This window comes from Streptacidiphilus anmyonensis, assembly GCF_000787855.1.
GTDB classification, from domain to species: Bacteria; Actinomycetota; Actinomycetes; order Streptomycetales; family Streptomycetaceae; genus Streptacidiphilus; species Streptacidiphilus anmyonensis.
Genome location: NZ_BBPQ01000003.1, coordinates 240,838 through 292,560 on the forward strand (window position 1 = coordinate 240,838; position 51,723 = coordinate 292,560).

Genomic DNA, 51,723 nt, shown 5'->3' on the forward strand with positions numbered 1-51,723 from the left:
TCGCCGTGGCGGTCCTTTGCGCCGGCACGCTGTACGGCGTCTACCCGCCGTTCCGCACCACGGTCAACGCCCAGACGCAGAAGCTGAAGGTCTGGGCCACCGGGACGATCGACGCAGGGCTGTCTCCGGTCCACGCGGACAGCGTGACGGCCGACCAGCAGGAGCCGGGCCATCCCGGCCTCGACGCCGCCGACGAACTGCTCACCACCTACTGGCTGGCGCCCTGGTCGACCTCGAAGGAGCCGACCCTCACCTTCCACTTCTCCCACCACGTCACCCTGAGGAAGATCATCTTGCATTCGGGTGCGAGCGACGCCTACATCCAGGACGGCAGGCCCAGCAACCTGCGACTGCTCTACTCCAACGGCGAGTCGTTCACCATCCTCCCGCAGGACACCTCGCAGGAGCAGACCTTCACGATCAGCCACGCGGAGCTGATCACCAGCCTGCGGATCCAGGTCGGCGGGGTGTACCCGGGCAGCGGCGGGTCCTCCGTCGCCATCGCCGAGATCGAACTGTTCGGGCTGTCGCTCTGACCGGGAGGAAGCGTGGCGGACTTCGTCCTGAGAACCACGGACCTGCTCGAAGTGACTCTTCCAGGGCCGATCATCCCCGAGTTGGAGATGCCGCTGCCGCTGGTGGGGTCGAGCACCGACGTGACCGTCGGCGGCGAATTCGTCTGCCTTCAGGGCGACGAAGTACCCGCCGTGCTGCGCGCACCGCTGGTGTACACCCAACTGCCCTACACCGAGCCCGGCACCGGCACGCTGACGCTGCTCCTGCCGCCGGAGAACCTGACCCAGCAGACCACCAACGGCGGCAAGCCGCTTCTCGTCGCGGGTGGGACGTTCGACGTCGTCTTCATGGTGGAGACGCCCGCCATGCAACTCACCCCGGCCGGCATTCTGGTGCCCGACCCGGTGGTGGAGAAGCCGGGCACCGCCTGCTTTGTCACCACCAACGCGCTGGTGACCGCGAGTTGACCTTCCCCGGCGGCACGCCGGGGAAGGTCGACCCTGCGGTCACCGCGCCTCGGGACGCACGGCCGGCTCGTTGATCGAGCGGCGCTCCCACCGGCGCACCGTCCGGCCGGCATCCGCCGGCCCGGCGCCCGCCGGGGCGGCGGCGGAAGCGGGGGCGGGCAGGCGGCCCGCGCCGAGGGCGATCTCGCGGGCCGGCGGCGCGAGGTCGGTCACCATCGGCGGCACGACGGGGACGGCCAGCTCCAGCACCAGATGGGCGCGCGGTGCGAGGCCGAAGCCCGGCCACAGGCCCTGCGCCGAGCGTCCGGGCTCGTCGCCCGCGCAGCGCACGAAGGACGGGAGCCCGGTCATGGCCAGAGCCCCCGTCAGATGGACCTCCGCGACGGTGTCCTTGTTCGAGCAGGTGTCGATGAGCAGTCCGAGCAGACGGTGTTCCTCCAGCGTCCGCTCGGACGGTTGCGACGGTCCGGACTCGGCCCCTTGCGGTCCCGCCCACGCGGTCACCAGGTAGGAGAGCCGGTAGTAGCGGGTCGCGGGCCGACGTCCCACCACGCGTCCGTCGTCGTCGCGCACCTGCGTCCACCCGGAGGCCGACAGGTCCTGGCCGTGTCCGCGGACGTCGTACAGGAACAGCCCGATGAAGGGCGTGTCGGGGTCCCGCGCCGACCAATCGGCCTGCGGCGCGTCGAACCTGACGCCGGTTCCGGGCGGCACCACGCTGCCGACCCACTTCGCGAGCGACAGTCCCGCGTCCCGCAGCATGTCCTGGCTCCCTTCGGCGCAGGAACGCCTCGGTGGTCGCCCGGCCGACGGGCCGGGCGACCACCGAGGGCGGCTCAGTTGTCGGGGGTCAGTTCGGTCGTGGGCAGCTCACCGGTGAACCCGCTGAAGATGTCGATCGCCGGGCCCAGCTTGGTCGCGTCGCCGTCCCAGATCCACGAGCCCTTGCCGGATGCGTCGACGTACAGGCGGTAGTGGCTCAGACGCGACGCCGTGGGGCGGTGCCACCTCCCGCCGGTCACCGCGGTGCCGTTCTCGGTCCAGCCGTCCCTGGTCAGGCTGCGCTGCCGCCAGTCCTTGACCTCCACGCGGTCGATGGTCTGCGGGAGCCACCGCGCGGTGCCGCCGGCGGACCCCTCCAGGAAGCCCCAGACCTTGGTGCCGCTGCACATGAACGCGACGTACGCCTGGTACACGCTGTCGGACTCCTCGTCCTTCGCGGCGTTCGAGTCGACGATCGTCCCGCTGTAGGTGCCGACGAGGTCAACGATCTCGTCGATGGTGTGCCGACGCACGTTCTCGTCCGTCTGGTAGACGATCGCCACACGGAACTTGAGGGGGATCTGCTGCACGAGCTGGGAGCCGACGGTGATGTTCGCCAGGTCCTCCCCGGTGATGATCTGCGCGGCCGAGACCGGGAGGACCTTGACGATCTGCTCGGCGATAGGCTTGAAGCAGAGGTTCACCAGCTCCAGGCCGTCCTCCCTGGTGAACTCCGGCGTGTCCGCCTTCTCGGCGAGAGTGGACCAGAAGTCGCCGGGTTCGAGCTTCTTGTTCAGCTCCTCCTTCAGCTGGTCCACCGCGCTGTCCCGCATCTCGCGCAGCACCCCTGTCACCTTGTCGGTGACCGACTCTTCGGAGTCCGCGTCGGGGTGCGGGTGGAGGGCTTCCTGGGCCAGCTTGATCCGCCGTTCCAGCCAGGCCTCGACGGCGGCGGTGATCGCCGTCTCGATGCTCGACCAGAACTTCACCTCTTCGCCGGCGATGGCGACGACCTTGAGCACCGTCTCGACGTTCTTCTTGACGGTGCTGTTCAACGCCTGAGCCATGAGCAGCGGGTTCTTGGTGAACTTGTCGAAGATCTCGCCGCGGAAGTGCTCCTCGGCGTGCTCCCCGGCCGCCTTCCCCTTCAGCCCGTCCGCCGCCAGACGCACCGCGACGTCCTCGACGACCTTCACCAGGCCGACGATCCAGCCGTGGCAGGGCGGCGCGGCCTTCCCGGCCAGGTCCAGGATCTGGCCCGCGCTCTTGTGGAAGTCTTCGAGCTGTTTCATGCCTTCGGAGGGATGCTTCTCCAGGTAGTTCTTGATCGCCGTCTGCTCGATCAGCTGGGGGACCGTCCGACCGATCTCGGCGATGTGCTTCGAGGTCGACACCAAGGCGTCCATGCACTCGTTGCCGGCGTCGATCGCCTGTCGGACGGAGGCCTGGCGTTCCTCCAGCGCTCCCGAGCCGCCTACGGTCAGCGCGTTGCGCAGGCGCTCCGTGAGCGCTGGTGCCTTGTCGTGCCATGCCTTCCAGGCCTGGGCGTCGTCGTCGACCTGTTTGGAGAGACCCGAGAGCCGGAACTTGACCGTGGGTGCCTGGGTGACGCCCAGGAATTCGAACTCGGTGAGGCGGCCGAGGAACTCGACTGCCTGGGCCAGGCCGTCCTTCTGGCGCTCGTAGCTGTCGCTCAGTTTCTGCATGTCCTGCAGACACGCCTCGATCTCCTCGGCCAGGGCCACCCCGACCGTGTGCTGGGCGACGACCTTGGCTTGCTCCAGGTTGAGCCCTTCCGCAACCTGGATTTTCTGAACGAACTCACGAACGGCATCCGACTGTGTTGGCGACTCGGGGCCGACCAGCCAATTACGCAGGGTCTCGAACGGGGGGCGGTCCCGCTCCAGGTTCCGCTTGACGTCTTCCTTCAGTTTGTTGCGCAGGTCGACCTTCTGCGCCGCCTCCGAGTCGGTGGCGGACGTGTTCTCTATCTCGGACATCGATCGCTGCTCCGTCCCCTTGTGTCTCTGTGGTGGTGCTGTGCCGTGGCGCGGCGTGCCGACCGCGATCGACGCCTATTCGGCGATCATCTCGGTGACGATCTCGTGGAGCACGGCCCGGATGTCGTCCTCGTCGAGGCCCGCCAGCTCCGGGGCCTGCTGGAGCGCGTCCTGGGCGGCGGCGAGCATGGCGTCCGCCACCTCGGCCTTCGCGTCCCGCAGGAGGACCGCGTCCTGGTTCACCCAGGTGTCGCTGCACCCGCTGGACTGGTCCTTGGGGGTCACCGCCTCGGCGTACTCGTAGGTCTGGTCGCGCAGGACCCGGTAGAACATCTGCCACTGCGCGTCCCAGATCGGCTCCTGGACCTCCTCGGCCGGCTCGGCCTGCCGGTCGGCCCATGTCTGGTCGTGCCACTCCCCGGACACCGCGTCCTGCCACTCGTAGCGGGTCAGCAGCCGGTCGTAGCGGCGGTTCAGGCGGTAGCCCTCGTCCCAGTCCGGCTCGGTGTACCGGCGCTCCTCGTAGGTCAGCCAATCGGGTCCGTCGGCCGCGTCCGCGTACAGGTAGGTGTCGGGGTCCTCGTCGTCGGTGCGGTAGAACGCGGTGCCGGGAGTGCCGTCGTGGTTCGGGTTCGGGTAACCCCGGACCACGTCGTCCTCCTCCGCCTCCTCCTCGGCCTCTTCTTCCTCGGCGGAGGCGGCTTCGGCCTCCCACTCATCGATCACGCGGACGAACCAGGCGATGAACACGGCCGGGTCCGCGTCGGGCAGAGTGGACGCGCAGAACTCGGACTCCCCGGCGCTGTCACCGTCGAACCGGTCCCGCAGGCCGTCCCGGTAGACGTCCACGCGGTCGGCGCGGTCCGGCCAGTCCCGCTCGCCGTCGAACACCAGCGCGGCGAGTTTCTCCACGAGGACGTCGGCTTCCAGATGCTGGGACCTGACCGGGCTCCCGTCGGCGAACCACTCCATCAGCTGCTCGACGTTGGCGGCTTCCAGGGCCATGCGGAGTCCCTTCTGCGGATGTTGACGTGCGGATCGGTCCGCCTGTCAGCGGCCGCCGCTCACGTCGGTGAGCCGGTCCGGCCGCGGTCTGTGTCTGTGACGACGCTAGGGGCGGTGCGGGCCTGCCTCCCTGCCTCTTATGGCAGACATTCGAGCGCCGTCGGCGGGGCCTGCGGTGCTCCCCGGCCCCGGTACCACTCGTAGGTCTCGTCCTCGCGGTAGCGCTGCCGGGGGTCGTCGTCGTCCGCCGCCGGACCGCGACCGTGTCCGTGCCCGTCCTCGTCCCTCATCCGGTCAACTCCCTGCGCGAGGCGGCCGCGTCGGTGCCGAGCAGGCTCGCCACGGCCTGCCGGCCGCCCCACAGCCGGCCCAGCGTCGCGGCGTGCATCGCCTCCACCGGAGCGATCGTCGCGGCGGCGAGCACGGCGGGCCCGTTGTCGTGGAGGCTTCCGGCCGCGGCCACATGGGTCTGCGCGGCCCGGTTCTCCAGGTCCTCCAGCGCGGAGACGACCGCGCCGACGCTCGTCGCCGCCGCGATCGTGTCCAGCACGTGACCGTGATCGGTGAGCGGTATCCCGCTGACGGCGGGCTTGCGGGCCTCGCGCAGGATCGCGTTCCAGGTGGCGGCGTGCTCGGTGTGGTGGGCCGTCGCGGACCGCACGAAGGCGTCCAAGGCCGGGTCCGTCCGGCCGAAGCGCCCGGCGCGCAGTGCGGCGGCGAACGCCTGATAGGCGCTCACCGCCTGGTTCTCGAGCGCGGCGCCGAGGGCCACGGTCTGCAGGCTGGCCGTGTCGTACGGCGACGGTGCCGGACTGCTGCACGCGTCGAGCGCGAGTCCGGCACCGAGCCCCGCGACGCCCAGGACGAAGGCCCGGCGGGTGGCGGTGCCGCTCACCGGACGCCCCCCTCGTTGATCGCCGAAGAGTCGGCGGTCGGGTAGGCGGCGTAGGGGATCCCCGCCGTGCCGACCGCCGCCGGGAGTGTGTGCGCGGCCACCTCGGTGGCGCCCGGTCCGGCCTGGCCGCCGTCGAGCAGCGCGCGTTGGACCCGCAGGTGCGAGGTGTGCTGCGCCTCGACCGAGGCGATGTTCACCAGCAGTGAGCGGAGCCGCCCGTCCTGGCAGAGGGTCGCGAAGCGGACGCAGGTCTGCGCGTTGATCTCCTCCAGCTCGGTGAGCAGGTCGGCCAGCGCCGCCGGGTCCGTGACGTGGGCGAGCCGCTGGCGCATGATCGCGGCGTAGCGGCCGTCCACGGCCGTCTGCCGGGCCGCGCCGGCGCCGAGCAGTGCGTGGTTGAAGGCGAGCGCGTGCGCGGCGTGGTGGGCCTGGTTGCGGACGACGAGGTCACGCAGCAGGTCGTCGCCCTGCGCGACGAGGGGCATGGCTGCCGCGGTGGTGTAGGACTCCACGGCGAGGTTCTCCAACGCCGCGGCCGTGCGGAGCACCTGGACGGGCAGCGGGGCCGGCGGTGGCGTCGGGGGCGGTGACCCGGTCAATTCGGAGCTCCAGGTGTCTGGCTCGCGGTGGCGGCGGGGGCGGTGTCGATGGTCGCCTGGTACTCGGCCGTGACCTTGTCCAGGCTGTTGTGGGGGTCGGTGGAGGTGACCGTCACGGTGAAGGTCACGGTGCCCTGGCCGAGACCGTCGACGTGGCCGGTGACGATGCCGGTGGCGGGGTCGATGGTGTCGCAGCCGTTGGCGCCGCACGGCAGTCCGGTGGCGGAGTACGTGACGGTCCCGCTGGGGTAGCCGCCGGTGGCGTCGGCCGCCATGTCGAACCTGAACGGGGCGCCGGCGGTCTGCGTGGGGGTGGGCGACGGCGTGTACGTCACCACCAGGGGCGGGACGGAGGCCGTCAGGGTGAGCTGGGCGACGGCGACCTCACCGAGGGCGTCCGTGACCGTCACCTGGCCGTCGAGGACGTCCGGCTGACAGGTGCCCAGGACCGTCTGCCGCGAGCCGGTGGCCGACCCGCTGGGCGCTCCCGTCGAGGATGGGACACACGGTCCGTCCGGGGTCCCGGAGAGCACCCCGGTGGTGGAGTCGAGGGTGACGTCGGTCAGCGAGCTGTCGGCCTTGGGGGTGAAGGTGAAGGTGAAGGGCCCCTCGCCTCCGGACGGTGTGACGGTGGCGTCGAACCGTGTGCCGACCGTGCCGGTCCAGGTGTACGGGGTGGGCACGGTCAGTGGTTTGATGACGACGAGGGAGATGCCGGTGCTCGCCAGCGCGGTGTGGCCGGCGCTGTCGCTGACCGTGACGGTGAAGGCGTAGGTCCCGGGCGCGGCGGTGACGGTGCCGGTGATGAATCCGGTGGTGGGGTCGAGGCTGAGGCCGGCCGGGAGGACGCCGCCGGTCATCGCCCACGTGTCCCCGAGCCCCGCGCCGTCGCTCGACGCGGTCGGCACCAGTGAGTAGAACTGCCCTTGGATCTCGGGTGAGGGCGTCTGGTAGGAGATGCTCAGCGGTTTGTCGACGGTCAGCGTGACGGGCCAGGTGGTGGACTGCACCGGTCCGCCGGAGTCCGAGACGGTGATGACGACGGGGTCGACGCCGGCCGTCGTCGGGGTGCCGCTGATCAGCCCGGTGACGGAGTTCAGGCTCAGACCGTCGGGCAGTTTGCCGTCGGGGGTGGCCGGGGCCCAGGACCAGGTGTACGGGGCGGTTCCGCCGATCGCCGTGACCTTGTGCGTGTAGGGCTTGCCGGTCACCGCGTCGGGGACGGGGTCCGGGGAGATCGTCAGGGAGCCGACCACGGTGATGGACAGGGATTCGGTGATGGTCAACGGTGGTGAGCTGGCGTCGGTGACCTGGACGCTGAAGGCGAAGGTGCCCGTCGCGGTCGGCTGGCCGGTGATCCGGTCGCCCTGGAGGCTCAGGCCGGGCGGCAGCGGCGAGTCGGTCCGCGAGAAGACGTAGTGCGGTCCGGTCCCCCCGGACGCGGTCAGTTGGAGGCCGGCAGGCTGCTGCGGCAAGGCGTCGTACGGCTTGCCGTAGATCCCTTGGGGTGCGTCCGCGGTGGTGTCGACGAGTGGGGGGACCACCGTCAGGGTGAAGGTCTGCGGGGCGGTGGTGAGCGCCGGCTGCCCGGAGTCGGTGACCTGCACGGTGAACGTCGACGCGTCCATCGCCTTCGCGTCCGGCGTGCCGGAGAGCACCCCTGACGTCGGGTCGAGCGAGATGCCCGAGGGGAGCGAGCCGACGGCCGACCAGGTGTAGGGCCCGGTCCCGCCGGTCGCCCGCAGCGCCTGGCTGTACGGCGTACCGGTGACGGCGCCCGGCAGGGTGAGGGTGCTGACCTGTAGGGGCCTCACGACGGTGAGGACCAGGTGCTGGATGCTCGTCTGGCTCGGTGTGCCGGCGTCGGTGGTCTCGACGGTGAGGGGGAAGGTGCCGGCCTCGGTGGGCGTGCCGTGGAAGGTGTTCTGGTCGAACTTCATGTCCGTCGGCAGCGCGCCGGTCTCGGTGAGCACGTACGGCCCGACGCCCCCGGTCGTCTGTACGGGCATCTGGTAGGGCTGCCCGTACACAGCCTGCGGCAGGCTGGAGGTGGTGGTGGCGAGGGGGGCGACGACCCGCACGGTGTAGGAGTGCGAGGCCGTCAGCGCCGGTTGGCCGGAGTCGGTGAGGCGCACGGTGATCGTCGAGGAGCCGGTGAGGCGCGGGCCGGGTGTCGTGGTGAGCACGCCCGAGGCCGGGTCGAGCGTCCATCCCTTGGGGAGCGGGGTGGCGGGTGTCCAGGTGTACGGCTGCGTTCCGCCGGTCGCCTTCAGCGTCTGCGCGTAGGACGTGCCGGCGACCGCGTCGGGCAGCGGAGCCTGGGCGTTCACCGCCAGGGGATCGACCACCGTCAGGCTCAGGTGCTGGGTGCCGGGCTGACTGGGCATGGCCGGATCGGTGGCCAGGAGGGTGAACGGGAAGGTGCCCGTCTGCGTCGCCTTGCCGCTGAGCACACCGGCCGCGGTGAGGCTCAGGCCGTCGGGCAGGGCGCCCTGGCCCGGGGCGAGCGACCAGGTGCACGACGCGGTGCAGCCGACCGCGGTCAGCGTGCGCGAGTAGGCCGTGCCCAAGGTCGCCTCAGGCAACCCCGAGTTGCCCACCAGCACCGCGTTGACAACGGTGAGTTGGAGCTTCTTGACGGCGAACTCGGTGGGCGGGCCGGCATCGGTCAGGCGCAGGCTGAACGAGGCCGTGCCGGCCGTGGTGGGCGTGCCGCTGATGACGCCGGAGTCGGGGGAGAGCGTGAGCCCGGCCGGGAGCGCGCCGGAGCTGACCTGCCAGGTGTACGCGCCGGTCCCGCCGCTGGCGGTGAGGGACTGGGAGTAGGGCTTGCCGAGGGACGCGTCGGGCACGGTGGCCGAGGAGACGGCGGCCGGGCCGACCACGTCGACGGTCACCGAGCCGGACAGGATCGGTGGACCGGCCGGCTTGGCACCGGGCGAGGCCGCGGCGCCGCCGGGTGCGGTACCGCTGCCGGGAGCGGGCTGTGCGGTCGCCGGATCCGTGGCCGCGGCCTGCGTGGGCGCGGGAGCGGTCTTCGCGGAGGTGGCACCGGTGGCCGTGATGGTCGCCGAGCCGGGGGTGAGGGCGGTCACCACGCCGGTCGGGGAGACCGAGGCGATCTTCGGGGCCGAGGAGGTCCACACGAGCGCGGGCAGCGTGCCGGCGCCGCCGGCGAACGTGCCCGTCGCCGTGGCCCGCTCGGTCCGACCGGCGACGACCGTCGCCGAGGCCAGTTTGACGTCGAGTGCGGTCGCGGTGCCGGGCTTGGCGTTCGCCTTGGCCTTGGCGGCCGCCGCCTGGGCCGACTGGGCCGAGTTCGCCGCGTTCTGGGCCTGCGACGCCGCGGAGGCGGCAGAGTGCACGACCGGCTGGAGCACGCTGAACCAGAGCGTGGCGAGCAGCCCCAAGGCCACCGCTGCGATCCCGAGCGTCGGCAGCAGCCATTCGGGCAGGGTCTGCTTCTCCAGCATCGCCCCTTCGGCCTTGGCCGGCTCGCCGCCTTCGGGCACCGCCTTGACCTCGAACGGCAGGGTGCGGTTCGGTCCCTTGAAGAACGTCTTGCGGGGCACGGTCCTCAGGCGCACGAACGTCGCTGTGCCCGGCCGGGCGACGAACACCGGGGGCCGGGTCCGGAAGCCCAGTTTGACCTCCGGGTCGTGCGCCTCGACCCGGACCTGCTCCGGCCTGTTGCCGCGGTTCTCGACGACCAGACGGAACCGCGCGGAGCGCCGTCCCGTCGCGCTCCTGGGCACCAGCCGGGCGCCCAGGTCGGCGAACTCCCCGACGCGAAGCGAGCCTTCCTCGATGCACGAGCCCTCGGGGTCCTCGGTCGACATCGCCCGTAGGCCGAACCGCACCTCACCGGGGGCGAGCGAGGAGGCCCGGGGTGGCTGGAACACGACCCGGACGCTTGCCCTGGCGTTCGGCAGCAGATTGATGCTCGCCGGTTCGACACGCGCCCACTCCGCCGCGTCCCCGAGCACGTCGAGCAGCACCCGGTCGACCACCATCCCGGTGTTCTCCACGCGCAGGACGCACTCGGCCTGCTCACCCGGTACGACTTCGACCGGGTCGCTCCCGTTCTCGAAGACGACGGAAACTCCCACCGACCCGGCTCCCTTCGCGGCACCCCGCTGTGTCGGATCAGCCTGGCAGCGGATCTGCGCCGGACGCCTGCGTGAAACAGCGAAGAAAAGCGCAGCCGTCAGGAACGTGCTGGTACGGACGACTTCCGCGACATCGCCTCGCTGCTGCCGATGACCGCAGGATCGGATGCGTGATCAGGCCATGCCTAGGGACATCCCTAGTCGACATCCCCACTTCAGCCATGGTCAATTTGAGCAACGGCCGCAACAACCTTCATTCCAGAGTGAGTTCGAGGCTCTGGGTGGCCGGAGCTCGGGCGTTGGGATTCGGCCGCTCGGGGCTCCGCCCTTCGGGGCTCGGGTGGGGGTGGCGGGGGAAGCCGGCACGGTGGCCGGTGAGACCCTGTCGGGGCCGCCGTCGGAACCTGGAGGCTCCCATGAAAAGCCGGATACCGGTGTCGATCTACGCCGACGACCCCATCACGCGGGTCGGGTTGGCGACCGAACTGCGCCAGCGCTGCGAGATCGAGCTCGTCGATCCGCCTTCGAGCGGTCCGGCCCGGGTCGTGGTCCTCGCCCCCGACGCCCTGACCACCTCGGCGCTCGACCTGATCCGCGCGGTACGTTCACGTGACGGCGCACAGGCCGTGCTCGTCCTGTCCGCCCTGTCCGACGCGGATCTGCTCGCGGTCGTCGAGTCCGGCGCCTGCTCGGTGCTGTGGCGGTGGGAGGCGACCGGTACCGCGCTCGTCCAAGCGGTCGTCAGGGCCGCCGGGGGTGAGTCGGCGCTGCCTTCCGACCTGCTCAACCGCCTTCTCAAGCAGGTGGGTCGCCTTCAGCAGCAGGTGTTACGTCCTGCGGGGCTGACCCTGGGCGGTCTGACCGACCGCGAACGCCAGGTGCTGCGACTGGCGGCCGAAGGGCTCGGCACGGACGAGATCGCCGGCGAACTCGCCTACTCCAAGCGCACGGTCACCAGCGTGGTGCACGACGTCACGGTCCGGCACCAGCTGCGCAACCGGACGCATGCAGTTGCCTTCGCCATCCGTGAAGGCCTGATCTGAGCCGAGCGTCCGCGTCCGATCCGGTCGCCCGGGACCTCGGGCATCAGCCGGACCCGTACCGGCGGCGCCGCAAGAAAGTTGGGAACCATGTCGACGGCCGCCGATCCCTGGTCCGTTCCCGCCTGCCCCAGCTGTCGGCCCGACGTCGACGAAAGCCGGCGCCGCGCCGACCCCCCGTCAGCGGAACGCCGCACCGCCGGCGCGGGTGAGGACGGGCGCGGGCAGGGCGGAGCGCCCGCACTCGACGCACTGCCCGCGCCGAGCCTGCGCCTGTTGGCCGCGATGGCCGTGCTGGAAGGCAGGACACCGCTTCCGATCCTCGCGGCCATCGCCGACGTGGCCGAGCCCCACGTCGCGCTGAACGACCTGATCACGGCCGGATTCGTCGCATGGCAACCACGCGGCCTGGTCGAACCGGTCGCCATCCACTCGCAGGCCGCACGGGACGCGGTCTACGACAGCCTGCCCGCGGCGCTGTGCCGGGCCACCCACCTCGCCGCCGCCGACCGGATCAGCGGCATCCAGGCGTTCCGTCATGCCGTGCTCGCCGTCCGCGGCCCCGACGCGCGGCTCGCAGCCCGCCTGGAGACCGAGGCGACGCGCTATCACAGGGCCGGAGACACCGAGCAGGCCGGGACCCTGCTGCTGTGGTCCGCCGACCTCTCGACCTGCCGGTCCGACCGGGAACGACGGTTGCTCACCGCGGCCGGATGGGGCACCACGACGCCGGCGCCGGGGTGGTCACCGGCACTCGCGGAGCAACTCACCACCCTCGAACCGAGCGTGGAGCGCAACTTGTTCCTGGGCCGGCTCGCCGCGCGGCAGGCGCACCACGATGCGGCGAAGGCGCTGCTCGACCAGGCCAGGCCCCTCGCCGGCGCGCTGCCCGCCCCGGCGCGCACGGACGTCGAGCTCGCGACGATGGCTCTGCTGGCCGACACCGCGGACCACGAAGCCCAGGAGAGCGTCGCCCTGTCCCTGCTGGCCCACAGCGGACTCGACGACGAGACCAGGCAGTGGTCGGTGTACTTCGCGGCGGACGCCGGCGGCAGGCTCCACGGAACACCCGACGCGGCGCTGTGCCGCCTGGCCGCACTCGCGCCCGGTCTTGGCCACTCGCAGACCGACCGACCGGGCCAGGGAATCCTGCGGTGGGCCCGCGGCATGTGGCTGGCGCAGAGCGGCAGGTCCGCCGAGGCTGTCGCGGACCTGCAACACGTACTCCTGCACGAGATCGACACCGATGTCGAGGCGGTTCGCACCCTGGCGCACGCCTACCTCGGCCATGCGCTGTTCCACCTCGGCGACTGGCAGTCGGCGCTGCTCGAAGCCGACGAGTCGAGGCGGCTGGCCGAAGCCCGCCGGGACTGCCGCGGCGGCATCCCGGCGGCAGCCCTCACCGCCTGCCTCAGTGCCCTGCGCGGCGAGTGGGGCGCGGCCGAGCAACAGGCGGCGTTCGTCGCCGCAAGCCAGCGCGTGCACGGTCCAGGGCACTACGCGGTGTTCCCCGCCTTGGCCGCGGCGTGCCTGGCGTACGCCCGTGGGGAGTCGGCCCACGTGCTCACCGCGCTCGTGCCGGTGAGCGTCCAGTCGGGCCCGGCCGGGATGCACCACGCGTGGTGGCGCCCGCTCCAACTCCAGGCCCTGATCGACACCGGTCGGCTGGCCGAGGCGCGCACCGCGTTGGCCGCGCTGCGCGAGGCCGCCGGACCGGGTACCAGCCTGACGGTCGTCCTCGCCAGGCTTGAGGCCCGGCTCACTGCGGCTGAGGGGAACGCGACAGCGGCAGCCGACCAGCTCGCTCAGGCACTCGGCCGGACATCGGGCGGGGACGCGCCGTTCGCTGTCGCCGAACTCGAACACGACTACGGCCTGCTGCTGCTCCGTGCCCGGCGCCGGCGGGAGGCCAGCCGCTGGCTGCTGTCGGCCCAGGCGCGCTACACCGATCTCGGCGCGCTGCCGTTCGCGGGCCGCTGCTCGAGGCAGCTGAGGGAGATCGGAGTCAGGGTGTCCGCAACCGGGACAGGCGATGAGGAGAGGAACGTCGGATCCAACCGTCCTACCCCCGCCACCCTGACCGACCAGCAGTACCGCATCGCGTTGCTCGCGGCCGAGGGCATGACGAACCAGCAGATCGCGGGGGCGGTGTTCGTGAGTGTCAAGACGGTCGAGTACCACCTCGGGAATGTCTTCGCCAAGCTCGGCATCCCCTCGCGCCGCCAGCTCCGTGCCGGACTCGAAGCTTTCCTCTGACAGGAGGGCCGCGTCTGGGACCAGGTCCAGGACAGCGGCACTCCGCCGTTTCGGACGTCCATCCGGGTGCCCGAACCCGAGGACCAGCCCACCAGACCATCACCTGGAAGCGGTGGCCGATGATCAGGCGCGTGCGGATTCGCAGCAGCTGGTTTCCGTGGGAGATGGCGAAGCCCGGCAACGTGCTCAGGTAGTGGTGCCGGTGAGGGTGGCGTACGAGCCATTGAGAGTGCTGCCGTTCAACGCCTCGGCACAGGAGGTGACCGGTACTCCCTCCACCGACACCCCGTCACGCAGCAGGCTCTCGCCGGGGGCGATGGCTGGCCAATCGAGCAGGCCCGGAAGAAGGCCGCCCGCGGGCAGGCCGCCCGTCTGACGCCGCGCACGAAGAAGCCGCCCCCGCCCTGCCCGTAGCAGGAGTGGGGGCGGCGAGCCGGCGGCCACGGACGCTCCGCCGCCAACGGGCGCTCAGCCGTTGAAGTCAGGAGACGTAGGGCATGGCTACGTTCTCGTTCGGGACGCTCGCACACTGGTACAGCTTCGCCGGGTTGCCGTTGGCCAACCCGCCCCAGATGTTCAAGCAGTTGTTGAGCGCCGACTTGGGCTGGATCGGATTGACGTTGCTGCGGGGGGCGACGTTGTTCCAGACGCCGTCGGCGTCGCCGTTGCAGTAGTAGAGCTTGACGTCGTTGCCGGACACGTCGCCGCCCTGCCAGTCGTTGGCGCACAGGTTCGTGTTCGTCACCGACTGGAGTTCGAAGTGGGTCTGGTCCACGGTGATGTAGTTCCACTGCTCCGCGGGGTCGGTGTTGCTGCACTGCCATGCCATGAGTGCCTGGCCCACGACGGCGTTGTTGCCGGGGATGTCCAGGCAGTAGGCGCCTCCCTCGAAGACCACGTTGACGGGTGTGTCGGCATGTGCCGGGCCGGTGCCGAGGGTGAGGGCAACGAGCGGAGCCGCAGCGGCGGCCAGGACGGTAAGGCGCTTGCGCATGGGTAACTCCCAGTCAAAGGTCGGGTAATGCCGAGGCCGCCCGGTGAACCCGGGCAGTCTCCGGACCGATGGAGATGCTGCCTGTCGTCCCCGCCCGCAAAAAGACACGATCGCGTCTCACGCGTCCCAAAGTCACCCCAGACCCCTGGCCTGCACTTTGGGACGGACTTCGAGACGTAGCGGGATCCGTGAGGCTCCTCTTCTTAGGTAGTTGGCAGCCAGCGCGCTCTGCTTTTCCCTAGACGCCGGAGGACACATGCAGAAAGCCGCCCCCGCCCTGCGGTAGCAGGAGCGGGGGCGGTGCTGTTCAGTGGCTGAGGTGCGGCCGGAGGGAGGCGATCAGCGCACCGGCCGAGAGAGGGAGCGGAGGCGCTTCTCGTGGTCGACGACCTGGCCCGGCGCGCCGTCCAACGTCCGGGTCAGCTCGCCTACCGCCTCGCGTGTGGCCCGGACCTCGGTCCGGTCAGTCGCCGTCACGCCGAGAACCTTGGCCGGGCCAGATGCCGGGGTGGTCGTTCCAATGGACCTCGGCCGGGTCCTCGGGATCGACGTCGGGGCGCTCCTGGGTCACGTGGCGGACGAACTCGGCGTGGGTGGCGCAGGGGTAGGGCTGGCCGACGGAGCCGTTTGCGCGCATGACGCGGACGTAGCGGTGACGCAGGTTCGGGATCAGGGCGGACACCTCGACGGGGCAGTCGGGGTTGGGCCAGGTGGTGTGCTCGGTGTGGGTCCTCGCGCGGACGCGAGGGGTCGGCGGCGGGAGGGGCAGGTCGCCGAATCCGGCCGGCAACAGGGCGGGCGCCTGTTCGGCGGGGGGATCGGGCCAGGTCACCTCGAGCACGGTGGCGCTGCCGACGACGCGTTCCCCGTCGCGCATGGTGATCACGTCGCCCGGCATCAGGTTGTGCCACTGTGCTTCGTCCAGGGGGAGCAGCCGCGCGAAGGCTCGGCCACCGCCGCGAAGGGGCTCGTCGCCCTCCAGCCACAGCGCCGCCACGCGCACCGCGCGGTAGCTGCTGACGGCCTGCTCGCCCAGGTCCCACAGGGGCTGCAACCCCCGTCCCGGCGGGATCGGCGCGATGCCGGCGTCCGCGGCGAGGGTGAGGTCGATGCGCAGCAGCCCGCGCAGCGCCTCGGTGGTGCGCCAGCGGTACCACTCGGCGTCGGGTTCGCCGGGGAGCTGTTCGGCGGCGTCGGTGAGGAACTCCCAGAAGCGCGGCGGTGCGGGGTCCTGGTCCGCGGCTTCGGCGAGGGCACTCAGGGCGGCGGCGTGGTCGCCCTTGGCGACGAGGGCGCGGGCGATCTCGGCTCGGCCGCTGGGCAGCAGTTCGGCGGCGGATTCGAGGACGTCTTCGATGTGCACGTCCGGCCTCTGTTCGGTTCGGCTGTGGTCAGGATCGGTCGTGGCCGGTGCAGGGACGTGGCCGGACGGTTCCTCCGGCAGCGGGCCCGGCTTCGCGGTCACGGCTCAACCGTAGCGACTCCGGGAGGAGACGTTCTCCCGAGGGGTGTACAGCGCGGGCGAACACCGCCGTGATCGGTCGGACGGTTCCGGCCCGGCGGCCGGTGGGCACGGTCGACCGGCGGGTTCAGGTCTGCCGCTCCGGGTCCGGCTGGGCGGCCTGCTTCTCGTCGTAGCGCCGTCGCGCGGCCGCGACCTGCGGTGAGAAGTCGATGATCGCGGACAGAAGCTCACTGAGTGAGTCGACGACCGCCTCGCCGGTCCGGGTGAGGCTGTACTCGACGTGCGAGGGAATGGAACGCACCAGCTTCCGGTCCACGACCCCGTCACGCTCGAGTGCCTTCAACGTCTGCGACAGCCTGCGCTCGCTGACTCCGCCCACGGCGCGCTTGAGCTCGTTGTAGCGCAGGGTGCCGTCCTGCAGCGCGAGCAGGATGAGCAGGGACCAGGTGTTGGCGATGGTGGCGAAGGCCTCGCGCACGTCCCCCGCCCGCGCGAGCACCTCGTCGGCCGGCATCCGGCGTCTCGGCCGTTGTTCGTCACCCATCGCTGTCGTACTCCTTCCTGTCCCATGCCCAAATGTACACACTTTGCATGTACTCCCGAATCGTGTGTACTCTCATTTTGAGAGTACAACTCGTTCAAGGAGGCTTTGGCATGACCGCCGAGTACAACGACTGGATCGCGGGCGACAGCAACACCGTGGTCTTCAGCGCCCCGGCCAGATTCGTCTTCGATCTCGTCACGCAGGCCCGCTTCTGGCCCGAGTGGCACGTGGCCAGCCGCGGTGTGGGCGGCGTCACCGAGCGCCCCTACCGCGTCGGCGATGTGGTGTACGAGTACGGCGTCCTTGAGGACGGCAGCGAACAGCACCTCTACTGGCGCGTGGTCGACCAGGAGTACGCCAAGTCCTCACTCCTCGTCGACGAGCGTCTCGGTGCGGGCCTTCAGTACCTGCTCGCCGAGGACGGTGACGGCCTCACCTCGTTCACCCGGCGCACCCTCTACGGCCCCGACTCCCCGTTCACCCCGGCCCAGCGCGCCATCGTCGCCGAGGCGAGCGCCGAGAGCGTGGAGGGCCTGCGCCGTCACATCAGCGCCCTGCTGGAGAGGGAGCAGAGCAGTCTCCCCGTCCGATGACCGTCCACATCGCCGACGTGACGGCTGGGCCGCGCCGATGATGTGAGGCGCGGTCAGGGGCGCAGGAAGGCCTCCGCCCGCGGACCCTCGTGGAACCGGCGACAACCCCCTGTCCGGGCGTGCGCAGCGCGACGGCTGCCCGACTGCCGCCCGACTGCTGGGGCGTCCCGAGTGCTGACCGAGTGTCAATACATCGGATGTTATTGGCTTTGGCAGACATCTCGTACTGCTTGTTTCCTGCTGCGAGCATCTTGACGGGGGCAGGACATCGGACGTTAGCATGTCGCGCGATCACCACTACACCGACCGCTACGGGAGCGACGCGTCTGCCCGGCTCCTCCTGGTCAGTCCGCGCCTGCTCCCGTATCGCGCAACGAGGCACCTCCTAGGAAAGGATCCGCTGATGCGGAGAAAAACGGTCACGGGGGCGCTCGCCGCCCTCGCACTGTGCGTGCCGCTGGGAGCCTGGTCGCCGGGGACGGCCTCTGCGGTGTCGTCCTCCACCGCCTGGACCGACGGGGCGTTCTCGGTCGACGCCGCGAACCTGGTCCGCGAAGCGGACATCGTGCTCGGCGGTCCGAACACGACGGCGCAGCAGTCGATGCCGCTGGGCAACGGCACCCTCGGTGCGGCCGTCTGGGCCGCGAACGGCTTCACCGCGCAGCTCAATCGTGCTGACACCCTCCCGGGCCGGAAGTCGCCCGGCTGGGTCCAGATCCCGGGCCTGTCGCACATCACGAACGCCTCCGACTTCTCCGGCGTGGTCGATCCCTACGACGGTGTGCTGCGCGAGTCCGGCGGCGGCATGACCGCCACCATTTACGTCCGTGCCGACAAGGACGAACTGGTCGTGGACGTGACCGGAGCCGACCCGAACACCGCCCAGACCGCGACCGTCAACCTCTGGTCGGGGCGCACCCCGACCGCCGCCGCCTCCGGGAGCGTCGCCACGCTCGCCGAGACCTGGTCGGACAACACCGCCACGACCGGGTCGGGGCAGACCTTCGGATCCCTCGCGGCGCTCACCGCGGGCGGACGCAACGTCAGCGCGTCCGTCGTCGACTCCCAGACGGTGAAGGTGAGCTTCACCCCGAACACCGACGGCAGCTTCCGGGTGATCGTCGGCAGCCCCCACTGGGCCGGAGGAGACGCGGCCGGCACGGCGTCCGCGCTGCTCGGCGCCGACGCCTCGGCCACCTCCGCCTCGCTGGAGGCCAACCACCTCTCCTGGTGGCACGACTACTGGGCCAACCTCGGCCTGGTGAAGCTCTCCTCCGCCGACGGCACCGCGAACTACATGGAGAAGCTCCGCACCCTCTACTACTTCACCACCGCGGAGGAGTCCCGCGGACCCCTCCCGGGTTCGCAGGCGGGCGTCGGCGACCTGTTCAACTTCTCGCAGGACACCCAGAACTGGTATCCGGCCGCCTACTGGTTCTGGAACCTGCGCGGCCAGGTGGCCGCGAACATCGGCGCGGGCGCGTCCGCACTCAACACCGGTCTGTTCAACCTCTACACCTCGAACCTGGCCAACATCCAGGCCTGGACCAAGACCTACATGGGCAGCAGCCTCCCCGGCATCTGCGTGCCGGAGACGATGCGCTTCAACGGCAACGGCTTCCAGAACGACTCGACCCCGTTCGGTGACGCCTCCTGCGACCAGGCGCTGAAGACCTGGAACGGCCGGACCGTCTCCTCCGGCGCCGAGATCGGCCTGTGGGTCTGGCAGCAGTACCTCACCACCGGCGACCGGAACTTCCTGGCCGCGAACTACCCGCTGATGCAGCAGGCGAGCGAGTTCCTGCTCGCCTACACCACCGTCGGAGCCGACGGCAAGCGCCACGCGGTCGCCAACGCCCACGAGAACCAGTGGAACGTGCAGGACCCGGTCAACATGATCGACGCGATGAAGGCACTGTTCCCCGCCACCGTCGCCGCCGCCCAGACCCTCAACACCGACGCCTCGCTCGTCTCCCAGCTGCAGACGGCGATCGGGCAGATCCCCGACTACCCGCGCACCGACGCCGCCACCCACCAGCAGAACCTGACCGCCTCCGCCGACGCCTCCGGAACCGACGTGCTCGGGCAGTCCTCCCAGCCCACCGCCGCCGTCAACAACTCGGAGAACGACGACCTCGAGGCGGTCTGGCCCTACGGCCTGGTCGGCGACAACTCGTCGCTGACCGGCCTGGCCCAGCGCACCTACAACAGCCGGGTCAACGTCCACGCCAACGACTGGAGCTTCGACGCGGTCGACGCCGCCCGCCTGGGCCTCGGCTCGTCGGTCGCCGCCGACCTGACCGCGCTGACCCAGAAGTACCAGACCTACCCGACCGGCATGGCCAACCTGTGGGGCCAGTCCGGCGGTACCGAGCCCTACATCGAGCAGGCCGCCAACGTCGCGCTCGCCGTCAACGAGTCGCTGGTCCAGGACTACGACGGCCTGCTGCGGATCGCTCCCGCCCTGCCCGCGGGCTGGGACGCGGACGGCACCCAGTACATCCACGGTGGCAGCACCGTCTCGGTCCAGGTCCACGGCGGCGTGATCGGCACCGTCGGCATCCACGCGGGCTCCACCGGCACCGTCACGATGCGCAACCCCTGGCCGGGGCAGAGCGTCGAGGTCGTCGACGGAACCGACGAGTCCACTGCCGTGGTCGCCCCGACCACGGCCTCCCAGTTCTCGATCCCGACCACGGCCGGCAAGTCCTACCTCGTCCAGCCCGTCGCCGCGCCGGTGTCCGGCATGACCTTCACCCAGCTCTCCGGAACCCCGGCGACGACCGTCAGCCACCTCGGCGCGGTCCAGATCGGCATCGACAGGACCGGGCCCACCGGACCGATCACCGGCATCGACGGCCTGTGCGTCGACGACTCCGGCGCGAGCACCGCCAACGGCAACCCGGTCGTCGTCTGGGGCTGCTCCGGCGCCGCGAACCAGCAGTGGACGGTCGGCGCCGACGGGACCCTGCGCACCCTGGGCAAGTGCATGGACATCACCGGCGGCGCGACGGCCGACGGCACCAAGATCGAGCTGTGGGACTGCAACGGCGGCGGCAACCAGGTCTGGCAGGCCCAGGCCGACGGGACGCTGAAGAACCCGCAGTCCGGCAGGTGCCTGGACGACTCCGGGGCCGGCCCGGCCGGCACCCAGCTGATCATCTGGGACTGCACGGCCTCCGCCAACCAGATCTGGCACCTGCCCTGACAGCCAGATCGGAGCGCCTGACAGGACAAGCCTGATCGGACAGCCTGATAGGACCGGCGCGGCCGGTGCGCCTCTCCTGGTGCACCGGCCGCGCCGACGCACGGACAGGCGCGCAGGGTCGCACGCTCGTCTCCCCCTGAACGCGCGGGGCATACTTGCTGCCCGAACAGTGGAGCATGGAGAGGCGTTGACGTGGCTGTCACGGACGAAGCCATCGAGAAGATCAAGACGATGATCCTCTCCGGTCAGCTCAAGCCCGGGGACCGGCTGCCCAAGGAGCCCGACCTGGCGGCCGAGCTCGGACTGTCACGCAACTCCCTGCGGGAGGCGGTCAAGGCGCTGTCGCTGCTGAACGTGCTGGACGTGCGTCAGGGCGACGGGACCTATGTGAGCAGTCTGGAGCCGCCGCTGCTGCTGGAGGCGCTCACGTTCATCCTCGACCTGCACCAGGACGGGTCCGTGCTGGAACTGTTCCAGGTGCGTGCCGTGCTGGAGTCCGCCGCGGCGGGGCTCGCGGCCCAGCACGTGACGGACGCCGAGGTGGCGGGAATGCGAGAGCTCCTCGGCAGCCTGGGCGAGAACCCGAGCGTGGAGGAGCTGATCGCCAACGACCTGGAGTTCCACCGCCGGATCGCGCAGGCGTCCGGTAACGCCGTGCTGGGATCACTGATCGAGTCGCTCGCGAGCAGGACCGCGCGGGCGCGCGTATGGCGAGGTCTGACGCAGCAGACGGCCCTGGAGCGCACGCTGGCGGAGCACCGGGCGATCCTCGACGCGCTGGCCGCGCACGAGGTGGAGACCGCCAAGGCACGGGTCACCGCGCACATCGCCGGTGTCGCGGAGTGGCTGCGGCAGGCGCTCTGAGGGCTGGGATCCTCGACGGCCGCGGCCTGCGGCCCGTGGGTCCCGGTGCCGGACTGCCGGTCCGCGCGGCGCCGGGCCGCTCAGTCGGCGAGGCTGTCGGAGAGCCACCGTTCGACGGCGGCGACGTGCACCGCGGTCGCGGAGGCGGCCAGTTGGGCGTCGCGCGCGGCCAGGGCCGCGAGGATGGCCTCGTGTTCGCGGTGGACGTCCTCGATCGCGCGGCCCACGCGCGTGCCGCGCAGCAGCCGCACGCGCTGGGTCTGCGTGGAGAGCACCTCCAGCAGCATGGACAGGACCGGGTTTCCGACCAGGGCGGCGATGGTCAGGTGGAACTCCACGTCGCAGCGGATGAACTCCTCGACGTCGGAGGCCGCGCGGCTCCTGGCGAGGATGCCCGCCAGCAGCTCCACGTCCGCGTCGGCGATGCGCGAGGCGGCGAGCGCCGCAGCCTGGGGTTCGAGCAGCCGGCGGACCTGGAGCAGTTGGAGTGTCCCCCGGCCCTGGGAGACGTCCGAGAGGAACGACAGGTTCTCCAGGAGCAGGTGGGGCTCCAGGCTGGAGACGTAGGTGCCGTCGCCCTGCTTGGTGACCAGGATCTGCATCGCGGTGAGCGCGCGCACCGCCTCGCGCAGTGAGCTGCGTGACAGGCCGAGCTGCTGGGCGAGGTCGTCCTCCCGGGGCAGGCGGGAGCCCGGCGGGAACTCGCCCGCGATGATCATCTCCTTGATCTTCTCGATCGCGGCGTCGGTCAGGGCCATGGGCTGTCGCTCCTGGGGGCGGGGGAGGGGAGCCGCAGTTCCCCGGACGCGTCGCGTCTCGGGGAACTGCGGCTCGCTTCGGACGTGGGGCCCGGCCGGACGCGGGCCGGCTACTCCTGCTTCTCGCCGGAGGCGTAGCGGGAGATGATCAGCGCGACGATGATGATCAGGCCGTTGAGGAACTGGTTCCACAGCGGCGGCACGCCGGCCAGCGTCATCACGTTCACGACCAGCTGCAGCGTCAGCACCCCGGTGAGCGCGCCGAAGAGGGTGCCCTTGCCGCCGTTGAGGCTGACGCCGCCGATGACGGTGGCGGCGAAGACCTGGAAGATCCAGCCGCTGCCCTGGTCGGCGGAGACCGAGCCGTAGTGGCCGGTGTAGAGGACGCCGGCGAAGGCGGCCAGCACACTGCCGATGATCAGCACGGTCCAGGTGATCCGGTCGACCCGGATGCCGGCCGTGCGCGCCGCCTCGGCGTTGCCGCCGATCGCGTACAGCGCGCGGCCGTGCCGCAGCCAGGCCAGGGCCGCCCCGCCGACGGCGAAGAGGAGGAGGCAGATCCAGACCGCCGCCGGGGCGCCGAGCCAGGAGGTCTCGCCGAGGTAGAGGAAGGAGTTCGGCACCTCGACGATGGACTGGCCCTGGGAGATGGCGACCTGGAGGCCGCGGAGCATGGTGAGCGCCCCGAGGGTGACGATGAAGCCGTTCAGCCGCAGCTTGAGGATCAGGAAGCCGTTGACCGCGCCGATCAGTGCGCCGACGAGCAGGCAGACCGGGATCGCCGTCCAGGTCGGCAGTGCGCCCAGGCCCTGGAAGCGGCCGCCGTGGGAGGGCAGCACGAGCCACATCGCGATCACCGGCGCGACGCCGATGGTGGACTCCAGGGAGAGGTCCATCTTTCCGACGACAAGGATCAGCGCCTCGCCCAGCACCAGCAGGCTCAGCTCGGTGGACTGCTGGGCGACGCCGAGCAGGTTCGCCGAGGTGAGGAAGGCGGGGGAGACGATGAAGCCGATGAGCGCGAGCACCAGCAGCACCGGGACCAGGGACAGGTCACGGTAGCGGGCCAGGTTCAGGCCGCGGCGCGGCACGGAGGCGGCGGCGGGGGCTGCCTCGCTCGCCAGGCCGGGTTCAGTGATGGCCGCCATGGCGGGGTCCCTTCGGGTCGTGCTCGTGCTCGGTCTCGGTCGCGTCGGTCGGGTCGGTCGGGTCGGTCGGGCGGGGCTGTGTCGGGTGCTCGGTCCCGGCGATGCCCTCCATGGCGGCGACCAGTTGCTCGTCGGTCCACCCGGCTGGGTATTCGGCGGCGATGCGGCCGTGGAACATGGTGACGACCCGGTCGCACGTGCGCAGGTCGTCCAGCTCGTCGGAGACGATCAGCGCCGCGCGACCCTGTTCGGCATGGCGCCGGAAGCGGCCGAGGAGGAACTCCTTGGACTTGATGTCCACGCCGTTGGTGGGCCGGATCGCGACGACCAGTTCGGGTTCGGTGGCCAGCGCGCGGGCGACGACCACCTTCTGCTGGTTTCCGCCGGACAGGGCGGAGACCGGAGTCGCGGCGTCCGGAGTCTTGATGTCCAGGTCCTCGATCATCCGGCGCGCGAAGTCGCGGGTCCTGGACGGCAGAACGGTGCCGAAGGGGCCGAGCTGGTCCGTCACCGTGAGGGTGGCGTTCTCGGCGACGCTGCGTTCGGGCACCAGACCCTGGAGGTGCCGGTCCTCGGGGACGAACCCGATGCCGGCGGCCAGCGCCGCGGGGATGTCGCCGAGGCGCACCGTGCGGCCGCGCACGGCCAGCCTGCCCGCCCGCGGGCGGTGCAGTCCGGCGACGGTCTCGCCGAGTTGGACGTTCCCGCTGGCCGTGGCCCCGGCCAGGCCCACGACCTCGCCGGCCTGCACGGTCAGGGACAGGTCCGTGTAGACGCCGGGCAGCGTCAGCCCCCGTACCTCCAGCACGGGCTGGGAGCCGACCGTGCGCCGTCGGCTCGCAGCTGCGGCGACGACCGGATCCGCCGCGCTGCTCTCACCGGTCATCGCCTCGACGAGTGCGTCGTGGCCCAGGCCCTCGACCGGTGCGGTGAGGATGTGCCGCGCGTCGCGGTAGACCGTGACTCGCGTGCACAGCTCGTAGACCTCCTGGAGGTGGTGCGAGATGAAGAGGAAGGCGACGCCCTGCTCCTGCAGTCCGCGGAGCTTCGTGAAGAGGCGTTCGATGCCGCGCGCGTCGAGCTTGGCGGTCGGCTCGTCCAGGATGATGAACCGCGCGCCGAAGGAGAGGGCGCGGGCGATCTCCACGAACTGCCGCTGCTCCACTGTCAGGTCCGCGATGCGGGCGGTCGGGGAGACGTCGACGCCGTACTCGGCGAGCAGGGCTTCGGCGCGCGCCCTCAGCGCCTTCCACCGGATCGGACGGAAGCCGCCCTCGCTCTGCCGGTTCAGGAAGAGGTTCTCGGCGACCGTCAGCCCGCCGATCACGGTGGAGCGCTGGTACACGCAGGCCACCCGGGAGCGCCAGGCGTCGGTGTCGCCGAACGCGGGGGCGGGCTTTCCCGAGAAGGAGAGAGTGCCGGTGTCGGGCTGCTGGATGCCGGTGAGGACGGAGACCAGCGTCGACTTGCCCGCGCCGTTGCGCCCGACCAGGGCGTGCGACTCCCCGGGGTCGATCGCGATCTTCGCATCGCGCAGCGCCACCGTGGCGCCGAAGCGTTTGGTGATGCCGGCCGCCTCGACCACCGGGACCGTGGCGACGGCCTGAGCGGCAGGGGCCTGCGCCGTGTCCGCCATGGGGATGCCGTCCTTTCTGTGCGGTGAATGCGGCGAGTGGGAGGATCGCAGGCGGCGTCAGTTGCTGACGCTGTTGCCCCACAGGCTCTTGTCGTCGACGTTCGCCTTGGTCACCAGCGGCGCGGGCAGCTGGTCCTCCAGGCCGTTGGGCAGTTGGATGATGGTGGAGCCGTGGTCCGTCGGGCCGGGCTGGAAGGTCTTGCCCTCGGCGGCGGCCTCGGCGTAGAAGAGCGCGTACTTGGCGTACAGGTCGGCGGGCTGCGAGACGGTCGCGTCGATCTCGCCCTTGCGGATCGCGTCGAACTCCTGCGGGATGCCGTCGTTGGAGATGATGGTGATGTGCCCGGGGGTACCGGCCGGCTTGAGCAGGCCCTTCTGCTGGAGCAGGGCGAGGGTGGGCTGCAGGAAGACGCCGCCGGCCTGCATGTAGACGCCGTTCAGGTCGGGGTTCTGCGCGAGCAGGGTCTGCAGCTTGCTGGAGGCGACCGCGCCGTCCCAGTTGGTGGTGAGCGGGAAGACCTGGATGTTCGGGAAGTTCTGCTTCATGCAGTCCGCGAACGCCTCCGAGCGGTCGCGGCCGTTGACGGAGGTGAGGTCGCCCTCGAACTCGGCCACCTTGCCCTTGCCGTGCAGCTGCTGGCCCAGGAACTGGCAGGCCTTGGTGCCGTAGGCGCGGTTGTCGGCGCGCACGACCATGTAGACCTTGCCCTTGTCCGGGCGGGTGTCGACGCTCACCACGGGGATGTGCTTGGCGGCCAGCTGGTCCAGCGTGGAGGCGATCGCACCGGTGTCCTGAGGGGCCATCACGATGGCCTTCGCGCCCGTGTTCTCGAAGACCTGCACGTTGGCGACGAGCTTGGTGATGTCGTTCTGGGAGGAGCTGATCGGCAGCGTGTTCAGGCCCTGGCTGCTGATGTCGCCGCGCAGGTACTGCGCGTAGGAGTTCCAGAAGTCGGAGTCGGCTCGGGGAAGGTCGATGCCGATCGCGGGCTTGCCTGCGACGGCGGACGATCCGGACGCGGTCGTGCTGCCGCGGTTGCACGCGGTGGCCAGGCCGCCGACCAGCAGCGTCACGGCGACGGCTGCGGCGGTACGGGAGGTACGCAGGTTCACAGGGGATCACTCCACGGGGGATGGGTGCGCGACGGTGCCCTTGACCGAATTCATCGGGTGGCTGTCCGATGGCGAGGACGTTACGGCTGCGTTGCCTGGCCTGACAAGACCTTCATCCGATGTCTTCGTCGATCGTCGGCGGATCGGCCGTGGAAAAGATCTGTACCGTCAGCACCCTTGCCCAGTTGACCTGTGGTTTCTCTGAATGGGCCACGGGGCGGCCACCGAGAGACCTCTGATGTCTACTTGCCTGAGCCGGCGGGCGCGCCTAGGGTCACGTTCACCGACGTCAGACATCCGATGTATCTGGATCTTCGAAGGGACCGCTGATGAGACTCCTGCGCCTGGGGCCCCGTGGAGCCGAACGGCCGGCCGTGCTCGACACGACCGGCGACGGCAGGGAGCGGTACCTCGGCCTGAGCGACATCACCCGTGACATCGACGGCCCGTTCCTCGCCTCTGACGGAATCGACCGGGTGCGGGAGGCGGTCGCGGCGGGGTCGCTCCCCGAGCTGGGGCCGCCGCCAGGTGGTTGGCGGATCGGCGCTCCGGTGGCCCGGCCCGGCAAGGTGGTCTGCATCGGCCTGAACTACCGTGACCACGCCGAGGAGACGGGGGCGGCGATCCCCGAGCGGCCGGTGGTGTTCATGAAGGACCCCGGCACCGTGGTCGGCCCCCACGACGAGGTGCTGATCCCGCGCGGCTCGCGCAAGACGGACTGGGAGGTGGAGCTCGCGGTCGTGATCGGGCGTCGTGCCCGCTATCTGGAGTCGCACGAGGAGGCCCTCGCCTGCGTCGCCGGATACGCGATCAGCAACGACGTCTCCGAGCGCGAGTTCCAGCTGGAGTTCTCCGGCCAGTGGGACCTCGGCAAGTCCTGCGAGACCTTCAACCCGCTCGGCCCGTGGCTGGTCACGCCGGACGAGGTCGGCGACCCCCAGGGCCTGGGCCTGCGGCTGTCGGTGGACGGGGTGCCCCGGCAGAACGGCCACACCAAGAACATGATCTTCGAGGTCGCGGAGATCGTCCGCTATCTCAGCCGGTACCTCGTGCTGGAGCCCGGCGACGTGGTCAACACCGGAACCCCGGCCGGCGTCGCCCTCGGCCTGCCCGACCAGCCCTACCTGCGCCCCGGCCAGAGCGTCGAGCTGGAGATCGACCGCCTCGGCCGCCAGCGCCAGATCCTCCGACAAGCCTGAGAGAGCACCGCATGCCGACTGCAACCGCGCGGATCACCGCGTTGGACACCTACGACGTCCGCTTCCCGACCTCGCGGTCGCTGGACGGCTCGGACGCGATGAACCCCGACCCCGACTACTCCGCCGCCTACGTGGTCCTGCGCACTGACGCGGGCGACGAACTGGAGGGCCACGGCTTCACGTTCACCATCGGGCGAGGCAACGACGTCCAGGTCGCGGCGATGGACGCGCTGCGGCACCACGTCGTCGGACGTCCCGTCGCGGAGCTCTGCGCGGACCCGGCATCGCTGAGCCGCGACCTGATCGGCGACAGCCAGCTGCGCTGGCTCGGCCCCGAGAAGGGCGTGATGCACATGGCGATCGGTGCCGTGCTCAACGCCGTGTGGGACCTGGCCGCCAAGCGGGCCGGACTGCCGCTGTGGCGGTTCCTGTCCGAGGCGGAGCCGGCCTGGCTGGTCTCCCAGGTCGACTTCCGCTACCTCACCGACGCGCTGACCCCCGAGGAGGCCCTCGCACTGCTGGAGGCGGCCCGCTCCGGCCGCGCCGACCGGACCACCCGTCTGTGGGAGAACGGCTACCCGGCCTACACCACGTCGCCCGGCTGGCTCGGCTACAGCGACGAGAAGCTGACCCGGCTCGCCAAGCAGGCCGTCGCCGACGGCTTCACCCAGATCAAACTCAAGGTCGGCGCGGACCTCGCCGACGACGTCCGCCGCTGCCGCGTCGCCCGCGTCGCGATCGGCCCCGACGTGCGGCTGGCGATCGACGCCAACCAGCGCTGGGACGTGGCCGACGCCATCGCCTGGACGACGGCGCTCGCGGAGTTCGACCCCTACTGGATCGAGGAGCCCACCAGCCCGGACGACGTGCTCGGCCACGCCGCCATCCGCGCGGCCGTCACGCCGATCAGGGTCGCCACGGGCGAGCACGTACAGAACCGCATCGTCTTCAAGCAGTTGCTGCAGGCCGACGCCATCGACGTGGTGCAGCTCGACTCCGCCCGGGTCGGCGGGGTGAACGAGAACCTGGCCATCCTGCTGCTCGCCGCCAAGTTCGGCGTCCCGGTCTGCCCCCACGCCGGCGGGGTCGGACTGTGCGAGCTGGTGCAGCACCTGTCCATGTTCGACTTCGTGGCCCTCTCCGGAACCACCGAGAACCGTGTGATCGAGTACGTGGACCATCTGCACGAGCACTTCGCCACCCCCACGGTGATCCGCGACGGCCGCTACCGGGCCCCGGCCGCCCCGGGCTTCTCCGCGCAGATGCTTCCGGTGTCGATCGCCGCCTTCACCTACCCGGACGGCGCCTTCTGGACCGCCGACCGCGCCGCCACTGAAGCCGCCACCGCCACCGTAGCCACGGCCGACGCCGCGCAGGAGGAGCAGGAATGAACGAGCTGCACGGCCTGCGGGCCGTCGTCACCGGGGGCGCCTCCGGCATCGGCCTGGCCACCGCGAACCTGCTCTCCGCCCGCGGCGCCAAGGTCGCCGTGCTGGACCTCGACCCCGGCCGTGCCAAGGAGCCCCTGCACGCCGTCCGCGCCGACGTGGGCGACGACGACAGCGTCCGCGCCGCCGTCGAGGCGGCCGTCACGGCGCTCGGCGGGCTGGACATCCTGGTCAACAACGCAGGCATCGGCGCCGCCGGGACGGTCGAGGACAATCCCGACAGCCAGTGGCGGCAGGTGCTGGACATCAACGTCCTCGGGATCGTCCGCGTGACCCGGGCCGCCCTCCCGCACCTGCGACGCTCCGCGCCGTCCCGACCGGCGGCCACGGCGGCGATCGTCAACACCTGCTCCATCGCCGCGACGGCAGGCCTTCCGCAGCGCGCGCTCTACTCGGCGAGCAAGGGCGCGGTGCTCTCGCTGACCCTGGCGATGGCCGCCGACCACGTCCGCGAGGGCATCCGGGTCAACTGCGTCAACCCCGGTACGGTGGACACCCCCTGGGTCGGCCGCCTGCTCGACGCCGCCGACGACCCCGCCGCCGAGCGCGCCGCGCTCAGCGCGCGGCAGCCGCACGGTCGGCTGGTCAGCGCCGACGAGGTCGCCGCCGCCATCGCCTACCTGGCGAGTCCCCTCGCGGGCTCGACCACCGGCACCGCCCTTGCGGTCGACGGCGGCATGGCCGGCCTGCGCCTGCGTCCGGCCGGATCGTAGGAGCGGCCGCGCATCGTCCGCGCATCGTCCGCGCGTCGTGCGCGCGTCGTGCGAAAGACTCCGGCCGGGCCGGGAACCGACTGAGGGTGTCGTGCCCTCGGCCCGGCCGGGCCCCACACGCCGGGCCCCCTCACATCGTGCTCAAGACCGGCCGTGCCTCGCACAGGCTGGGCTCATGACAGGAAGGCCACCCCACCCATGCACACCACCAGGCTCGGACGCGGCGACGTGGAGGTCACCCGGCTCTCCCTCGGGGCGGCGCCGCTCGGCAACCTCTTCGCCGAGGTCGACGACGAGCAGGCCCAGGCCACCGTGGACGCGGCCTGGGAGTCGGGTGTCCGCTACTTCGACACCGCCCCGCACTACGGCCTCGGCTTGTCGGAACGACGTCTGGGGGAGGCACTGCGTCGTCGGCCACGCGCCGAGTACGTGGTGTCCACCAAGGTCGGACGCCTGCTGCGCCCCCGGCCGGAGCCCCACGGCGACGATCTCGCCCAGGGTTTCGCGGTGCCGGCCACGCACGAGCGGGTCTGGGACTTCAGCGCCTACGGGGTGCGCAGCAGCCTGGAGGACAGCCTGACCCGGCTCGGCCTGGACCACGTCGACGTCGTCTACCTCCACGATCCGGACGAGCACGAGGGCCAGGCCTTCTCCTCCGCCTACCCGGAGTTGGAACGGATGCGTGCCGAGGGGATCGTCGGCGCCATCGGCGCCGGCATGAACCAGGCCCGGATGCTGGACCGCTTCGTTCGCGAGACCGACGTCGACGTGGTGCTGCTGGCCGGGCGCTACTCCCTGCTCGACCAGACCGGGCTGACCCATCTGCTCCCCGATGCCGCCCGCCGTGGCGTCTCGGTCGTGGTGGGCGGCGTGTTCAACTCCGGTCTGCTCGCCGACCCGCGCCCCGGCGCCACCTTCGACTACGCCCCGGCCGGCCAAGCCCTGCTGGACCGGGCGCTGCGGATCAAGGCGGAGTGCGAGGAGTTCGGGGTGCCGCTGCGCGCGGCCGCGCTCCAGTTCCCCTTCGGGCACCCCGCCGTCGCGTCCGTGCTCGTTGGCGCGCGCAGCGCGGCCGAGGCGACGGACGCCGCCGTCGTGGCGCGCTACGACATCCCGGCGGAGCTGTGGCACCGGCTGCGATCGACCGGGCTGCTGCCCTGGGACGCGCCCCTGCCCGATGCGGGACGGAAGGGACTGGGCTGATGCGGATCGCGCTGTTCATCACCTGCTTCAACGACACCATGTTCCCCGAGACGGGAAAGGCGGTCGTGACCGTGCTGGAGCGGCTCGGCCACACGGTCGAGTTCCCGCTCGCGCAGACCTGCTGCGGGCAGATGCACTTCAACACCGGCTACCGGCCGGAGGCGCTGCCGCTGGTGCGCGGCTTCGCCGAGGCTTTCGCCGACTACGACGCGATCGTCACGCCGTCGGCGTCCTGCGCCGGGATGGTCAGGGAGAACCATCCGCTGCTGGCCCAGCAGTACGGCGACGCCGAGCTGCGCGCCGCGGTCGCCGAGGGTGCGCCGCGGGTGCACGAGTTCACCGAGTTGCTGGTCGACGTCCTCGGCGTGACCGACGTCGGCGCGTACTTCCCACACCGGGTGACCTATCACCCCACCTGCCACTCGCTGCGTGGGCTCCGGCTGGGCGACAAGCCGCTCGCACTGCTGCGCGCGGTGCGCGGCATCGACCTGGTCGAACTCCCGGCCGCCGACTCCTGCTGCGGGTTCGGCGGGACGTTCGCGCTGAAGAACGCCGAGACCTCGACCGCCATGCTCGGCGACAAGATGCGCAACGTCGTCAGCACCGGGGCCGACGTGGTCTGCGCCGCCGACAACTCCTGCCTGATGCACATCGGCGGCGGCCTCTCGCGGCTGCGGACCGGCATCGGCACCCTGCACCTGGCCGAGATCCTGGCATCGACCCAAGGAGACGCACGGTGAGCCCGGACTCCGGAACCAACGTCGTCTGGCTCGGCAGCCCGGGCTTCCCGGAGGCGGCCCGCACCGCGCTGGGCGACCCGCAGCTGCGGCGCAACCTGCGCAAGGCCACCGCCACCATCCGCGACAAGCGCCTGGCCGTCACCGGCGAGCTGGACGACTGGGAGCAGCTGCGCGAGGCCGGAGCCGCGACCAAACGCCACACGCTGCGCCATCTGGACCGGTATCTGCTGCGGTTGGAGGATTCGGTGACCAAGGCCGGTGGCGTCGTCCACTGGGCCGCCGACGCCGCCGGGGCCAACCGGATCGTCACCGACCTGGTCAGGGCAACGGGAGAGGCGGAGGTCGTCAAGGTCAAGTCCATGGCCACGCAGGAGATCGGACTCAACGAGGCCCTGGAGCAGGCCGGGATCCGCGCGTACGAGACCGATCTGGCCGAGCTGATCGTCCAACTGGGTGACGACCGCCCCTCCCACATCCTCGTCCCTGCGATCCACCGCAACCGCGCCGAGATCCGCGAGATCTTCCAGCGGGAGATGGGTGCTTGGGGCCGACCGGCCCCCGACGGCCTGACCGACGAGCCGCGCGCACTGGCCGAGGCGGCCAGGCTGCACCTGCGGGACAAGTTCCTCCGCGCCAAGGTCGCCGTCTCCGGCGCCAACTTCGCCATCGCCGAGACCGGAACGGTCGGAGTCGTCGAGTCCGAGGGCAACGGGCGGATGTGCCTGACCCTGCCCGAGACGCTGATCACCGTGATGGGGATCGAGAAGGTGCTGCCCCGGTGGCAGGACCTGGAGGTCTTCCTGCAACTGCTGCCGCGCTCCTCCACCGGCGAGCGGATGAACCCCTACACCTCCACCTGGCGGGGCGTCACCCCCGGCGACGGCCCGCAGGCCTTCCACCTGGTCCTGCTCGACAACGGCCGCACGGCCACGCTTGCCGACACCGTCGGCCGCCAGGCGCTCGCCTGCATCCGCTGCTCCGCCTGCCTGAACGTCTGCCCCGTCTACGAGCGCACCGGCGGCCACGCCTACGGCTCCGTCTACCCGGGCCCGATCGGCGCGATCCTCACCCCGCAGCTCGTCGGCGTGGAGCACGCGGCGACCCTCCCCTTCGCCTCGACCCTGTGCGGGGCCTGCTACGATGCCTGCCCGGTGAAGATCAACATCCCGGAGGTGCTCACCCACCTGCGAGCCGAGGTCGTCGAGGCCAAGCGGGCGAAGCGTCGTGTCCCCGGCGCAGAGGCCCTCGCGATGAAGGCTGCCACGGCCGTCCTCGCCTCACCTCGCCGGTTGTCCGTAGCCCAGAAGGCCGCGGCCCTCGGTGGGCGTCTCGTCTCGCGCAAGGACGTCATCGGTCCGCTCCCCGGTCCCCTCCACGCGTGGACCGACGCCCGTGACACCCCCGCCCCGCCCACGGAATCCTTCCGCGCCTGGTGGCAACGCACCCACCCGACAGGAGCCGACTCATGACGGCCCGTGACACCGTCCTCGGCCGCATCCGCGCCGCCCTCGCCGACGTGCCGGCCGACGAGGCCGTCGGCGACGCCCCCGTCCCGCGCGACTACCGGCGCAGCCATGCGGAGGCCGACGAGGTCGGCCTCTTCGCCGAACGCGTCGCCGACTACCGCGCCCGGGTCGTGCAGGCCACGCCCGAAAGGGCCCGCGCCACCATCGCCGGCCTGCTGGCCGGCAGCGACGTACGCACGCTCGTCGTGCCGCCGGGCTTCCCGCCGGAGCTGGTGCCTGAGGGCCCTTGGCGACGGCTCGAGGAGCCGCTGGAGCCCGGCGATCTGGAGGCCGCCGACACCGTGCTGACCACCTGCCGGGCCGGGATCGCCGTCACCGGCACCATCGTCCTCGACGCCGGCCCCGGCCAGGGCCGCCGGGCCCTCACCCTGCTGCCGGACCATCATCTGTGCGTCGTGCGCGCCGAGCAGATCGTCGCCGATGTGCCGGACGCGGTCGCCCTGCTCGACCCCGGCCGGCCGTTGACCTTCGTCTCCGGCCCGTCCGCGACCAGCGACATCGAACTCGACCGCGTCGAGGGGGTCCACGGCCCCCGCAGCCTCGACGTCGTGATCGTCCGTGAGGAGCCGCACGTATGAGAGTCGCCCTGCACACCCGCGTCCGCGCCGACCGGATCGCCGCGTACGAGCAGGCCCACCGCGAGGTCCCCGAGGAGCTCACCGCCGCCATCCGCGCCGCCGGCGCGACCGGCTGGACCATCTGGCGCAGCGGCGCCGACCTCTTTCACCTCCTTGAGGTCGAGGACTACCCGAGGCTGCTCGCGGAACTGGGCGGACTGCCCGTCAACCTCGCCTGGCAGGCGCGGATGGCGGAACTGCTGGAGGTCGTCCACGACTACTCCGCCGACGGCGCGGGTGCGCCGCTCCCGGTGGTGTGGCAGCTGTGATCACCGAGAGCCCCCGCGTCATCGACGCGCACCATCACGTCTGGGACCTGTCCGTCCGCGACCAGGACTGGATCACCGGCCCCGAACTGGCCCCGCTGCGCCGTGATTTCGGCCTGGAGGACCTGCGGACGCAGGCGCGGGCGGCGGGCGTGGAGGCCACCGTCCTGGTGCAGACCGTCTGCGTCCCCGAGGAGACCCCCGAGCTCCTCGCCCTGGCCGACGCCGATCCCCTGGCCGTGGGTGTGGTCGGCTGGACCGACCTCACCGAACCGGACATCGCCGACACCCTCGCCGACCTGTGTGCTCTGCCCGGAGGACGACACCTCGTCGGCATCCGCCACCAGGTGCAGTCCGAGCCCGACCCGGAGTGGCTGCTCCGTCCCGACGTGCGACGCGGCCTGGTGGCCGTGGGAGCGGCCCGCCTCGCCTACGACCTGGTGATCACCCCGGACCAGCTTCCGGCCGCCACCAGGGCCGCCGTCGCGGCGCCGGGCGTGACCTTCGTCCTCGACCACCTCGGCAAACCCCGGATCGCCACCGCCGAGGTGGAGCCGTGGGCCTCACGGCTGCGGGCCTTCGCGTCCCTTCCCAACACCGTCGCCAAACTGTCGGGCCTCACCACCGAGGCCGACTGGCACCACTGGACCACCGACGACCTGCGCCGGTTCACGGACGTCGCCCTGGCTGCCTTCGGGCCGCGGCGCCTTCTCTTCGGATCCGACTGGCCCGTCTGCACCCTGGCCGCCGACTACGTCCGCGTCGTCGACACCACTCGGGGGCTGCTGTCGGCGCTGTCGCCGTCCGAACGCGCAGCGATCCTGGGCGGCAACGCCGCACGCGTCTACCGCCTCTGAGCCCGTCGGCGGGCCCGTTGGCCGACTGCCATCGCGCCGGCTCCGCCGCGAGGTACGTCGCTGTTGGACCTGCGGCCGTGGGGCCCGACGCCGGGGACGCGTCGGGTCGGCCGGTGCGCGTGGGCGGGGTCGAACGAGTCTCTGGCCCGCGAGGGTCGCTGCGGAGGCGCGATGCGCGGTTGTCGGGCGTAATGGAAGGACCGGCCGATGAACGGTGCCTGAGCGATCCACGCTGGTCGGTGCCCGCGCGACGGGGGATGAAGCGGACGGTGACCGAGAGTGAGCGATGAGCGATGAGCGGTGGCCGGCCGGCCGGAGCGGAGTCCGGCGGTCCGGCTGGGCTCGGTGAGCGTCTGCTGGGGTCGCTGTTGGACCTGGCCCAGGAGCTGCCGCCCCAGTTGCTCGTTCAGCTGCTCGTCGGCACGGTCGAGGGGTTCGGCGGCCGGAAGCTGTCGATCCTGTTGCCGGACTACGGGCAGACGGCGCTGGTTCCGCTGCCGGGCCACGGGCTGACTGCCGGAGCGCCCGAACCGATCGTCGGCACGACTGCCGGCGCCGCCTTCCTGCGCGGTGCCCGGGCGGAGGTCCCCCAGGGCGACGGGGTGCGGGTCTACCTGCCGCTGTCGGACAGTGGCAACCAACTCGGGGTGATGGCACTCACCCTGGATGCCGTGGACGACGACGCCAGACGGCTGCTGCACCGGTTCGCGGCGCTGGCCGCGTGTCTCCTGCTCGCCAAGAGCGGCTACACCGACCGGCTGTGTCAGACCCGACGCCTCGAGCCGATGAGCGTCGCCGCGGAGATCCAGTGGTCACTGCTGCCCCCGCTCTCCATGTCCGTCCCCCGCGTCGCGGTGGCCGGCATCCTCGAGCCCGCCTACGCGGTGGCCGGCGACAGCTTCGACTACGCCCTCAACGACGACATCCTCCATATCGCCACGATCGATGCGATGGGCCATGGACTGGACGCCGCCACCATGGCGACGGTCGCCATCGGCGCCTATCGGCACGCCAGACGCGCCGACGTCGGCCTGGCCGACATCTACGCCTCCATGGACGGTGCCGTCGCCGCACAGTTCGGGCCCGACCACTTCGTGACGGCGCAGATGATGCGCCTGGACACCGGGACCGGCCACCTGGAGTGGGTGAACGCGGGCCACCCCGCGCCGCTGCTGATCCGGGACCGGGTCGTCGTCGAGCGGCTGGAGAGCGCGACCACGCTCCCGGTGGGGTTCGGCGGTGAGGTGCCGGTGGTCAGCGAGCGCGAGCTGCGGCACGGCGACCAGGTGCTGTGCTTCACCGACGGGCTGGTGGAGGAACGCGGAGCGGGCGGGGAGCAGTTCGGGGAGGAGCAGCTCATCGACGTCGTCAACCACGTGGAGCGGGTCGACGAGGGCGTCCGGCCGATCGTGCGAGCGCTCTCGCACAGCCTCAAGGAGAAGCGGGGCGGCCGTACCAGCGACGACGCCACCCTGTTCCTGATCGAGTGGCGCTGACCAGTCACCTGCCGGAACCCCGTCACCTGCCGGAACCGTCGTCCTGCCAGTGCACGCCCGCCACCGCGTGCACAGGCAGGCAGTAGTGCGGGGCTTCCGAGTCGGGGACGCGGACGTGGATCCACGCATCGTGGATCCAGACGGCCAGACGCATGTTGCCACTGAACGTCCGCCCGTTCACCTCGACATCGCCGGCGAAGCGGACGACAGCCGGCCGGTAGGGGTCAACCTGCGGTTCCATGGCGGGCTCGCTCTCAGCGCAGGCATCCCGGGCAGGGATGGCGGTGGGCCAGGGCCTCGCCGAGCGGAACCAGGAGCACGTCGGGAGCGCCGCCCTCGTCGGTGCGCGCGGCGTCCTGGCCCGCCAGGAAGATCTTGCAGTCCTCGCCGGAGTGGTAGGTGTCGCTCGTCCTGGTCGTGATGACGGCTGCCGGGGTCGGCATGGGGCGCTCCTCGTGGTTGGTGCCTGACGTCTTGGCGTCGTGGCGGTCTGCCGCAGTCCGAGCGGTGGGCACTCAGCTGCGGCGGCGGGCGTGGACCCGTCGCCGACCGGTCATCAGGGACGGTGCTTCGTCCTGGCGTTGGCCAGCCTGATCAACAGCACGCAGGCGCTGATCATGGCGGCGAGGACCAGGATGGTGAAGAGCGTTGCCATCGTTCTCACCGTCCCTCGGACACGTGGACCCGGCCGATGGGCATGACCAGCGGAGCAGGCAGGGCCGCGCCGCCGTCGGACTCCCACGCGGCTTCCGCTCCGACGTCGCGGGACGACGAGGGGTCGGTGGCGAGGCGGCCCCCCTCGGCGGCGATCAGAGCGCTCGCGGGGGGCGCGCCGGCCGGGTCGGAGGCGGCGGCCATCAACCGGGCGGCGGACGCCTCGCCGGTGTGCGGTGGGATGACGAGCAGGTCCCAGCGGCCGGTGCGGTAGGAGACGAGCAGGAGCTTGTGCGGGTCCTGCTCGGTGAACCAGCCGACCTTGACCAGGTGCCCCTGGGTCGGGACCTCGCGCGGCAGGGGCTGCCAATGGGTCGGGTTGACGTCGACCCTCGTGATGCGTCCCCACTCTCGGTCCAGCACGGCGACGAGGGAGGGCAGTTCACGCAGGAGGTCGTCGGAGTGGGGCCACCAGGCGCCGTCCAGGGCGCCGACGGAGACCCCGCCGCCGGCAGCGGCGGGCCGCAGGGCAAGGCGCGGCGGGGGAGAATCCGACCGGGGCGAGGGGAGGACGACGGAGGGCGGTCGAAGCGGCGGCACGGCCATGGTGCGCGTCCTGTCTCCGGGCCTGCGCGCAGGCACGGTGTCGGCGTTCGCCGAGAACGACAGGGGCACTGCAGCCGGTGTTCGAAAGACCCTCGGTCCTTCGAGCCTACTCCGCCCCGGGCCGGAAAGGACCGATCCGGACGGGGGAACACGGGGAGGGTAAAGCATCGGTGCTCGTTCGGGTGCACGATGGAAGGGACACACCTCTGATCTCCGAACCGGCATGCCCTCGCAGGGTGGACTCCCCTTCGGCCCGGGGCGACGTGGCGTCGGGGTTTCGTCGTGGACCTCGAGGCGAGCGTCGCCCGGAGGAGCGGATCGCCACCTGGCGGCCCGATCGGATCCCGCGGGGTGATGTCGCCAGAGGAGATGACCATGTTCGGTTATCGCCCAGGCGGAGGCCGCGCAGGCCGGTCCGCTGGCCGCGGCGCACGCCCAGCAGGAGGTGCTGACGGCGCAGACCGAGCTGGCCCAGCGTGCCGCCCAGTTGCGGCAGCAGCAGCTGGTGGCCGAGGTGGTGCGCCCCGCGGAGGCGGAGGCGGAGCGGATCCGGGTGCTGGCGTTGGCCGAGGCCGAGCGGATGAAGATCCAGGCGGAGGCGGCGGCGTCCAACGACCGGGTCGCGCTGGACCGGATGCTGATCGACCAGCTGCCGCTGATCGTCAAGGAGGCGGCGGGCGGTCTGGCCGGCGCCAACGTGAACGTGCTCAACGGCGCGGACGGGCTCGGGGAGATCGCCGCCGGTCTGGTCGGGCAGGGCCTGACCATCCTCGACTCGGTCCGGCAGAACCTCGGTACGTCCCGCTCCCTCCCGGACGGCGGCGAGGGAGCAGCGCGCGCACGGCACCTCGGGCCGGTGGACTGACACGCCACCAGATCCGGAGGCATCCGAGCGCGCAGGGAGGCGATTCTGTCGGCAGGAGCGGGACATGGACATGGTTGTCGTCGTGGAGATCCCCCAGGGGTCCCGCAACAAGTACGAGATGGACCACGGTCTCGGACGGATCCGGCTCGACCGGATGCTCTTCACCTCCACCCGGTACCCAGCCGACTACGGTTATATCGAAGGCACTTTGGGACTGGACGGCGAAGCCCTGGACGCACTCGTCCTCGGAGGCGATCCCACCTTCCCAGGAGTGCTGATCCGGTGCCGCGCCCTCGGCATGTTCCGCATGAACGACGAGCGGGGCGAGGACGACAAGGTGCTGTGCATCCCGGCAACCGACCCCCGCATGAGCCACCTGCGGGAACTCGATGACGTTCTCGACTACGACCTTCGAGAGATCCAGCACTTCTTCGAGATCTACAAGGATCTCGAACCGGGCAAGTCGTTCGACGGCGCTTCGTCCTGGCTCGGCCGGGCCGAGGCCGAGCTGGAGATCACCGCTGCCCGGGCCCGCACCGTCAACGGCTCGTAGTCGTCGGCCGCATTGAACGCACGCGGTGCTGTGCCGGGCAGCAGGTGCCCGGCGTGCGGCAGGGCGGCGCGGTCCCGCCGGCCGCACAGCACGAGTGTGGGAGCGGCGATGCGCGGTAGGACCTCGGTGAGGTCGCTGCCTTCGAGGGCGTCCAGCATGCTGATCCAGCCGCTGCGGTCGCGGAGGCCGGAGATCGCGCGGACCAGCCAGCCAGGACGATGCCGCATTGACCGAGAGGAGACGGCTGTGCCCCCGCTACCAGGGCGAGCGGGGGCACAGCCGTCGGGTGCTGCGGACGGGACTCCCCTCGGTGTCCCGTCCGCAGCGTCCGGTCAGGCCGTGGGTGCGGCGGCCTGACCGGCGGTCACTTCAACCGCGCCAGGGCGGTGTCGACGCCGGCGAGGGGGGAGCCCAGGCCGGTGACGGTGTCGTAGCCGGGTCCTGCGGTGCACTCGGCGCCGCAGGCGCCGTTGGAGCCCGAGGTGACGTCGTTGAGCTTGGAGCCCAGGGCGTACACGTCGGTGTGGGCGGTGTCCCCGTCCGGACCGGCGACGGCGAGCGGAGCCTTGTGGGCGGCCGCGCGCAGCTGGTCGGCGTCGGCGACGATCGCGGCCCATGACGGCGCGGAGAGGCTGGTCCCGCCGACCTCCAGCCAGAGGGCGCGCCCGAGCGCGGTGGTGTAGACGGCGACGCCGGTGTTCGGGTCGGCGACGAAACTGACGTCCGGGGTGGCGCGGTACTTCGAGTTCTGCACGCCGTCCTGGTAGGCCGGGCGCTTCTCGAAGTAGCTCAGGCCGCCGCCGGTGGAGCGCCAGGCGGTCTCACCGAGGGTGTTGCCGTTGGCGTCCAGCTGGAGGCTGGTGCCGCCGATGGCCAGGGCGTAGGGGTTGGTGCTGGAGTACCCGGCCGGGTAGCCGTCGTCGCCGGTGGACTGGGTGCAGACGGAGTCGGCGAGCTTGCAGTGGTCGTCGTAGAACGACTCCTCGGAGAACTCCGGCATGCCCCAGCTGTTGCTGACGACGGCCGGGTGCAGCGAGGCGGCCCTGTCGACGGCGGCGTAGAGGCCCGCGGCGGAGGCGTCGGCGGCCTCGACCAGCACGATCTTGGCGTGCGGGGCGATGGAGTGCGCCCACTCGATGTCGAGCGCCTCTTCCTCCTCCCAGCTCGCGTTGGCGGCCGGCTGGCTGCCGCCCGCGTAGACCTGCCGGAAGTCGAAGCAGTCGGTGCCGGCCGGGACGCTGCCACAGGTCTGCGGCAGGTCGAAGTGGGCGGCGAAGTGGTTCAGGTCAGCGGCGGCGTTCGGGTAGTCGTAGGCGTCGACGATGGCGATCGTCTGGCCGGTGCCGTCGCCGGTCAGCCCGAGGCGGGCCTGGAGCTGCTGCGGGGTGTAGCCCTTGGTCACCTCGGTGGTGTCGTCGGGGGAGACCGTCGTGGTCGACTTGACCTCCACGGGCGGAGCGATGATCCCCGCGGTGGACAGGGTCGCGCCCTTGAACGCCGAGGCGGTGGCCGCGTGGTCCTGCGCGGTGCCGTCCGGGGTCGACAGGCCGAGGACCGCGTCGTGCTCCTGCGCCGCGGTCCGGGTGGCCGGGGTCGGGGTCGCCTGCTTCGCCGTGGAGGACGCCGCAGGCGCGCCGTCGGTGACCTGCTGGACCGTCACCCCGTGCGGGTAGTTGTCCGGCGCGATCACGTTGGAGCCGTAGCCGCCCACGTTCTGGTTGAGGTCGTAGGCTGCGTCGTCCATCGGCAGGCCGACGATGTCGGTGGCCTTGCCCCCGGTCAGGTTCGTGGCGACGTCGGTGCCGGCGTAGAGGGAGAACGTCTCGCTGGTGCTGTCCAGGTAGTCCCCGTCGTTCGGGAACGGCTGGTCGTACTGCTCCAGGCCGCCGACCGCGCCGACGAAGGTCTCGTCGCCGCCGCTCGTGGTGGCGAACACGCCCTGCTGGTTGTTCGGGAGCGTGTGGATGTCGTAGGGCGCGCTGCCGTCGGCCGGGTAGGCGGTCATCTCGAAGGCGTGCATCTCGATCAGGCCGTACGTGGGCGAGGCGGCGAAGCTCTGGAAGGTGGCGCTGCCGACGGAGTCGTGCTCGGTCACCACCTTGCCGGAGGCGCCGTCGACGATCTGGACCCGGTGCGCGCCGGTGGCGGGCTTGTCGCCGCCGAAGGCGAAGGCGACGCCGTCGCCGTCGGTGCCGGGGACGCCCGGCCTGGCGTAGACGCCGGCCTGCGGCTCGATCCAGGCGGCCGAGGCGACGGTGGCGTTGCTCGGCTGCTCGCTCCACAGCTGCTTGCCGCTACCGCTGTTCAGGGCGACGGCGGTCGGCGCCGGGTCGCTGGCGCCGGCGCCGAACGCGGTCCGGGCGCCGCCGTACTCGAGGAAGAGGCGGCCCTTGCCGTCGGTGGCGGGGGTCGAGTAGGCGACCTTCTTGTCGCCGACGCCGGCCGGGCGGTACGTCCAACGAACGGTGCCGTCGGCCGAGTAGGCGGCGACGTCCGTCGCGCCGGTGGCGACGATCTCGCCGTCGGTCACGGCCAGGCCGTACTGGAACGCGCCGGTGTCGACGTCCGCGTCCACCTTGCCGGTGCCCGGGTCGAGCACCGCGAAGCCGTGGGAGGTGGCGGCGACGACACGGGTGGCGGTGTGGCCGTGGGCGTCGGCGACCTGGGCGACCTGGACCTGGTGCACGGCCGCGCTGACCGCGGAGTGCCACAGGACGTGCGGGGTGGCGCTCTTCAGGTCGCGGCCGTCGAGGGCGAAGACGCCGTGGCTCTGGCCACCGACGACGAGGTCCTTGACGCCGTCGCCGTTGACGTCGACGGCGGTGGCCGAGTAGTTCTCGCCGAACAGCGGCAGGTCGCTGGCCTTGCCGTTGGCGGTGTCGACCGTCCAGGCGTCGGCGTCGAGGCCGACCGCGAGCAGACCGCCCCGGTAGAGGGTGGTCTGGTCGCCGGTGACGTCGCCGTCGCGACGCCACGTCAGGTTGCCGTTGCGCGCGTCGAAGGCGAGCAGTTGGGTGTTGTAGACGCCCTCGGGGTCGGCGGCGCTGTCCGCGACGTTGTCGGCGACGGCGGCGAAGACCTGGCCGTGGCCGCTCGGGTCGTAGTTCAGCGACAGGACGGGCGCGTTGGGGTTCCCGACCGTGCTGCTGGTCTGGTAGCTCCAGACGGTGTCGCCCTTCTCGTCCCAGCCCGAGACGGTGCTCTGCCCGTCCGAGAGGTCGGCGTTGATGCCGAGTTCGGCCACCGCGTAGCGGGCGTCCTTGCCGTGGGCCTGGTCGTTGACCAGGAACGCCTCGGGGAGGGTGTTGTCACGCTCGGCCAGGACCGCGCGGGCGCCGGTGCGGGCGTCGATCGCGGTGAGGTCCCAGCGCACGGCGTCGTAGGGGTCGTTCTGCTCGGCGACGAGCACGCGGTCGGAGCCCGGGTCCTGGTGGAGGATGCGCGGGTAGCCCGGGGTCTTGGTGTCCACCAGGGCCTTGCCGTCGGCGGTGTCGACGACCAGGACGTGGCCGGCGGCCGGGCGGGGGTTGCCCAGGCCGAACGGGGTGTCGCTCCAGCCGGCGGTGATCCGGCCGTCGGTGAGCGGCTCGATGTCCGTCCAGTCGGCCCAGGGCACGTTCGTGTCGTAGGTCCAGGCGGTGTCGGCGGTGAGGTCGCCGCCCTTGCCCGGGGTGAACCTGTAGGCGACCAACTGGCTGCGGCTGTCACCCTGTTCGGCGACCGGGTCGTCGCCCCAGTCCGGGCCGGTGGTGTCGGCGACGATCAGCTTGCCGTTCTGCACCAGCATCGAACCGACGTAGCCGGGCAGCAGCTTGTGCCACAGCATCCGGCCGGTGCGGCCGTCCAGGACGCTGGCGAAGGTGCCGGAGTTCAGGTCCGACCCGGGGGAGGTGAACGGACGGGCGGGTGCGGCGCCGACGGAGTAGGCCACGGCGATGTCCGCGACGCCGTCGCCGTTGAAGTCGCCCTGCGCGAAGGGGTGCGTGCCCGACGAGGAGGGCTCGTAGGGGTTGTAGCCCTCGTTCATGACCGGGACGAACGACTGGCTCTGGTACCAGAGCGTCGGCTTGACCTGCCAGTCGGAGTACAGCGACTGGCTGGAGCGCTCCCAGACCGGATCGCCCTTCGCGTCGTACCGGGTGACGGTGCCGCTCGTGGAGAGCGCCACCCAGTCGCCGGTGCCGTTCAGGGCGAGCGTGTCGACCGAGCCCCGGGTGCTCTCCCAGGCCGTCGACTGGTTGAGGGTGTTGGCGGCCGTCGTGGACGTCGAGGCCGACGCCGTCGGGTCGGTGGACGAGGTGACGCCCGCCGCTGCCGCTGCGACCAGGCCCGGAGTGCCGTCGGTGCGGGCGGTGTACTTCGCGCTGAGCTTGGCCAGTTGCTTGGCGTTCAAGCGTATGGGGGCGGGCTTCGCGGGGGCGGCGTGGACCGCCGGGGCGGACAGCAGCGCGGTCGCCGCCGCCAGGACGGCGGCGATGGCGCCGCTGCGCCCGGCTCTGACTGTGGGTCTCATCGAGGGTCGATGCTCCTTGTCACTACGTCGGGGGGTGTTGGTACCTTCCCAGGTCGACGGCACAATTTGGGAGCGTTCCCAGTGGCCGACCACGGCCGTTGGCCGCAGGCGGCCAGTTGGGGTCGGGATCTTCACGGGCAAATCGCTACGAAGGAGACGTGCAGGTGCTGGAACCGATCGGCCTCGACGACGTCGAGGAACGGGCCTATGAACTGCTGGTGAACCGGGACGCGTTGACGGTCGGCTCGCTGGCCGGGCTGCTCGACCTCGGGCAGGCCCGGTCCCGCCAGGCACTGGACGGGCTGATCGCCGCCGGACTGGCGGTCTGCCGCCCCGGGCGCCCGGCCCGCTACGAGCCGGTGGATCCACGCACCGGGCTCACCAGCCTGATCCGTTCCCGCCAGGCCGAACTGGAGCGCGTCACAGCCCTGGTGGGGGCCTTCGCGGCCGACTACCAGGAGCGGACCCTGCGAACCGACCCCAGGTTGCTCGTCGAGGTGGTCGAGGGACCCAAGGAGATCGCCCGGCGGGTGGAGGAGTTGGTGTCCGGGGCCGAGCGCGACATCGTCGCCTTCGACGCGCCTCCCTATGTCTCGCCCGAGGGCACGTCCTCCCAGGCCGAGGCCGTCATGCTCGCTCGCGGGGTGAAGGTTCGGGCGATCTACGCGAACGAGGTGCTCGCCATGCCGCAACACGCGGAACGACTGCGTGAGATGGTCGGCCTGGGCGAGCAGGCCCGGGTTCTTCCCCGGGTGCCCACCAAACTGATCGTGGTGGACGGACGCGAGGCGGTCCTCCCGCTGACCCGCTCCGACGAAGGCAAGCGGACCGTCGCCGCCTTCGTGCGCCAGTCCGGCCTCAGCGACGCCCTGGTGGAGCTCTTCGAGGTCAACTGGGCCACGGCCACACCCGTCTTCGGCTCGGCGGGAGCTCACCCCCGGGCGGAGCCTGATGCCTCCGAGGAGGACGTGACCCTGCTGCAACTCCTCAACGCCGGCCTGAAGGACGAGGCCATCGCGCGCCACCTGGGCCTGAGCCAGCGGACGTTCCGCCGCCGCATCGCCGACCTCGTCCAGCGGCTCGGCGCGACCAACCGCTTCCAGGCGGGCACCCAGGCCATGCGCCGCGGCTGGCTGTGATCCCGGAACGGTGCTGTGCTCCTCCCCGACGGTGCTCCGACGCGCTCTGCCCTGGTCCGGCGCGTCCCAGTCGGCCGCCACGCCGCCGAGGCCGCTCACCTGGGTTCAGGGGTGAGGGGGTGTAGAAGTGAAAGCGATCTGTTCCGCGCTGACGCTCCGACGCCCCGAGTGGAGTTCCCGAATGAAAGCTCTCGTAGCCCGCGAGTACACGACGCTCGACGGGGTCGCCGTCACCGACGTCCCGCAGCCCGTGGCAGGTCCCGGTGAGGTGCTGCTCAAGGTGGAAGCCGCCGCGCTCAACCCGTTGGACCTCGCGCTGATCACGGGTGCGATGAAGGACGCATTCCCTGTCGAGCACCCCCTCGTCGTGGGGATGGATGCCGCCGGCACGGTCGCCGAAGTGGGTCAGGGGGTGACGGCCTACACGCCGGGCGACCCGGTGCTGGCCTTCAGCGGTTCAGCCGGCTCGGTCGCCGAATACACTGTGGTCGCGGTGGGCCCGCACCTCGCCAAGCGGCCGGGCGGCCTCTCCCCGCTCCTCGCCGCGGCCATCCCCGAGTCCGGGATGACGGCCGTCTGCCTGCTCCGCGCGGTCGGCCTCGCGGCGAGTCAGAGCGTGCTGGTGGTCGGCGCGACGGGAGGCGTCGGCCTGTACGCCGTCCAACTCGCCGCCTCGCTCGGCGCCAAGGTGATCGCCACCGCGACCGCCGCCGACGCCGACTACGTGCGCGGGCTCGGCGCGCAGGGCACCGTCGACTACAAGGCGGGCGACATCGTGGAGCAGACGTTGCGCCAGGTCCCGGGCGGGGTGGACGTGGTGGTCGACCTGGTCAACCGTGGTGACGCGCTCTCCACCACGGCCCGTGCGCTCCGCGACGGGGGCCGGCTGGTCTCGCCCCTCTTCGGGCCGCAGGACTTCGGCCGGGGAGCCACCGGCGTCTACATCGGCACCTTCACCGCCGAACCCGGCGACCTGGAGGATCTGGCCGCGCGTGCGGCGGACGGACGGCTCCGGGTGGAGGTGGGCGCCACCTACCCGTTCACCGATGCCCCGCAGGCGGTGTCCGACTTCGCCGGCAAGCACATCCGGGGCAAGGTCGTCATCACCGTCCCGTAGCGCGAGCAAGGTCTGGGCGACCTGCGCGCGACCGCCACCGGCCCGGATGCGGGGCCGGTGGACCGGGGCGAGGCTGGACGTATGAGTGACCTGCAACCGCCGAACCAGGAGACCCCCGTCTTCGTCGGCGCCTCCGATCCCGACAGCAGCCATCGCATCGTCGTCGTCTGCCGCCTGGACGACAGTCTCACGGAGCCCCAGGCATGCCGGGCCCAACGTGATATGCACCGTTTCGTCGAGCATGAACGGCCGGGCACGGACCTCGACGATCCCGCCCGGGTGTTCTGGGTCGACCCCCCGGGCAAGTGGCCTCACGAACGCTGAGCTGCGCACAACACCCGCGCAGACCGAACAGCCCCACCTGGCGGCCCGACCTGACGATGGACCGCGCGGCGCACCGCCGTCAGGTCGGGGGCGGGGGAGCGGTCCAGGTTACGAGGCTTCGACAGCGTGCTTGATGCGCTGCCCGAAGGCATCCGCGTCCTTGCGGGCGGCGCCGAGGGCGAAGTGCTCGAGGAGCTTTCCGACGCCGTGGCCCTCAAGGACGTTGAAGACCCGCAGTTGAGTCTTCCCTCCAGGCAGCGCGACGAAGTCGTAGCCCCCCTCGACGCCCGTCACCAGGTTCTTCGTGACCTCCGCCCAACGGATTCTGGAGGTCGGGTCGAATGCGGTGATCTTGAATTCCCGGTGGCTCTTCATTCCGGCGTCCTTGACCGTGCTGCGGTAGACCGTGCCGACGGACGTCGGACCGTCCGTCGTCTTTTCGATCTCCTGCACCCGGGGACTGAACTTGGGATCATTTCGGCCGTCGGCCAGGAACGCGAAGACCTCCTCGATCGGGCGGTCGATCTCCACGGTTGCCTCGAACTCACCGGACATGCTTCGCCTCCTGTTCACCCGCCTCCTGGTCGCGCCAGGTCAGCGCGCCTCGAACCTCGACTGCCCGCTCAGGGGCTCCACTTCGAGTATCGACCGGTCCGCCGAGCGCCGCCCTCCCAGCCCACCGGGGTGGTCGGCTCCGGCCGGCTCCAGCCCGCTCTAGTCCGCGGCGGAACAGGCCACGCCGCGCAAGGACGTCAGCACCCGGAAGGCGATGCCCGTGCCGGCGCCGTAGGCGAGATGAGCGCCGAGATCCCAGGCCAGAACCGTGCCGTCGTACTCCCAGATCGGCTTGTACAGCCCGGCGATCGGCAGGCAGACGTAGTCGTTGGCGAACAGTCCGACGCCGAACGGCACGCCGTAGGCCGGACACGGCGTGCGCAGTGAACCGACCAGAACGCCGTAGGCCGCGCCCGCCAGTGATCCGTAGGCCCAGTGGGCGACGGTGCTCGTGAGCCAGGCCGAACTGTCGGGGAGTTCACGCTGGGTGAAGCCCTCCACCAGGCGTTTGGCCACCTGCCCGGGATCCGGCGCCTTCTCCCAGGTTTCGACCGGCGCGAATTCCCAGGCCGGCGGACTGTCCGTGCCGCCTGCGCGGCGGTACTTCACGTAATGCACGGCATCCAGACACAGGGTTCCGACAGCCCCGGCCAGCAGGCCCGCCGCCACCGCCGCAAGGGGAGTCGGCCGGCATGTCCGTGTGCCCATGGCAATACCTCCCGCACTGCTCTGCTCAGGGATGACGTCGGCACCAGGTGGACGACCACTGCGACGATGCCGGCAGGGCCGATGAGGCGTCCCCACCGAGCGTAGTTCCGGGCTCCTCGTCGCGCAGCCGGGCCTCCACCGCCGACATGCCCCAGATCGCGCCCAGGGCGGTGTTCCTCCGGGCCCAGTCGACGCACTCCGCCGGCGCCCATGCCTCGACCTATACCTCGACGTTCGAGCCCATGATCACGGTGCGGTCCTGCGGGAGCTGGAAGTACGGCGCGGCGGCCGACGTGATGTGCGAGGTCGCGATGAAGAGGCGCTTCTGCCACTTCGGCATCGTCGGCTTCGGGCCGGGCGTCAGCTCGATCTTGGAGAGGAAGTAGGTGCAGGTGTCGAGGTCGATGCGGCCCTCGGTCTGGTCCGCGTCCAGGAGGGCCAGGGCGGCCGGGACGTTCGGCGTCTCGATGTAGCCGAACCTCGCGGTGACCTGGATGATCCCGTCCGTGCCGCCGCCGAGGCTGTCCACGACGATGCGGTCCTCCGGGCGGATCCGGGGGATCGGCTCGGTCCGGATCGCCACCACCGCGAGGTGCTCGTGGCGTACGTGGTTGTGCTCCACGTTGGCGCGCAGGGCCAGCGGCACGGTCGTGGACGAGCGGTTGAGGAAGATCGCGGTGCCCGGCACGGTCCGCACCCGCTTGTCGGCTCCGAGGTCGTCGACGAAGTTCCGCAGCGGACCCTCCAGGTGCTCGCGGTTCTCCGTGACGATGTCGCGGCCTCGACGCCAGGTGGTCATGATCGTGAAGGCGATCAGGCCGATCAGCAGCGGCAGCCAGGCACCGTGGGTGATCTTGGTCAGGTTGGCTGCCAGGAACAGCAGGTCACCCGTGAGAAGGACGACGCCGCCGACCAGGATCCACGGCAGGGGGATCCTCCACCGCTGCCGGGCGACGTAGAGGAAGAGCACGGTGGAAATGGTGATCGTCGCGGTCACGGCCATCCCGTAGGCGTAGGTGAGCCGCGCCGAGGAGCGGAAGGCGAAGATCAGGCCGAGCACCGAGATCATCAGCAGCCAGTTGATCCAGGGCACGTAGATCTGCCCGATCGTCCGCTCGGAGGTGTGGGCGATCCGCAGGCGCGGCAGGTAGCCGAGCTGGGCGGCCTGGGAGGCGACGGAGAAGGCGCCGGAGATGACCGACTGCGAGGCGATCACGGTCGCCACCGTGGCCAGCACGACGAGCCCGACCCGGGCCCAGCCGGGCGCCAGCAGGAAGAACGGGCCGCTGACGTCCGCCGGGTTCTTGAGGATGAGGGCCGCCTGGCCGAAGTAGCTCAGCGTCAGCGCCGGCAGCACCAGGAAGGTCCAGGACCGGCTGATCGAGCGGCGGCCGAAGTGGCCCATGTCCGCGTAGAGCGCCTCGGCGCCGGTGAAAGCGAGCACGACCGCCGCCAACGAGAAGAAGGCGGTGCCGAAGTGGTGGAACACGAAGCCGAGCGCGTACGTGGGCGACAGCGCGCGCAGGATGGCCGGTTCGTCCGTGATGCCGGAGACGCCGAGGGCGCCGATGGCGACGAACCAGATGATCATGATCGGCCCGAACAGCCGGCCGACGGCCTCGGTGCCGCGCTTCTGTGCCAGGAACAGGATGATCGCGATGACCGTCGTGATCGGGATGACCAGGTCGTGCAGGCTCGGATCGACGATCTTGAGGCCCTCGACCGCGGACAGCATCGACATGGCCGGCGTGATCATGCTGTCCCCCAGGAAGAGGGCGGCTCCGAAGATGCCGAGCGCCGACAGCCACACCGCGGTGCGCTTGCCCCGGCGGGAGATCTTCTGCTGGAGCAGCGTGATCAGGGCCATGATGCCGCCCTCGCCGTCGTTGTCCGCGCGCATCGCGAGCGAGACGTAGGTGACGGAGACGACCATGATGACCGACCAGAACACCAGGGAGACGACGCCGTAGACGTTGGAGGTGTTCAACGGCACCGGGTGCGGGTCGCTGGGGTTGAACAGCGTCGCCATCGTGTAGATGGGGCTCGTGCCGATGTCGCCGAACACCACGCCCAGGGCGCCGACCATCAGTCCCAGTCGCACGGGGTGGCGCGCAGCAGTGTCAGCTGTCATCGGCGTGCGCTCCATTCGCTGCGCCGTGCTCCCCGGAGACCTCCGGCTGAACCCGTCGCTGTTCGGGGGCCCTCGGGAACGGACTTTGACGGCTTCGTCCATATAACCAGCCCGGTGGGTGGCTGTCGCGGCGCGGGCCGGTGCGCAGGGCCGATCGGCTCATCGGCCCCGACCGTAGGATGCGTGACATGGACGAGGTCACACCGCCGCGCGTGGGCGGCATACCGGGGACGACGCGGCCGACCCGCTGGCAGGAGGCGGGGTGGAGCGGGAACTACGCCGAGCGGTTCGCGGGGCTCGTCGCCGCCGGTGAGGACGTCGACGGAGAGGCCCGGCTCGCCGACGCGCTCCTGCCCCGCGGGGCGCGGGTGCTCGACGCCGGCGCCGGCATGGGCCGGGTGGCCGCGGCGCTCCTGCGGCGGGGGCACGACGTGGTCGCGATCGAGCCCGACGAGGCGCTGGTCCGGCAGGCCCGGGAGACCTACACCGGACTTCCCGTCGAGGAACGCGACATCCTCGACCTCGGTCCCGAGGACGGCCCCTTCGACCTGGTCGTGTGTGTGGGCAACGTGATCGTCTACCTGGCCGAGGGCACGGAGCGGGCCGCGCTGGCGGCGATGCGCGACGTTCTCGCCGAGAACGGCCGGATCCTGGTCGGTTTCCACCTCCAGGACCCGCCGCCGCATGCCCGCCGCTACGCGCCGGCGGAGTTCGAGGCGGACGTGGCAGCCGTCGGCCTGCGCGTCGACCTCCGGGCGGGCAGCTACGAACTGCACCCCGCGAACGACGCCTACGGCGTCTGGATCCTGAGCCGCGCCCAGGCGTGAACGCAGAGCGGTACCCGGTCGGGTGACGCGGGGTCGGGCGCCCTTCTGGAGTTCCGATCCGAGGGCACTCCCAGGGGGTGGCGTGGATATGACACGTCATGGCATGTTCCCGCCATGTGATGGGCCTTTCCCCACGGGCCGGGGTGGCATCAGCATTCGGCTGTCCCGCGTCGGCCGCAGCCGACGCTCCCCGGTACCGCTCTGCATGTCAGGAGAGACATGTCCGGACTGGCTCGAAAAGGACCGTTATCCCTCGTCGGCGCTCTGGCCGTGGCGATGGCGCTGGCCTCACCCGCGTTGGCGGCCTCCGCCCCGGCGGCCTCCCACGGCCACAGCCCGACCCCGGCCACCGCCCCGGCTCTCACCCAGGTGAGCAGCGACCCGTACTCCGACTCCCAGGCCCAGCACGCCACCGAGGTCGAGCCGGACACCTTCAGCTACGGCAGCACCATCGTCTCCGCCTTCCAGGTCGGCCGCGTCACCGGCGGCGGCGCGTCCAACGTCGGCTGGGCCACCTCGACCGACGGCGGCCAGAGCTGGACGCACGGGTTCATGCCCGCCACCACCGCCAACACCGGCGGCCCGTACGGCCAGGTCAGTGACGCCTCGGTGGCCTACGACGCCAAGGACGGCGTCTGGATGGTCTCCTGGCTGGGCATCACCTCCGGCAACGACGTCGACGTGGAGCTGAGCCGCTCCACCGACGGCGGCCACACCTGGGGCAACCCTGTTGCGGTAGCCACTGGGGCCTCGTACGACAAGAACTGGACGGTCTGCGACGACCACGCGTCGAGCCCGTACTACGGCCACTGCTACACCGAGTACGACGACGCGGGCGCCGGCGACATCGAGCACATGCGCACCTCGACCGACGGCGGGCAGACGTGGGGCGCCCAACTGGGCCCGTCCGACAGCCCGAGCGGCCTCGGCGGCCAGCCGGTGGTGCAGCCGAACGGCACCGTCGTCGTGCCGTTCTCCTCGGCCAGCTCCAACGCCGAGCGCTCCTTCGTCTCCACCAACGGCGGCACCAGCTGGGGCGCCAGCGTGCAGATCGCCACCGTCTCCCACCACACGGTGGCCGGGCTGGACGACGATGCCGCCGCCTCGGACATCGCCAAGCAGGCGAGCCCGCGCGACACCCTGCGTGAGAGCCCGCTGCCGTCGGCCGAGATCGACGCCTCCGGCAAGGTCTACACGGTCTGGTCCGACTGCCGCTTCCGCAGCGGCTGCCCGAGCAACGACATCATCATGTCGACCTCCACCAACGGCACCACGTGGAGCACGCCGGTGCGGGTGCCGATCGACGCCGCCACCAGCGCGGTCGACCACTTCACGCCGGGCATCGGGGTGGACCCGAACAGCTCGGGCACCACCGCGCGCATCGGCCTGACGTACTACTACTACCCGAACGCCAACTGCACGGACACCACCTGCCAGCTCGACGCCGGCTACGTCTCCTCCACCGACGGCGGCACCACCTGGACCGCGCCCGTCCAGCTGGCCGGTCCGATGACGCTGGCCTGGCTGCCCAACACCAGCCAGGGCCGGATGTTCGGCGACTACATCTCCACCTCCGTCCTCGCTGGCGGCAATGCCGTGACCGTCATCCCCGTCGCCCAGGCCCCCAGCGGCAGCACCTTCAACATGGCCATGTACGCCCCGACCGGCGGCCTGCCCGTCGGCACGTCGACCGG

The 51,723-nt window shown here is 71.3% G+C and carries 45 protein-coding genes and 1 pseudogene; 24 read left to right on the forward strand and 22 right to left on the reverse strand.

Features of this window, described 5'->3' with window-relative positions:
• Together TR50_RS06035 and TR50_RS06040 are read left to right on the forward strand one after the other, a co-directional pair.
• On the forward strand, positions 1 to 536 hold a 536-nt coding region (locus tag TR50_RS06035; protein WP_201776792.1), incomplete at its 5' end, for an NADase-type glycan-binding domain-containing protein.
• A 12-nt stretch (positions 537 to 548) separates the two neighbouring features.
• A complete protein-coding gene (locus tag TR50_RS06040) occupies positions 549 to 983 on the forward strand; it encodes a contractile injection system spike tip protein (RefSeq protein ID WP_052440771.1) in 435 nt (144 codons plus the stop codon).
• A gap of 39 nt (positions 984 to 1,022) precedes the next feature.
• Here the strand turns inward: TR50_RS06040 and TR50_RS06045 are convergent, their stop codons facing one another.
• The 7 genes from TR50_RS06045 to TR50_RS06070 form a co-directional block, all read right to left on the reverse strand.
• Positions 1,023 to 1,745: a Pvc16 family protein gene (locus TR50_RS06045; protein ID WP_042415268.1), complete on the reverse strand. Its 723-nt coding sequence runs from the start codon at positions 1,743 to 1,745 to the stop codon at positions 1,023 to 1,025.
• Positions 1,746 to 1,819: 74 nt separating this feature from the next.
• The gene (locus tag TR50_RS06050; RefSeq protein ID WP_042415282.1) at positions 1,820 to 3,745 is read right to left on the reverse strand and encodes a hypothetical protein; all 1,926 of its coding nucleotides are present in this window, start codon (positions 3,743 to 3,745) and stop codon (positions 1,820 to 1,822) included.
• A 75-nt stretch (positions 3,746 to 3,820) separates the two neighbouring features.
• Complete coding sequence (locus tag TR50_RS06055) at positions 3,821 to 4,750, reverse strand: hypothetical protein (RefSeq protein WP_042415285.1); 930 nt, start codon at positions 4,748 to 4,750, stop codon at positions 3,821 to 3,823.
• Between the two features lie 137 nt (positions 4,751 to 4,887).
• Positions 4,888 to 5,040: a hypothetical protein gene (locus TR50_RS46515; RefSeq protein WP_160311084.1), complete on the reverse strand. Its 153-nt coding sequence runs from the start codon at positions 5,038 to 5,040 to the stop codon at positions 4,888 to 4,890.
• Complete coding sequence (locus TR50_RS06060) at positions 5,037 to 5,645, reverse strand: ferritin-like domain-containing protein (protein WP_052440772.1); 609 nt, start codon at positions 5,643 to 5,645, stop codon at positions 5,037 to 5,039. The genes TR50_RS46515 and TR50_RS06060 overlap by 4 nt, the downstream gene beginning before the upstream one ends.
• On the reverse strand, positions 5,642 to 6,244 hold the full coding sequence (locus TR50_RS06065; RefSeq protein ID WP_052440773.1) for a ferritin-like domain-containing protein: 603 nt from the start codon (positions 6,242 to 6,244) through the stop codon (positions 5,642 to 5,644). Before TR50_RS06065 ends, TR50_RS06060 begins: the two co-directional genes overlap by 4 nt.
• Positions 6,241 to 10,353 carry a putative Ig domain-containing protein gene (locus TR50_RS06070; RefSeq protein ID WP_042415288.1) on the reverse strand — a complete coding sequence of 1,371 codons (4,113 nt, stop codon included), beginning with the start codon at positions 10,351 to 10,353 and terminating at the stop codon, positions 6,241 to 6,243. The genes TR50_RS06065 and TR50_RS06070 overlap by 4 nt, the downstream gene beginning before the upstream one ends.
• Before the next feature lie 416 nt (positions 10,354 to 10,769).
• Here TR50_RS06070 and TR50_RS06075 point away from each other — a divergent pair, with 416 nt between their 5' ends.
• A complete protein-coding gene (locus tag TR50_RS06075; RefSeq protein WP_042415290.1) occupies positions 10,770 to 11,396 on the forward strand; it encodes a response regulator transcription factor in 627 nt (208 codons plus the stop codon).
• Between the two features lie 87 nt (positions 11,397 to 11,483).
• On the forward strand, positions 11,484 to 13,649 hold the full coding sequence (locus TR50_RS06080; RefSeq protein WP_042415292.1) for a helix-turn-helix domain-containing protein: 2,166 nt from the start codon (positions 11,484 to 11,486) through the stop codon (positions 13,647 to 13,649).
• Between the two features lie 481 nt (positions 13,650 to 14,130).
• Here TR50_RS06080 and TR50_RS06085 read toward each other — a convergent pair whose 3' ends face one another.
• From TR50_RS06085 to TR50_RS06095, 4 genes are all read right to left on the reverse strand, one after another.
• Positions 14,131 to 14,643, reverse strand: coding sequence for an RICIN domain-containing protein (locus TR50_RS06085; protein WP_042415295.1), 513 nt, complete (start codon positions 14,641 to 14,643; stop codon positions 14,131 to 14,133).
• 339 nt (positions 14,644 to 14,982) lie between these two features.
• Complete coding sequence (locus TR50_RS46520) at positions 14,983 to 15,120, reverse strand: hypothetical protein (RefSeq protein WP_160311085.1); 138 nt, start codon at positions 15,118 to 15,120, stop codon at positions 14,983 to 14,985.
• Entirely contained in the window at positions 15,107 to 16,006 is a 900-nt protein-coding gene (locus tag TR50_RS42325; RefSeq protein ID WP_152648271.1) for a hypothetical protein, read from the reverse strand. Before TR50_RS42325 ends, TR50_RS46520 begins: the two co-directional genes overlap by 14 nt.
• 226 nt (positions 16,007 to 16,232) lie before the next feature.
• Positions 16,233 to 16,652: a winged helix-turn-helix transcriptional regulator gene (locus TR50_RS06095; protein ID WP_052440775.1), complete on the reverse strand. Its 420-nt coding sequence runs from the start codon at positions 16,650 to 16,652 to the stop codon at positions 16,233 to 16,235.
• A 110-nt stretch (positions 16,653 to 16,762) separates the two neighbouring features.
• Here TR50_RS06095 and TR50_RS06100 point away from each other — a divergent pair, with 110 nt between their 5' ends.
• From TR50_RS06100 to TR50_RS06110, 3 genes are all read left to right on the forward strand, one after another.
• Positions 16,763 to 17,245, forward strand: coding sequence for an SRPBCC family protein (locus tag TR50_RS06100; RefSeq protein WP_042415298.1), 483 nt, complete (start codon positions 16,763 to 16,765; stop codon positions 17,243 to 17,245).
• A gap of 403 nt (positions 17,246 to 17,648) precedes the next feature.
• Positions 17,649 to 20,453 carry a ricin-type beta-trefoil lectin domain protein gene (locus TR50_RS48105; protein WP_201776793.1) on the forward strand — a complete coding sequence of 935 codons (2,805 nt, stop codon included), beginning with the start codon at positions 17,649 to 17,651 and terminating at the stop codon, positions 20,451 to 20,453.
• Positions 20,454 to 20,645: 192 nt separating this feature from the next.
• Complete coding sequence (locus TR50_RS06110) at positions 20,646 to 21,317, forward strand: FadR/GntR family transcriptional regulator (RefSeq protein ID WP_042388154.1); 672 nt, start codon at positions 20,646 to 20,648, stop codon at positions 21,315 to 21,317.
• A gap of 80 nt (positions 21,318 to 21,397) precedes the next feature.
• Here TR50_RS06110 and TR50_RS06115 read toward each other — a convergent pair whose 3' ends face one another.
• The 4 genes from TR50_RS06115 to TR50_RS06130 all read right to left on the reverse strand — a co-directional run bounded on the left by TR50_RS06115 (position 21,398) and on the right by TR50_RS06130 (position 25,966).
• Positions 21,398 to 22,075: a FadR/GntR family transcriptional regulator gene (locus tag TR50_RS06115; protein ID WP_042388152.1), complete on the reverse strand. Its 678-nt coding sequence runs from the start codon at positions 22,073 to 22,075 to the stop codon at positions 21,398 to 21,400.
• Positions 22,076 to 22,185: 110 nt separating this feature from the next.
• The gene (locus TR50_RS06120; protein WP_084699777.1) at positions 22,186 to 23,223 is read right to left on the reverse strand and encodes an ABC transporter permease; all 1,038 of its coding nucleotides are present in this window, start codon (positions 23,221 to 23,223) and stop codon (positions 22,186 to 22,188) included.
• Complete coding sequence (locus TR50_RS06125) at positions 23,207 to 24,859, reverse strand: sugar ABC transporter ATP-binding protein (RefSeq protein WP_084699778.1); 1,653 nt, start codon at positions 24,857 to 24,859, stop codon at positions 23,207 to 23,209. Before TR50_RS06125 ends, TR50_RS06120 begins: the two co-directional genes overlap by 17 nt.
• A 57-nt stretch (positions 24,860 to 24,916) precedes the next feature.
• The gene (locus TR50_RS06130) at positions 24,917 to 25,966 is read right to left on the reverse strand and encodes a sugar ABC transporter substrate-binding protein (RefSeq protein ID WP_439654202.1); all 1,050 of its coding nucleotides are present in this window, start codon (positions 25,964 to 25,966) and stop codon (positions 24,917 to 24,919) included.
• A gap of 335 nt (positions 25,967 to 26,301) precedes the next feature.
• On the opposite strand from TR50_RS06130, the gene TR50_RS06135 reads away from it, so the two are divergent.
• From TR50_RS06135 to TR50_RS06180, 10 genes are all read left to right on the forward strand, one after another.
• Complete coding sequence (locus TR50_RS06135) at positions 26,302 to 27,171, forward strand: fumarylacetoacetate hydrolase family protein (protein ID WP_042415305.1); 870 nt, start codon at positions 26,302 to 26,304, stop codon at positions 27,169 to 27,171.
• Between the two features lie 11 nt (positions 27,172 to 27,182).
• Complete coding sequence (locus TR50_RS06140; RefSeq protein WP_042415307.1) at positions 27,183 to 28,562, forward strand: L-fuconate dehydratase; 1,380 nt, start codon at positions 27,183 to 27,185, stop codon at positions 28,560 to 28,562.
• Positions 28,559 to 29,332: an SDR family NAD(P)-dependent oxidoreductase gene (locus tag TR50_RS06145; RefSeq protein ID WP_042415311.1), complete on the forward strand. Its 774-nt coding sequence runs from the start codon at positions 28,559 to 28,561 to the stop codon at positions 29,330 to 29,332. Before TR50_RS06140 ends, TR50_RS06145 begins: the two co-directional genes overlap by 4 nt.
• Positions 29,333 to 29,530: 198 nt before the next feature.
• Entirely contained in the window at positions 29,531 to 30,535 is a 1,005-nt protein-coding gene (locus TR50_RS06150; protein WP_042415313.1) for an aldo/keto reductase, read from the forward strand.
• On the forward strand, positions 30,535 to 31,275 hold the full coding sequence (locus TR50_RS06155) for a (Fe-S)-binding protein (RefSeq protein ID WP_042415316.1): 741 nt from the start codon (positions 30,535 to 30,537) through the stop codon (positions 31,273 to 31,275). The genes TR50_RS06150 and TR50_RS06155 overlap by 1 nt, the downstream gene beginning before the upstream one ends.
• Positions 31,272 to 32,744, forward strand: coding sequence for a LutB/LldF family L-lactate oxidation iron-sulfur protein (locus tag TR50_RS06160; RefSeq protein ID WP_042415319.1), 1,473 nt, complete (start codon positions 31,272 to 31,274; stop codon positions 32,742 to 32,744). The genes TR50_RS06155 and TR50_RS06160 overlap by 4 nt, the downstream gene beginning before the upstream one ends.
• Positions 32,741 to 33,379: a LutC/YkgG family protein gene (locus TR50_RS06165; RefSeq protein WP_042415322.1), complete on the forward strand. Its 639-nt coding sequence runs from the start codon at positions 32,741 to 32,743 to the stop codon at positions 33,377 to 33,379. The genes TR50_RS06160 and TR50_RS06165 overlap by 4 nt, the downstream gene beginning before the upstream one ends.
• Positions 33,376 to 33,687 (forward strand): L-rhamnose mutarotase, encoded by a 312-nt coding sequence (locus TR50_RS06170; protein ID WP_042415325.1) that lies wholly within the window; start codon positions 33,376 to 33,378, stop codon positions 33,685 to 33,687. Before TR50_RS06165 ends, TR50_RS06170 begins: the two co-directional genes overlap by 4 nt.
• On the forward strand, positions 33,687 to 34,541 hold the full coding sequence (locus TR50_RS06175; RefSeq protein WP_042415606.1) for an amidohydrolase family protein: 855 nt from the start codon (positions 33,687 to 33,689) through the stop codon (positions 34,539 to 34,541). Before TR50_RS06170 ends, TR50_RS06175 begins: the two co-directional genes overlap by 1 nt.
• Positions 34,542 to 34,834: 293 nt before the next feature.
• On the forward strand, positions 34,835 to 36,037 hold the full coding sequence (locus TR50_RS06180) for a PP2C family protein-serine/threonine phosphatase (protein ID WP_042415328.1): 1,203 nt from the start codon (positions 34,835 to 34,837) through the stop codon (positions 36,035 to 36,037).
• A gap of 22 nt (positions 36,038 to 36,059) precedes the next feature.
• Here the strand turns inward: TR50_RS06180 and TR50_RS06185 are convergent, their stop codons facing one another.
• The 3 genes from TR50_RS06185 to TR50_RS06195 form a co-directional block, all read right to left on the reverse strand.
• Complete coding sequence (locus TR50_RS06185; RefSeq protein ID WP_042415330.1) at positions 36,060 to 36,278, reverse strand: hypothetical protein; 219 nt, start codon at positions 36,276 to 36,278, stop codon at positions 36,060 to 36,062.
• Between the two features lie 13 nt (positions 36,279 to 36,291).
• Positions 36,292 to 36,480, reverse strand: a complete 189-nt coding sequence (locus TR50_RS06190) for a hypothetical protein (RefSeq protein WP_042415333.1) — start codon at positions 36,478 to 36,480, stop codon at positions 36,292 to 36,294.
• 217 nt (positions 36,481 to 36,697) lie between these two features.
• Positions 36,698 to 37,297, reverse strand: a complete 600-nt coding sequence (locus TR50_RS06195; RefSeq protein WP_042415337.1) for a DUF5994 family protein — start codon at positions 37,295 to 37,297, stop codon at positions 36,698 to 36,700.
• Positions 37,298 to 37,685: 388 nt separating this feature from the next.
• Between TR50_RS06195 and TR50_RS06200 the strand changes: the two are divergent.
• Both TR50_RS06200 and TR50_RS06205 read left to right on the forward strand, forming a co-directional pair.
• Positions 37,686 to 38,162, forward strand: a pseudogene (locus tag TR50_RS06200) (flotillin); the annotation flags it as partial.
• A 64-nt stretch (positions 38,163 to 38,226) separates the two neighbouring features.
• Positions 38,227 to 38,715 (forward strand): inorganic diphosphatase, encoded by a 489-nt coding sequence (locus TR50_RS06205; protein WP_042415340.1) that lies wholly within the window; start codon positions 38,227 to 38,229, stop codon positions 38,713 to 38,715.
• A 364-nt stretch (positions 38,716 to 39,079) separates the two neighbouring features.
• On the opposite strand, the gene TR50_RS42330 is transcribed toward TR50_RS06205, so the two are convergent.
• Positions 39,080 to 43,228, reverse strand: a complete 4,149-nt coding sequence (locus TR50_RS42330) for a S53 family peptidase (RefSeq protein ID WP_052440777.1) — start codon at positions 43,226 to 43,228, stop codon at positions 39,080 to 39,082.
• 164 nt (positions 43,229 to 43,392) lie between these two features.
• Between TR50_RS42330 and TR50_RS06215 the strand changes: the two genes are divergently transcribed.
• From TR50_RS06215 to TR50_RS06225, 3 genes are all read left to right on the forward strand, one after another.
• Positions 43,393 to 44,367: a helix-turn-helix domain-containing protein gene (locus TR50_RS06215; RefSeq protein ID WP_152648272.1), complete on the forward strand. Its 975-nt coding sequence runs from the start codon at positions 43,393 to 43,395 to the stop codon at positions 44,365 to 44,367.
• Between the two features lie 181 nt (positions 44,368 to 44,548).
• Entirely contained in the window at positions 44,549 to 45,484 is a 936-nt protein-coding gene (locus TR50_RS06220) for an NADP-dependent oxidoreductase (RefSeq protein ID WP_042415343.1), read from the forward strand.
• Between the two features lie 81 nt (positions 45,485 to 45,565).
• Complete coding sequence (locus TR50_RS06225; protein WP_042415346.1) at positions 45,566 to 45,808, forward strand: hypothetical protein; 243 nt, start codon at positions 45,566 to 45,568, stop codon at positions 45,806 to 45,808.
• Between the two features lie 108 nt (positions 45,809 to 45,916).
• Here TR50_RS06225 and TR50_RS06230 read toward each other — a convergent pair whose 3' ends face one another.
• The 3 genes from TR50_RS06230 to TR50_RS06240 form a co-directional block, all read right to left on the reverse strand.
• Entirely contained in the window at positions 45,917 to 46,363 is a 447-nt protein-coding gene (locus TR50_RS06230) for an SRPBCC family protein (protein ID WP_042415349.1), read from the reverse strand.
• 159 nt (positions 46,364 to 46,522) lie between these two features.
• Positions 46,523 to 47,032: a hypothetical protein gene (locus TR50_RS06235; protein ID WP_152648273.1), complete on the reverse strand. Its 510-nt coding sequence runs from the start codon at positions 47,030 to 47,032 to the stop codon at positions 46,523 to 46,525.
• 259 nt (positions 47,033 to 47,291) lie between these two features.
• On the reverse strand, positions 47,292 to 49,202 hold the full coding sequence (locus tag TR50_RS06240) for a potassium transporter Kup (protein WP_052440779.1): 1,911 nt from the start codon (positions 49,200 to 49,202) through the stop codon (positions 47,292 to 47,294).
• A 188-nt stretch (positions 49,203 to 49,390) separates the two neighbouring features.
• Here TR50_RS06240 and TR50_RS06245 point away from each other — a divergent pair, with 188 nt between their 5' ends.
• Together TR50_RS06245 and TR50_RS06250 are read left to right on the forward strand one after the other, a co-directional pair.
• Positions 49,391 to 50,029: a class I SAM-dependent methyltransferase gene (locus TR50_RS06245; RefSeq protein WP_042415355.1), complete on the forward strand. Its 639-nt coding sequence runs from the start codon at positions 49,391 to 49,393 to the stop codon at positions 50,027 to 50,029.
• A 219-nt stretch (positions 50,030 to 50,248) separates the two neighbouring features.
• Positions 50,249 to 51,723 (forward strand): sialidase family protein (locus tag TR50_RS06250; RefSeq protein WP_160311086.1); only part of this gene is annotated, 1,475 nt, incomplete at its 3' end.

What these genes read in the sequence shown, in the direction of transcription:
- TR50_RS06055 (WP_042415285.1), bottom strand. Translation starts at nt 4,750, where the DNA reads ATGGCCCTGGAAGCCGCCAACGTCGAGCAGCTGATGGAGTGGTTCGCC.
- TR50_RS06045 (WP_042415268.1), bottom strand. Translation starts at nt 1,745, where the DNA reads ATGCTGCGGGACGCGGGACTGTCGCTCGCGAAGTGGGTCGGCAGCGTG.
- TR50_RS06170 (WP_042415325.1), top strand. Translation starts at nt 33,376, where the DNA reads ATGAGAGTCGCCCTGCACACCCGCGTCCGCGCCGACCGGATCGCCGCG.
- TR50_RS06180 (WP_042415328.1), top strand. Translation starts at nt 34,835, where the DNA reads ATGAGCGGTGGCCGGCCGGCCGGAGCGGAGTCCGGCGGTCCGGCTGGG.
- TR50_RS06240 (WP_052440779.1), bottom strand. Translation starts at nt 49,202, where the DNA reads ATGACAGCTGACACTGCTGCGCGCCACCCCGTGCGACTGGGACTGATG.
- TR50_RS06150 (WP_042415313.1), top strand. Translation starts at nt 29,531, where the DNA reads ATGCACACCACCAGGCTCGGACGCGGCGACGTGGAGGTCACCCGGCTC.
- TR50_RS06155 (WP_042415316.1), top strand. Translation starts at nt 30,535, where the DNA reads ATGCGGATCGCGCTGTTCATCACCTGCTTCAACGACACCATGTTCCCC.
- TR50_RS06115 (WP_042388152.1), bottom strand. Translation starts at nt 22,075, where the DNA reads ATGGCCCTGACCGACGCCGCGATCGAGAAGATCAAGGAGATGATCATC.
- TR50_RS48105 (WP_201776793.1), top strand. Translation starts at nt 17,649, where the DNA reads ATGCGGAGAAAAACGGTCACGGGGGCGCTCGCCGCCCTCGCACTGTGC.
- TR50_RS42330 (WP_052440777.1), bottom strand. Translation starts at nt 43,228, where the DNA reads ATGAGACCCACAGTCAGAGCCGGGCGCAGCGGCGCCATCGCCGCCGTC.
- TR50_RS06245 (WP_042415355.1), top strand. Translation starts at nt 49,391, where the DNA reads ATGGACGAGGTCACACCGCCGCGCGTGGGCGGCATACCGGGGACGACG.
- TR50_RS06095 (WP_052440775.1), bottom strand. Translation starts at nt 16,652, where the DNA reads ATGGGTGACGAACAACGGCCGAGACGCCGGATGCCGGCCGACGAGGTG.
- TR50_RS06165 (WP_042415322.1), top strand. Translation starts at nt 32,741, where the DNA reads ATGACGGCCCGTGACACCGTCCTCGGCCGCATCCGCGCCGCCCTCGCC.
- TR50_RS06145 (WP_042415311.1), top strand. Translation starts at nt 28,559, where the DNA reads ATGAACGAGCTGCACGGCCTGCGGGCCGTCGTCACCGGGGGCGCCTCC.
- TR50_RS46515 (WP_160311084.1), bottom strand. Translation starts at nt 5,040, where the DNA reads ATGAGGGACGAGGACGGGCACGGACACGGTCGCGGTCCGGCGGCGGAC.
- TR50_RS06125 (WP_084699778.1), bottom strand. Translation starts at nt 24,859, where the DNA reads ATGGCGGACACGGCGCAGGCCCCTGCCGCTCAGGCCGTCGCCACGGTC.
- TR50_RS06230 (WP_042415349.1), bottom strand. Translation starts at nt 46,363, where the DNA reads ATGTCCGGTGAGTTCGAGGCAACCGTGGAGATCGACCGCCCGATCGAG.
- TR50_RS06100 (WP_042415298.1), top strand. Translation starts at nt 16,763, where the DNA reads ATGACCGCCGAGTACAACGACTGGATCGCGGGCGACAGCAACACCGTG.
- TR50_RS06195 (WP_042415337.1), bottom strand. Translation starts at nt 37,297, where the DNA reads ATGGCCGTGCCGCCGCTTCGACCGCCCTCCGTCGTCCTCCCCTCGCCC.
- TR50_RS06085 (WP_042415295.1), bottom strand. Translation starts at nt 14,643, where the DNA reads ATGCGCAAGCGCCTTACCGTCCTGGCCGCCGCTGCGGCTCCGCTCGTT.
- TR50_RS06220 (WP_042415343.1), top strand. Translation starts at nt 44,549, where the DNA reads ATGAAAGCTCTCGTAGCCCGCGAGTACACGACGCTCGACGGGGTCGCC.
- TR50_RS06135 (WP_042415305.1), top strand. Translation starts at nt 26,302, where the DNA reads ATGAGACTCCTGCGCCTGGGGCCCCGTGGAGCCGAACGGCCGGCCGTG.
- TR50_RS06140 (WP_042415307.1), top strand. Translation starts at nt 27,183, where the DNA reads ATGCCGACTGCAACCGCGCGGATCACCGCGTTGGACACCTACGACGTC.
- TR50_RS06075 (WP_042415290.1), top strand. Translation starts at nt 10,770, where the DNA reads ATGAAAAGCCGGATACCGGTGTCGATCTACGCCGACGACCCCATCACG.
- TR50_RS06080 (WP_042415292.1), top strand. Translation starts at nt 11,484, where the DNA reads ATGTCGACGGCCGCCGATCCCTGGTCCGTTCCCGCCTGCCCCAGCTGT.
- TR50_RS06050 (WP_042415282.1), bottom strand. Translation starts at nt 3,745, where the DNA reads ATGTCCGAGATAGAGAACACGTCCGCCACCGACTCGGAGGCGGCGCAG.
- TR50_RS06120 (WP_084699777.1), bottom strand. Translation starts at nt 23,223, where the DNA reads ATGGCGGCCATCACTGAACCCGGCCTGGCGAGCGAGGCAGCCCCCGCC.
- TR50_RS06225 (WP_042415346.1), top strand. Translation starts at nt 45,566, where the DNA reads ATGAGTGACCTGCAACCGCCGAACCAGGAGACCCCCGTCTTCGTCGGC.
- TR50_RS06205 (WP_042415340.1), top strand. Translation starts at nt 38,227, where the DNA reads ATGGACATGGTTGTCGTCGTGGAGATCCCCCAGGGGTCCCGCAACAAG.
- TR50_RS06190 (WP_042415333.1), bottom strand. Translation starts at nt 36,480, where the DNA reads ATGCCGACCCCGGCAGCCGTCATCACGACCAGGACGAGCGACACCTAC.
- TR50_RS06185 (WP_042415330.1), bottom strand. Translation starts at nt 36,278, where the DNA reads ATGGAACCGCAGGTTGACCCCTACCGGCCGGCTGTCGTCCGCTTCGCC.